This is a genomic window from uncultured Gemella sp., from assembly GCF_963537375.1.
In the GTDB taxonomy this organism is placed as follows: Bacteria; Bacillota; Bacilli; order Staphylococcales; family Gemellaceae; genus Gemella.
The window spans coordinates 57672-115342 of the sequence record NZ_CAUTDQ010000002.1 but is presented as its reverse complement, the minus strand read 5'-3'; the positions used below and the strand labels follow the sequence as shown (position 1 = coordinate 115342).

The following is a 57671-nucleotide window of genomic DNA, read 5'->3' as shown; positions in this document are numbered from 1 at the left end:
TTATTTTGTTGATTGTTGTAGTTATCATTATTCTTACTCATTTTGTTTCTCCCGGATAAGTATATTCAATTATATTATAAAATAAGATAAGGTATTTTCAAAGTATTATTTGAAAGGTATAAAAAAAGAGGAAGTGCCTCAAAAATAATGATTTCAGAGAAATCAATTTTATCGAGACGCTCCTTTATAATATTTTTATTTACTAATGAAACATACTTATGTTAGTATCCATTATTCCTCAATTTTATTTTTTTCATAACTCTTAGTTTTCTTATACTCTTCAATAATTTTATTTATTCTATCCATATCTTCTTTTTTGAATGTATCTTGAATTTCTTTATAAGTTACAGTTTTAGCGACATCGTACTTACGATTTGGAGAAGAGTAGTTGACTACTATAATCTCAATATCATTTTCTCGAATATTTACACTAACTACACTTGCTCTTGTGCCAAAGTCAGAAATAACACTATGGTTTGTAGATGAACGAATAGAGAAATAAGTATTATAATCTAATGTTCCTACTTGAGGATCAGTTGAACCAGCCATAATAGCACGAGCGATTAAAGCAAGTTGCATTTTAGTATATTTAGGTTTATCCTCAACTTTTTTCTCTTTATCGTTATTATTGCTACTACTAGATTCATTAATAGAGCTATAAACAGATTGATGGTCTAGTTTAGAAAATTCAATTTTTTCACCAGGAAGTGGATATTTTTTAAAGAACTCATCTTTAGAATCAAATTCTTCTTTGGTAATAGAATCCTTATATTTTCCACTTAAATCTTTTGGTTTTCCGAAGTCTATGTCATGAACCATTTCATATCTTAGACCATTATCTTTAAACTGATAAATCGTGTATCTATCGTTAGAACCTTCATTGTCTTGAACTACTATTAATTTATTCTTATAGAAAGTTGTAGGTTGAATAGATTTAGTTTCAGCTTTGTAAATAACATTAATTTTACTCTGTTCATCATAAGAATAAATTGCTGCTGGACTAGCATAATTATCTTTTTCGAAAACAAGAAGTTCATCTTTTCCATCATTATCAATATCATCGTAACTATATTCTAAATAATCTTTATCTTTAGAACTAGAATTATATCGTTCAATGACACGGTTATTAACCTCATAATCAAACTTTTGTTCACCACTATCCATAGCTTCTTTATACTTTTTTAGAATAGGTGAGTAAATCTCTTTTTCTTTTTCCTTTTTACCGAAGGAGAAAATGCTAGATAAAGATTGGTTTGTTGATTTTGAATAATAATAAAGTCCACCACCACTCAGTAGAATAATACCAAGCATACCAGAAATTATTGGAACAAATTTTGAACGTTTCTTTTTCTCTTGATTAAATCTTTGTTGATTATTTTGCATATTAGGATTTTGATAGTATCCTTGATTATTATAGTTTGTGTTTTGTTTATTTCCAAAATTGTTATATGAGTTTTGATATTGATTATTATAAGGATGTTGAGATCTATTGTTGTTTATCCCTTGATATTGGTTATTGTAACCTTGTTGATCATTTGGAGTACCGTTATAATTTTGATATTGCAGATTATTTACGTTATTATTATGCTGATTATTATCTTGATATTGTTGTCCATAATTCGCATTATTGTTTATGTTATTATTATTATTATTTGACTGCGAATTATTGTTTAAATTATCTTTATTACTAATAAAAACTCTCCTATAAACTTCATTTAAATACTATTATAAAATAAGTTCAAACTTTTTCAAAATATTATGAAAAGAAATTACATCTTCCTCACCCAAGAGTAGGTGAGGAAGATGTAATATTAATCTTTAATATTAAATTGTCCTTTTTCATAATTTCTAGTGTGTTTGTATTCTTCTATTATTTTGTTAATTTTATCTATATCTTCTTTTTTGAATTTGTCTTTAATTTCTTGGAATGTAGCTTTTTTCTTAACAACATAGTTTCTACGAGCAGCAGGTGTGTCAGCATCAGCAGCTAGTATTTCAATACCATTATCCACTTTTTTAACTATTACTTTACTTGATTCAGTTCCTAAATGAGTAATTAAGAATCCTTGTTGTTCTTCCATTATAAAACCAGTCTCATAGTGAGTTAATATATTTTCTGGAGAAGTAGAATCTCTTAAAAGTGCACGTCCAATCAGTGCTAATTGAGAGTTAGTGAATTCAGCTTTATTCTCATCTTTTTTCTCGTTGTTATTGTTGTTACTGTCATTTTGTTTTTCTTCTTGTGCATTAGGATCATTATAGTAATATAGTACTTTATATCCTAATTTAGAAAAATCAATTTTATCAGTAGGGATTGCATATTTTTTGAAGAATTCATCTTTAGATTCAAACTCTTCAGAAGAAATTGAATCTTTAAATTTTTTGTTAATTTTTTTATACTCGGCAAAGTTAATATCATGAACTTTTTCGAATTTTGAACCATCATCTTTCAATTTATACACAACATATGTGTCATTGTTGTTCGTAGTATCATGTATCCAAATAGATTTATCATTATAGAATACAGATTTTGAAATATCATTACCAGATTCAACTTGGTAAATTAAATTAACTTTATTACTATTATCATAAGAATATATCGCAAAAGGACTATTTAGATTATCTTTATCGCAGATAAGTAATTCATTTCTACCATTACCATCAATATCATAATATACATACCTGATGTAATCTTTATTTTTTCCTTTTGAATTATAATTTTCGATTGCGAAATTATTAACCTCAGAATCAGATTTCACCTCACCAGAGTCCATTGCTTTCTTATATTTTTCAAGAACAGGAGTATAAAGTTCTTCATCTGATTTCTTCCCAAAAGAAAAAATGCTAGAGATAGGTTTATTAGTAGATTTCGAATAGTAGTATAATCCACCACCACTAAGTAGAACAATGCCAAGAATACTAGAAACTATAGGAACAAGTTTACTTTTCTTTTTCTTATTAGGATCAAATCCTTGTGAATTATTTGGTCTATTATTGTTTTGATAGAACTGTCCATTGTTTTGAGTATTTTGTTGATATTGACCAGGATTGTTATAATTTTGATATTGTTGATTGTAACCTTGTTGGCCATTTGCATTATTGTAGTTTTGGTATTGTTGATTATTTGATGAACCTGAGTAATTTTGATACTGTTGGTTATTATTTTGTTGATTACCATAATTATATTGATTATTAGTTTGGTAATTTTGATTTGAATAATCGTACTGTTGATTATTTTGATATTGCTGATTCGAGTTATTATAATTTTGGTATTGTTGATTATAGCTTCCTTGATAACTTTGTTCATTATAATTTTGGTACTGGTTATTATACCCCTCTTGATAACCTTGATTATTATAATTTTGATATTGGTTATTATAGCTATTTTGTTCGTTATAATCATTTTGATTATAGTTGCTATAATTTTGATTAGTATTCTGATTTTGATTATTATTATTATTATTTGGCTTTGAATTATTATTACTCATAACATCTCTCCTTTTAAAGTGCTTTCATTACTATTATAAAATAAATTTAACATATTTCATAGTAATATTAAAAAAAACTCCTAATTTCATATATATTCTATATAAAATTAAGAGTAGGTTTGTATTATTTAGTTACTACGAATGAGTACCATCCGTTATCAGAAGTTTCCTCAACAAGTTTGAAACCACGTTCTAACATTTTTTCAAGAAGTTCATCTTTCTTCTCTTCGATAATACCAGAAGTGATGTAGTAACCACCATCTTCTAATAAGTTATACGCATCATCAATCATAAGCTCGATGATGTGAGCAAGAATGTTCGCTACGATAATATTATATTCTTTAGTTTCTTTTGTAAGAAGACTAGCTTGATCAACTTCGATTCTCTTCTCAAGATTATTTAAAGCGAAGTTCTCATAAGAAACATCGACAGCAAGTTTATCTAAGTCAACAGCTTTAATATTACCATCAGTTAGATAGCTAGCTGCGATACTTAAAATACCACTTCCACAACCAACATCGATAACATTATCAGTTCTTTGAACATATTTCTCAAGGTTTTTAATACATAGAGAAGTAGTCTCGTGACCACCAGTACCAAATGCCATACCTGGATCAATGTTTATAATATATTTATCTTCAGTATTTTCATATTCGCGCCATGTAGGTACAATAACGAACTTTTCACCGATATTAAGAATATCGAAATAATCTTTCCAAGAATTTTCCCAGTCGCTATCTTGAATAATAGTAGTTTCAATCTTGAAGAAATCTCCAATGTTAATATTTTCACCTAAAGCAAGAAGCTCAGCTTCGAAACGTTTGAAAGTTTCTTCATCAAAATTAAGCTCGTTAATGTATCCTTTAACAACAACTCCAACTTCAGGATAATCAGCAGGACTAAGTTCAACAATAGTACCGAAATCATCGTGTAAGTTTTCCTCAAGAGTAGTAGGATCCTCAATAGCAACTCCAGTTGAACCATAATCTAAAAGAATAGACTCAACTATTTCACTAGCTTCATTAGTAGTATGAATTGTAATTTCAACCCAATTTTCCATCTTATACCTCACAAATATTTTAAATTTTTTTCATTATATTTTTGATCGAAAAGACCAAAATAAGTGACTGCCCCAAAAGTCATAAAATTTAACAAAGTTCATATGATAACTCATAGACGCAGTGGTTTATTGATATCTAAATACGCTTTATAAAAGCTTTTTAGATATCTAATAAACTGTGCGGGGGTGACTCGACAAAATCGATTTCTCCGAAATCACGATTTTTGAGTCACTCCCATTTAACATACCTACAACATATTATACCATTTTCAATATTTAAGCAAATAAAAAGGTGAGATAGTTGTTTATATTTCGAGTGTAGAATTCACGAAGAAATATTTATCGGGTAGATATATTAAAAAATATAGTAAAAAATGAAATAATAGAGAATAATAATAACAAAGACGCAGTGGTTTATTGATATCTAAATACGCTCATACAAGCTTTTTAGATATCTAATAAACTGTGCAGGGGTGACTCTAAAAAATCAATTTCTCCGAAATCATGATTTTTGAGTCACTCCCAACAGAAACACTAATCTTAACGAACAAGGAGAGGAAAAGATTAGATGTTTCTACTGCGACTATTTAGAATAAATGAATAATAAAGAAATACTTTTAATGGGAATTAAGTGAATATATGAGAATTTGTAGCCTAATAGTGCTTAATTATGTTATAATTTATAACAGTACTATTTGAGGGCAGAAAGGTTCCTGCCGCACCCGAGAGGGTACCTGAGATGACGAGGTTACTGAACGTCCAAATAGGAATATTGGAAGCACCTGGAAATAGGTGCTTTTTTTTATGATAAAATTTAAATTTATTTTAAATACAAAAAATTTAAATTAATATGGCTCCATAGTGCTTTTTTAATAAAATCCTTGACAATAACGGTCGATTAGTATAATATAGACTAAGTAAACCGTAATATAAAATATTAGTAAAGAGACTTTTATTTCATGTTTTTTTAGAAGAGAGTTTAATCCATAGGCTGAAAGATTAAATAATAATGATTGAAATAAGCAACACTCTTTATAAAACCGAATATAATTTGAAAGGTATCAGGAAACTGATATGAATTCGGGTGGCACCACGAAATTAGTATTCGTCCCATGTAGTTATATAACTATGTGGGACGATTTTTTATTTTCAATATATATAAGGTTTAGCTAATATTAGTAGTTAAAATTGAAAAAATATGGAGGCACTTATGACAACAATTACGAAAGAACAAGTAGCTCACATCGCTCATCTTTCTAGATTAGAAATCCAAGAAAATGAAGTAGATGGATACATCGAAAAATTAGAGAAAGTTGTAGATTTATTCAATACAATCAACAACGCACCAACAGAAAATGTAAAACCAACATATCACGTTTTAGACTTAGTGAATGTTTTCCGTGAGGATGTTGCAAAACCAGGAATGGATAGAGAAGAAGTTCTTAAAAATGCTCACGAAACTGAAGCAGGACAATTCAAAGTACCTACTATTATTGAATAAAATAAGGAGATAATTTAATGAGTTTATTACATGAATCAATTGAAAGTTTAGAACTTAAACTTAAAAATAAAGAGATTAAACCAAGTGATTTAGTAAAAGAATCACTAGACAGAATTAAAGCTACTGATGAAAAAGTAGGTTCATTCATTACAGTAACTGAAGAAGTAGCATTAAAACAAGCCGAAGCTTTAGACCTTGCTCAAGAAGAAGGACGCACTGAAGGTAAATTATTCGGTATCCCAATGGGAATCAAAGATAACATCGTTACAAAAGATATTCAAACAACTTGTGCATCAAAAATCTTAGAAGGATTCAACCCAATTTATGATGCAACAGTAATGAACAAACTTAATAAAGAAAACCCAATTCTTTTAGGGAAATTAAACATGGACGAGTTCGCAATGGGTGGTTCTACAGAAACATCTTACTACAAACTTACTCGTAACCCACACGACTTAGATGCAGTACCAGGTGGATCAAGTGGTGGTTCAGCTACAGCGGTAGCAGCAGGACAAGTTAGCTTCACTCTAGGAAGTGATACTGGTGGTTCTGTACGTCAACCAGCATCTTACTGTGGTATCGTTGGATTAAAACCAACTTACGGACGTGTATCTCGTTTTGGATTAGTAGCATTCGCTTCTTCATTAGACCAAATCGGACCAATGACTCGTACAGTAAAAGATAACGCTCGTGTATTAGAAATCATCTCTGGATTAGATGCTAACGACATGACAAGTGCACCTGTTGAAGTACCAGAATTCAGCAAAATCATCACTGGAGACATCAAAGGTAAGAAAATCGCTCTTCCTAAAGAATACTTCGGTGCTGGAATCGATGAAGATGTTAAAAAAGCCGTTCTTGAAGGTGTTAAATACTTAGAAAGCCAAGGAGCAATCGTTGAAGAAGTAAGTCTTCCAAACACAGACTACGCTATCTCAACTTACTACATCATCGCTTCTGCTGAAGCAAGTTCAAACCTTTCTCGTTTCGATGGTATTCGTTACGGATTTAGAAGTCCAAACGCAACAAACCTTGAAGAAATCTACAAAAAAACACGTGGAGAAGGATTTGGAGCTGAGGTTAAACGCCGTATTATGTTAGGAACATACGTATTATCTTCAGGATACTACGATGCTTACTACAAAAAAGCACAACAAGTTCGTACACTAATTAAACAAGACTTTGACAAAGTATTCGAAGAATACGATGTAATCATTGGACCAACTGCTCCAACAGTAGCATTCAATATTGGAGAAGAAGTTGGAGACCCAATTACAATGTACGCTAACGATATCTTAACAATCCCAGTAAACATGGCTGGTCTTCCAGGATTAAGTATTCCATGTGGATTCAAAGGTAAACGTCCAATTGGTATGCAAATTATTGCTAAGCCATTCGCAGAATCTACACTATATGATGTAGCGTACAACTTCGAACAACACTACAACTTACACGATAAAAAAATAGAATTATAATAGGAGAAACAAGATGCATTTTGAAACAGTAATTGGACTAGAAGTCCATGTAGAATTAAAAACAGATTCAAAAATATTCTCACCATCTCCAGCTCACTTTGGTGCAGAACCAAACACTAACACAAACGTTATCGACTTAGGATACCCAGGGGTACTTCCAGTAGTAAACAAAAGAGCGGTAGAATGGGGAATGAAAGCAGCAATGGCGCTTAACATGACAGTAGCTCGCGAGTCAAAATTCGATAGAAAAAACTACTTCTATCCAGATAACCCGAAAGCATACCAAATCTCACAATTTGACCAACCAATCGGGGAAAACGGATGGATCGATATCGAAGTTAACGGAGAAACTAAACGTATCGGTATTACACGTGCTCACCTTGAAGAAGATGCTGGTAAATTAACTCACAAAAATGGTTACTCACTAGTTGACCTTAACCGTCAAGGTACACCACTTATCGAGATCGTATCTGAGCCAGATATTAGAACTCCAGAAGAAGCATATGCTTACTTAGAAAAATTACGTTCAATCATTCAATACATCGAAGTATCTGACGTTAAGATGGAAGAAGGATCAATGCGTTGTGACGCGAACATCTCTATTCGTCCTTACGGTCAAGATGAATTCGGTACAAAAACTGAGCTTAAAAACTTAAACTCATTCACTTTTGTTAAAAAAGGTTTAGAGTACGAAGAAAAACGTCAAGAGCAAGTTATCCTTTCAGGAGGAAAAATTGATCAAGAAACACGTCGTTTCGATGAAACAACAGGTACAACAAAACTTATGCGTGTCAAAGAAGGTTCAGACGATTACCGTTATTTCCCAGAGCCAGATATCGTGCCTATGATCATCTCAGATGAATGGATGGAAGAAGTAAGAAAAACTATTCCAGAACTTCCAGATGCTCGTCAAAGAAGATACCAAGAGGAACTTGGATTACCAGCATACGATGCACACGTTCTTACATTAACTAAAGAAATGTCAGACATGTTCGAAGAAACTGTAGCTTTAGGAGCAGATCCAAAATTAGCTTCTAACTACTTAATGGTAGATGTGAATGCATACTTAAACAAAGTACAAAAAGAACTTAAAGAAACAGCATTAACTGCAGAAGGTTTAGCAGGAATGATTAAATTAATCACTGACGGAACAATCTCAAGTAAAATAGCTAAAAAAGTATTCGCAGAACTTATCGAACACGGTGGAGACGCTGCGAAGATCGTTAAAGAAAAAGGTCTTGTACAAGTATCAGATAGTGGACAATTATTAGCTTGGGTTAACGAAGCATTAGATAACAATCCAAAATCTATCGAAGACTACAAAAACGGTCGTGACCGTGCGATTGGTTTCTTAGTAGGTCAAATCATGAAAGCTTCAAAAGGACAAGCAAACCCACAAATGATCAACAAAATGTTATTAGAAGAAATCGCAAAACGATAATAACGAAAATAAAAAACGAACTCGAAGCAAGGAGAAATCTTTGTTTCGAGTTTTTGTATTAAAATGTAAAAACTGGACTTTTGTGGTTAAAAAGTGGACATTTGGTAGCAAAACTGGACTTTCATAGTTGAAGGAGCGGACATTGGGGAATGAAACTGGATATTCATAGTTAAAAAATTGGACATTGGTGATAGGACTGGATTTAGGTAGTTAGAAGAGTAGATAATTGAGAATATTCAATTAATGCAGAATATATTTTGAGAAATGGAAGTAATATCATTGACACACGTATAAATACGTAGTATAGTTAAAGTGTCAGGAGGTTAATATTATGCCGATGACGCAAGACGAGATGGTTAAACTGTTGAAAAAGTACGGTTTTACTTTATTGTAAAGGCGGAAAGGGATCTCATGTAAAAATGAAAAAAACCTGGACAGAAGAGACCTATCATTATACCGAAAGGTGAATTGAATAAATTCACAGAGAAGAGTATATTAAAGGATGAAGTTATTACAAAAGTCCAAAATTTTAAAAATGTTTATATAAAAATCTTTAGACGCAGTGGTTTATTGATATCTAAATTCGCTTTGTAAAAGCTCTTTAGATATCTAATAACCTTTGCGGGGGTGACTCGACAAAATCGATTTCTTTGAAATCCCGATTTTTGAGTCACTCCCTCCGAATTAATGAGGTGATATAATGTTAGTAAGTTATCCAGCTATTTTCTATTTTAATAAAGAAAATGAAGAGAAAGAAATTTATAATGTATATTTTCCAGATTTAAAAGGAAGTGGAACACAGGGGATAGGTATAGCAGAATCAATGAGTATGGCATCAGATTATTTAGGATTAGCTCTTAGTGATTATTTGGAAGATGGAGAAAGATTACCTAAGTCAAGTAATATAAATGAGTTGTCAATTGAAGATGATTTTCCTTTTAAAGAAGATCCTGAGATGAAGGATTATTATGTTCTTAATAAATCCTTTGTATCAATGGTTGTTGTAGATTTGAGAGAATATTTAGATAGTAACACGTTAATAAAAAAGACATTGTCTATTCCTAAATGGGCTAATGATGTTGCAGTAAAATACAATATTAATTTTTCACAATTATTAACGAATGCTATAGCAGAAGAAACTATTAAGTATAAATAGAAAATAAACGATTGTAATTCTTGAAATATTTTATATTTTAAATTTAAAAAATAGTTTTAAATGTTGAGAATAATACTAAATAAAGATGTACCCAAATATAGATTTTTTAATCAAATATTGAGTACATCTTTTTTGTATTTAATTTTTACTATTTACTCTTCACAAACTCAACAATTTTAGAAATAGCTTTTATTGCTTCTGGTATTGGGAAGGCGGGGTATACGTGATTTAAGTTTTTACCGATTACGAATTCAGTCTTAACATTTGCTTCGCGAAGTTTTTCAGCTAATAATGCTATGTCAGGATATAATAATTCACGAGTTCCTGAGAATAACAATACCTCTGGTAGATTTTTCATCTCACCGTATAATGGAGAAACCTTCCAATCAGATAAGTCTGTATCACCAGCCCAAGATTTAGCATCAGCTAGCAAAGTATCTACATGTAGTAGAGGATCTTTTGTGACATATTTTTTAATATCAGGATTCGACATAGTTAAATCAACCCATGGACTTAGCAAAATCAGACCTTTAGGTAGTTTAATATTATTTTGAACAAAATCTTGAACTAATCCTAGAGCTAAACCACCACCAGCACTATCTCCCATAATATAGATATCTTTATCTGGATTCTCAGCAACGTAGTCTGTATATAATTTTGTTAGGAGTTCATAGCTATCTTTATAAGTATAGAGTGGGGCTAGTCCGTAATCAGGAATAATAACCTCAGCATCAGCTTCTTGAGCAATTTTATCAGCCATCTCCCATTGAATATCCACAAATTCATGAACGTAAGAACCACCATGAATATAGAAAATAGTAGAATTAGAATTATTAAAACTGTTTAAATGCCATACCTGTCTATCAGAGACAATACTAGTATAGAATTTAGATTTAGTATCGAATTCATATACATTTACAGTTTCTTCGATTTTATCTTCTTTTTGTTTTTCTAGTCTTTTAGTTTCATCGATATCTCTTAGTTTCTTATATTTATTCCCAAGGTATAACTCGATTAATCCAGCTTTAGCACTACGTTTATATCGTAATTTTTGATACCCAGCATAGCTACCGATTAGGGCAGGTAATGTTGCAGCAATTGAAGCTACTGAAACAACTTTTTTATTGAATTTTCCCATTTTAATCTCCTCTTATTTACATAAATGTAAGTGTTTTATTTAATTACAATTATAGTTTATCAGAAAATTAAAAGAATGTAAAAATAAAAATCTGAAGAAATAAAATAAAGAATAAATAGAGTTGGAACTCTACTTCCAATTCAGAGGTAAAAAGACAAAAGTTGGAAGTGAACTTCCAATTTGAGGTAAAAAATATGAAAGTTGAAAGTCTACTGCCAATACAATTTTACGTTTTGTAAAATTACATAGCTAAATAAAAAAAGAAGTGATTTTAAATCTATACTCATTGATTTTAAAATCACTCCTAAAAGTAAAATATTTAGTTTTTATTATCTAATTAAATAGTAGTTTGTGATATATGCATTCACGATATCACGTAGTTGTTCATCTGATAATCGTTTTAATGCTGGGAAGGCGATTGTAGATAATTCTACTAGATTATCAATATTTTTTTCTGTGAACTCTTCTTGATCAATTTCTTCAGTATTATTAGAAAATAGAATGAATAATTTACTAGCCTCATCATCTGTAAGACCTCTATATTCACATGCTAGGGTAAATGAAGGTTCTTCGTTGAATCTATCTTTAATGTATTCATTAATCTCATATACAGCCGATTTAATAGTAAAGTGACTTGAGATAAAATCAGGACTTTCAACGTATTTTGTTTGTTTTATTTCAAAAGGTATACCACCTTCATTAACTGCTCTTGTAAGAAACATGCTGATGGCAGTTTCTAAATTTAATCCAAGACTGTAAAATAAATCTTCAGCTTCATTTTTTAATTCATCATCAATAGTTAACATTATTTTCGATTCACTCATAATATTCTCTCCTTATTTAATACGTTAATTTTATCGTAGAATTATAGATTTTTCAAGAGGTGTTTGTATGAAAAAACAAAAGGGAAGAAAAAAGGGTTCATACAGGAGTGTAGAAATGACTAATATAGTGATAAGTCATAAAATAATTCGCAATAAATATGTTATAATATTATGTAAGAATAAATGAAAAAATAGTATTGAGAGGATCTTTATGAACTTAGAATTATTACAAAAGGCGATAGAAGAAGAGAAAAATGTATTTTCAGAAGTTAATAACGCAGCATATAGTTTAGAACCAGTACCAGAAGAAAGATTAGTAGAAATCGCAAAAGATGTAAATGAACAGTTAGGATATGAACTATACGATAAACTAGATAGAGAAAGTTTAGTAGCAGACTTCTCGACTACATCAAAAAAACTATATAAACATACTCTAGAGAAGTCAAAATTTCTAAATGACAGACTAGAAAAAGCATTAGTAGAACATAGTGATGATATATTATTAGATGTAGTAAAAGCACACGAAAACTTCGATTCAATGGAAACATACGAACTATACACACTAGCGTTCGAAGTAAATGAAAAACTAGGATATAGATTATTTAGAGACATCTATTCATACAGTTTAAAACGTGACTTCGAGAGAGTAGCAAAAGCAGTAGAAACATACAAAAAAGAAGGAAAAATAACGAAGTTTATGAAGTAGAGAAGTTTGGAAGAGGTATTAAGAAATAATATTTAAACATTAAGAATATATTTTATAATCATAGACTAAACTTCATAATTAAAATATGAAATCAACGGGGAATAAATTATGCTTGAATTGAAAAAAATTAATAGAAACAATGTAGGGGAGATTCTGAAGTTAGAGGTTTTTGATAATCAGAAGAATTTTGTAGCTACAAATAATAGCAGTATTATAGAAGCATATATAGCAATTACTGAGAATAATGATGTATTTACATTTGGTATTTATAAAGACGATACACCTATTGGTTTTTTAATGATAGGTTTTGATGTAAATTCAGATGATGAAGGTGCTCCTAGGATAGCTAAAGGTAATTATAATATATGGCGTCTTATGATAGATAAAAAATTCCAAGGGAAAGGATTTGGTAAAAAGGCAATAGATTTAGCTTTAGAATTTATTAACTCCTTTCCTTGTGGAACAGCAAAATACTGTTGGTTATCTTATGAAAGGGATAATGATGTAGCACGACAACTCTATAAATCAGTTGGTTTTGTTGAAACTGATGAAAAAAACGGAGAAGAAATAGTAGCTATTTTAGAATTATAGTAGAAATAATCTTATTCTTAGTTGTAATATTATAATTTTATCACTAATATTTAAGATATAGAATAGTTTTATGAACATAGAAAAAAGTGATTATACTATTGAAAAATATAAAAAGTAAGTGTTAGTATAAAAACGTGGTTGCCGATTTTATAACGACAATCTAGATAAATTTATTTATATTAAATAATCATCTTTCCCGGTCAAAGCAAAGATGGTTATTTTTTTGAAATATATATTATAGAAGGACTCAGTAGTAGTACTGATCTTTTTTTCTACCAAAAGCTTGTAGTTATTTCTTAGATTTTGATAAAATATAATTATAGAATTTCATGTATAATGCATATTGTAAATATGTAAATTAATATTAAAATATATATTAAAAATTTAATATTGTTAAAAAAATTAGGAGGCGTAGAATGGAAAATGTAATTGTATCAGATGTATTACTTGTTATAGGAAATGGTTTTGATCGTCAATGTGATTTAAAAAGCTCATATTATGAATTTTTTAGTTACATACTTAAAAGAAATGAAGATAATAAAAAGCAAGAAATCAAAATATTTGAAGAATACTTGAATTATATAAAAGATTGTTCGTGGTTATTTAATATTTACTTATTAACTCAAAGGTACAGTAGGAATAAAAATATTGAAGACCTTAATATTTGGTATAAAGTATTTTTATATAAGAAGTTATTAAATAAAAAAGACTGGAATTTTATAGAAAATCAAATTTCGCAAGAAATAACAGAAAACAGTGATGGCTTAAATATATTTTCTAAAATTGCATTGGGATTATTAATTAAACAGTTAGGATGCAATAGAAATCTTAGATTAACTTGTAATGGAAAAAATTACACTGAATTTGAAAATATTTATAATGTATTGTCTTCTAATTTGTATTTCAAAATAAAAAATGATAAAACGGGTAACATAGTAAATAATAATATTTTAATAGTTTTAGAAGATATAAAGAAAAGTCTCACTGAAAAAATAGAAGATATGTTATATAGTCCCGAATATCAAAATGAGATTTTAAATATTGATATATTCGATATTGAAGGAATAAATGAATTATTAAACTGTATAGCCGAGATATTATTAGAACAATTGAAAGAAGTGGAACAAGATTTTATTATGTATTTAGATAATGAAGTAAATGGGAATAATTGCTATGAAGATAATTCAAAGATTTTGGCTAATTATTTGTTGAGGGATGATAAAATATCAAGTGAAAATATTAAATTTAATATAGTATCATTTAATTATACTGAACCATGGGGAGAAGAATTAAATTTTAGAGATAACCATTTACATGTAAATTTGTTCAAAAATATTCATGGTACTTTAAAGAACAAAAGAATAATTTTTGGAATTGATGATTATATGATTGACTCTAAAGGTGAGGGTTACAGGTTTACAAAAGGATCTAGAATAATGGAGATGAATACTATTGAAGAAAATAAGTCTACTCCAATTAAGGTTATTTTAGATAAAAGTGTAAATAGAGTGGTATTTTATGGGCATTCTTTATCTGATGCTGATTATGGTTATTTCCAATTAATTTTTGACGAATATAAAGAAAATGAAAACTTGATATTTGAATTTTGCTATACAGTATTCGAGGGAACTACAAAAGAAAATGAAATTATAAAATTAAGAGAAGGAATATCGAGATTATTTGGACGATACGAAAAAGAGAATGATGAGAGAAAGTATACATTAAAAAACTTGAATTTAAATAATAGAATAAAATTTAGAGAAATTCCTAAATTATTAAATGAAGACAAATCAAAGAATTAGGAGGTAAAAGTTGATTAAAAGAAAAGCAATTGAAAAAATATCTAAAATATTTATAGGTGACGAAGCGGGATATTATAAGTACAAAAGTGGATATGTACTTGTAAAATTTTTTAATGAAAATTTTGGATATAATCATGAGTATGGAGTTTCACCTGAAAATCCAAGCATTAAAGGATTTCCAACTCGATATGTATATGTTTCAGATAGATTAGAAGAATTAATAAGACTTAATAGAATTAATAAATTTTTTAAGATAATACTAAATGAAATGTATATTATGAACGAGTTAAGTATATCTGAAACAGACGCATTAGATTTAAAAAAAAAATTATTTCAAGAATTTAATAGAATACTAAAAATATATGGATCTGAGTTGGTTGAATTTCAAGGGGAATATAAATTAGAAAATATAGATGAGAATCTTCAAAAAATAGGTGAAGGTGGTTTTGCAGAGGTATATTTCCAAAAATCTACAGGTTTAGTAGTAAAGAAATTAAAAAGAAATTGTTTGAATAATAGTGCAGATAAAAGTAGGTTTAAGAGAGAATATGAAATAACAAAATCTATAGATGATATTGAAGGGATAATTAAAGTAATAGATTTTAATGAAAATTCATATAGTTACAGAATGGAAAAAGCGGATTGTACATTGAAATAATTCATTGATTTAGGGAAGGGGGATTCAATTGAGAATAAGATTTGGATAGTTAATGAAATAGTAAAAATTATGAAGTTAGTTCATGAAAGAAATATAATACACAGGGATTTAAGTCCTACTAATATATTTAAAGTGGGAAGCAGATTGAAAATTGGAGATTTTGGTTTAGGGAAAAATATAAATATTATTTATTCTTATCAAACAAATGAAACTTTAGCTGTCGGACAATATTTTTACTCTTCTCCGGAACAAATGAGAGGTTTAAAAAATACTGATAAAAAAAGTGATGTATATTCTCTGGGGAAAATAATTAATTATATTTTCACAAAAGATTCTGATGATACGTCTCATATTTTGAAAAACATTTCTAAGATAGCTACACATAAGATTCCTGAATTGAGATATAAAGATGCAGGAGAAATGTATGATGCAATAAAAAATATAATTGAAATTAATATGAATAAAAATTATAAATTGAAAATATTTGAAGAAATAAAAATAGGAAATATAACTACCGAAGTAAAGGAGTTTATTTATGTATTATCTGGAGAGTATATTTGTAAATATTTAGTGGAAAGGAAAGCAGGTTTTTCTAATGCTATACTAGCTGCCATGAAAAATAATGAGTTAAAAGCTTTTAATATCATAAGAAGTATAGAAGTAAATTATCAAAATTATATACTGGGGATCAATGGTGGTTATGCTGCTTGGGATCCCTTTGGTGAATTGTGCTACTCTGTATTGAGTGAACATAATCCTGAATTTTCTTATTTAGTAAAAGAAGTTGCTGCTAGAATATTAAGATATGTAGCAAAAGATAAAAATAGATTTTCGTCACAAAGAAGGATAAAAGCATTAAAAATACGAGGAATTGAACCAAGTATTGAAGAAATATTAGACTAATATTTCTTCAAAAATAATAATATATTAAACTTTAGAATTATTGCGTTTTGTACCTCATTTGTATTGCTAATGGAGATACATAAGTGTATAATAAAAAGAGACGCGCGGAGGTGTTGGTTATGACTAGTATAAAGACAGCAACTGTAAATGTAAGAATACAAGAAAATATTAAAGTAGAAGCGGAAGCAATACTTAAAAAATTAGGTTTAACAAGAGCAACTGCGATAGATTTATTTTATAGACAAATTATTATGCACAATGGCATTCCATTCCCACTTGAAATAAAGAATGATGCTTCTTTAGATAAAAAGAAATAAAAAAATTATACATGAGGGAAAGCCATTATTGTAGAGAGGGAATGAAGAGTGGAATTATTAAGTTAAGATATTCAAGTTTCAGGATAAAATTATTTTGAGTGAATTTTTTTCTTAATTATAAATTAAAGAGGTGAAAAAATGTTAGGATTACCAAAAAGTACAGAATTTAATAGATTTATTCCTAAACAGAAGTATTATAAAAATCTTTATACTCAAAAATCCATTCCTGATAAAGCTAAGAACTATTTCGAAAAACAGATAAAGTCAATAACATGGGAAAATAAAATAGATCATACAACTATGAATATAGCAAAAGGTAGTTTTGTAGAGGAAATAGAAGTATTTAGAGTAGAACTCTATGATTATGAAATTGATGATTCAGTTTTATATATTATTGATGAGAATATACCATATCATATTTTATTTGTATTTGAATATAATAACAAGAGAAAATACTCATTAAGTTTTAAAGAGATTTGTAGAGAAGCTGAAACGATTAATATACAAAAAATATTTCAATCAGATTGGTTAAGTAAAGAGGAAGATTTGTTGAAATTTTCTGGTATTAGCTTAGATAATATGTATGAAAATCTATTAAATAGTATTTCTAATAATGAATTAGATAAATTTTCATGTAATACATTAAAAGAAAGAGTATTAAAAAATATAGAATATGAAAAAATACGAAAACAAGTTAATGATTTATCTAAAAAAATAAAAAACGAATAACGATTTAATAGACAAATAGAATTAAGTTCTGAATTAAAAAAAGTTAAAGAAGAAAATAAGTAGTTTGTTAAAATAAAAATTTTTAAGAGGTAAAATGATGGGAAAAATGAGAATGGAGTCGTTAAACTTAACTTCTCAAAATGTAGAAAAAATAGAAGCTTTATTTCCAAACTGTATTACAGAATCAAGAGATGAGAATGGAAAATTAAAAAAATCAGTAAATTTTAAAATGTTAAAACAAATACTATCAGAAGATATAGTAGATGGAGAAGAAGCGTATGAATTCACATGGGTAGGAAAGAAAGAATCTATAGTAGAAGCTAACAAACCTATAAGAAAGACACTTCGTCCTGTACCCGAAGAGAGTGTTGATTGGGAAAATACTGAGAACCTGTATATTGAAGGAGACAATCTTGAAGTATTAAAACTTCTTCAAGAGAGTTACTTAGGAAAAGTAAAAATGATATACATAGATCCACCGTACAATACTGGAAACGACTTTATATACAATGATGATTTTAAAGTTAGTAATGAAGAATATGCAGAAGAAAGCGGAGAGATCGACGAAGAAGGGAATCGAATGTTTAAAAATACTGATTCAAACGGTCGTTTTCACTCAGATTGGTGTTCGATGATGTATTCACGACTTTTAGTAGCAAAAAATCTACTTAAAGAAGACGGAGTAATATTCATTAGTATCGATGATAATGAAGTAGAAAATTTAAAGAAAATTTGTAATGAAGTATTTGGCTCAGAGAATTTTATTTCACAAATTGCATGGAGAAGAACAGATAATCAACCAAATATTGGTAATATTGCAACCGTAAAAGAATATATTCTTTGTTATGCAAAGGTATATAAAAATATACAATTAGGTAGAATTGAGTTATCTGAGAAGGCAAGAAAGGAATATAGATATTCAGATGAAAAAGGATTATTCAGACGAGGAATTTTATTACATAAAACTAGAGGGAGACATTACTACGATGTTACTACTAAAACGGGAAATATACTTAGTGGACCTTGGATGAAGACTGAAAAAGATTTCAAAAAACTTGATGAAGAAGGGATGATTTATTGGACAAGTGGTGGTGATGAACAACCGTATAGTAAAATATATTTAGATGAATCAAAGGGGCAAATTCCTAATGATTTTTGGGGTATAGAATTTGGTACTAATCAAAGAGCAAGTTTAGAGTTAGAAAAAATTTTTGGGGACAGATTATTTGATTTTTCGAAATCTGTATTGTTGTTAAGTAATTTATTAAAAATTGGAATAGGAAAAGACGATGTAGTTCTAGATTTCTTTTCGGGTTCAGGAACTACAGCACATGCAACCATGGCATTAAATGCAGAAGATGGCGGAAGTAGAAAATTCATAATGGTCCAATTACCTGAAGATACAGATGAAAAATCAGTGGCGTTTAAATCAGGATATAAAAATATATGTGAAATAGGTAAAGAAAGAATTCGACGAGCTGGAGACAAGATAAAAAGTGAAAATCTATTATTAACTTCAAATTTAGATACTGGGTTCAGAGTGTTGAAAGTTGATAGTTCTAACATGAAAGATGTATATTATTCACCTAGTGAAATTAGTCAAGATTTCCTAAGTTCACTGGAATCAAATATCAAAGAAGATAGAACAGACTTAGATTTATTATTTGGATGCTTATTAGAATGGGGATTGCCTTTATCTTTATCGTATAAATCTTTTGAAATAGATGGTTGTGTGGTACACGACTATAATGATGGGGATTTAATTGCGTGTTTTGAAGAAAATATCTCAGAGAATGTAATGAAAGAAATTGCTAAATTAACGCCACTTCGAGCGGTATTTAGAGATAGCAGTTTTGGAAATAGTGCTGAGAAAATAAATACTAGTGAGATATTTAAACTCTTGTCACCAGATACAAAAATAAAAGTTATTTAGGAAGGAGAAAAAATGAAATTACAATTTAAACATCAAAAATTTCAAAAAGATGCTGCTCGTGCAATTGTAGATGTTTTTAGTGGTCAACCTTTTTTAACTTCTACCTATATGATTGATAGTGGAGATGGTAGACAAACCTTATTAGATGATTTTACTGGTTGGAGAAATGAACCGATAATTCCAGAGTTAACTGATTCTAAAATTCTAGAAAATGTTACTACGATACAGAAGGGAAATAATATAAAGGTATCTGAAAAATTAGAGGGGCGTTATAACCTAACTGTTGAAATGGAAACAGGTGTAGGGAAGACATATACTTATATAAAAACTATGTATGAATTAAATAAAAAATATGGTTGGAGTAAGTTTATTGTTGTAGTTCCATCTGTTGCTATTCGTGAAGGTGTTCATAAGAGTTTTGAAATAACACAAGAGCATTTTGCAGAAGAATATGGCAAGAAAATAAGATATTTCGTATATAATTCTAGTAGATTAAATCAAATAGAACAGTTTGCTTCTGATAATTCTATTAATGTAATGATTATTAATTCACAAGCCTTTAATGCTACGGGTAAAAATGCAAGACGTATTTATATGAAATTGGATGAATTTCGTTCAAGAAGACCTATTGATGTTATCGCTAAAACTAATCCAATAGTAATAATAGATGAGCCTCAATCAGTTGAAGGTAAGAAGACAAAAGAAAACTTAGAGCAGTTTAATGCTTTAATGACTTTACGATATTCTGCAACACATAAAAAAGATAGTATTTATAATATGGTATATAGATTAGATGCGTTAGAAGCATATAACAAAAAACTTGTAAAAAGAATATCGGTAAAAGGGATAACTGAAACAGGAAGTAGTTCAACTGAGGGGTATGTGTATTTAGAAGGAATTAATCTTTCGAAAGCTGCCCCAACAGCGACTATTCAATTTGATTATAAAACATCAAAAGGAATTAAAAAAATCACAAGAATAGTAACTGAGGGTTTTAATTTATATGATAATTCAGGTGAATTAGAAGAATACAAAAATGGATTTACTATTACTAGAATAGATGGAAGAGACAATTCGATTGAATTTATAAATGGTAAAAAAATCTATGCTGGTGATGTTATAGGTAATGTAAATGAAGATGTACTTCGAAGAATTCAAATAAGAGAAACTATTCTATCTCATATTGAAAGAGAACGAGAATTATTCAATAAAGGTATAAAAGTTTTATCATTATTCTTTATTGATGAAGTTGCAAAATATAAATGTTATGATGAAGCAGGAAGTGAATATAACGGTATATATGCACAGATGTTCGAAGAAGAATATAATGATATAGTGTCAAACTTAAGAATTAAGTTCGGTGAAACAGAGTATCAAAACTATTTAAATGAGATTGATAAGAGTTCAACTCATGCTGGTTATTTCTCAATAGATAAAAAAGGTAAGTTAGTAGATTCTAAGCTAAAAAGAAATGAGACAAGTGCAAGTGGAGAAAATGATATAGATACATACGATTTAATTATGAAAAATAAAGAATTATTATTAAATCGTGATCCAAATAAATCACCAGTTCGCTTCATATTCTCACACTCAGCGCTTAGAGAAGGATGGGATAATCCTAATGTTTTCCAAATTTGCACATTAAAACAAAGTACGAGTGATGTAAGAAAACGTCAAGAGGTAGGACGAGGTCTAAGATTATGTGTAAATGATCGTGGTGATAGAATGGATACTAATGCGTTAGGGAACGAAGTACATAATGTTAATGTGCTAACTATAATTGCTAGTGAAAGCTATGATAGTTTTGCTAAAGGATTGCAAAGTGAATTTGCAGAAGCAGTATCAGATCGTCCTGTTAAAATCACAGAGGATTTATTTATTGGACGTGTTTTAAAAGGTATTAATGGAGAAGAAATCCAAGTAAATAATGAGTTGGCGGATGCTATTCAGTTTGAATTGATTTCTAATAAATATATTGATAAGAAACACATATTAACGGATAAATACTTCGAAGATAAGAAAAATGGAACAATTGAATTTGATGATGAACTAATGCCATATGTAAATTATATTGTTACTATTCTAGATTCAGTTTATGATAACAAATTATTTGCAATTGAAGATGCTAGACAAAATAATGTTGAACTTAAATTAGATGAGAATAAGTTAGCTATGAAAGAATTTAAAGAATTGTGGAAGAAAATTAATTCTAAATCTATTTATGTAGTTGACTTCGACACAGAAGAACTTATAGAAAAAGCTGTTAATGCTTTAGACCAAAATTTAGCTGTTACTAAACTACAATTTAAAGTTGAAAGTGGAGTAATGAATAATATTAAGTCTAAAGAAGAATTGTTAGCTGGTAAATCATTTGTTAAAGAAGAAGCAAGTAATTACACAGATCATTCAATCGTAGGTTCTAATATAAAATATGATTTAATAGGAAAAATTGTAGAGGGTACTGATTTAACAAGAAAAGCAGTTGTTCGCATATTACAAGGTATAAAACCATATGTTTTTGAACAATTCAAGTTTAATCCAGAAGAATTTATTCTTAAAGCTATTTCGATTATAAACTCAGAGAAGGCAACAGCAGTTATTGAGCATATTACATACAATGTTATGGAAGAAAAATATGATGTGAACATTTTTACAGATGCCACAATCAAAGGAAAACTAGATGTGAATGCAATGAAAGCTAAAAAACATTTATATGACCATATTGTTTATGATTCGACAAATGAGAAAAGATTTGCTAGTGATTTAGATATAAATAATAGTGTTGCTGTTTATGTTAAATTGCCAAATAGTTTTTATATTTCAACACCAGTTGGGAAATATAATCCAGACTGGGCTATAGCTTTCCATGAAGGTTCTGTTAAACATGTTTACTTTATAGCTGAAACAAAAGGAAGCATGGATTCACTAGAATTACGTACTATTGAACAATCAAAAATACATTGTGCTAAAAAACACTTTAAAGCAATAAGTAATAATGAAGTAGTATATGATGTAGTAGATAACTATGAATCATTACTTAATTTGATAACTAGGTAGATGTTATATTTATCAAGGTAAAGTTTTGTTATACTATGATATAATATAAAGTTTTGATAGATTTAAATATTAAAAATAGGAGTATAAATGACAGAAAAAGTAATAAATAAAATTATATATTTTGACAAAGAAACTATACAGAATATACTTCAACAAGAAAATAGTGGAAGTAAGACTTATATAACAGATAAGAAAACTTCATTAAATAATGAGGTAGAACTTAAACTAGGTACTAAAGTCGATTTAAGTGTTCCGTTCTTTGATAGAATTCGGTTCCTTATTAGTGGGAAGTTGCAAGCTAATTATATTGCTAAACTAGATAAAAAGATCACTATAACATCAACTGAAATTTCTGAATTTGAAAATCTTAAACCAAGATTAAAAAAATATGATAAGAAAATATTAGATGATATTGAAAATTCTTCAACATTTTTTAGAGCTGCAGGCGGATATCTTAGGATGTTTAAAGGAGAAATAGATGGAGTAGATATTAAAGAATTTAAATCTGTTATGGATGAATATGAAGGATATGATACATATAAAATTTCAGAAACAGAGTATGTAAGGTTTAATAATACAGCTTTTGTGAGTAATTATAAAAGATATGATATTTTAAGATCTGAAATGACAATGTATTGTATTTTTGTTGGTGAATTTTCTAAAGAGCATTTTAATTTCTTTGAAGAAATTAATAAAATGGAAACACTGATATCAAATACTTCACAACCTAAAAAATTGGGGGAGTTATATCCTTCAGCTTATCATATAGGAAAAGATAGTAATTTTAAAAATAAACAAGATTATTTAGAGTATAAGATTAAATTATATGATGTAGTATATGCTGGTATTAAGGTGGAAAATGGTGAGAAGATAGATGAATGAAAATCATAAGAGAAAATATTTTATTTTTAATGGATCTAAATCATATTTTGATAAAAAATTAGTTGAATTGTCTGTAGAAAACAGTGGTCATACGTTTAGAGAACTAATTATGCTTCAGGACTCCGCAAGAAAGAATAATGATAACAATAGTAGATTTGACTTTAAAGAAAAGGTTTTAATTTTAAGTAATGATAATTATCAATCATTGGTTGTGGCAGCAATTGAGAGGATGGGGACAATAATCGAAGAATTTACTTATGAAAATTCTTATATATATATTCATAATCCACCTAGATATCTATATGAATACTTAAATAAATTACATAATAAAGAATTAATAGAACTTAGTGTTGAGAATGAAGAGTACTCAATAGTAAAAGATGAAAATAATTTTAATATAAAAATAGATTCTATTAAACAAAAAATAATAGGGCAAAATAATGCTGTTAATGAAATTAGTAAAAGTTTATGGTATCTTACAAAAATAAATACAAAGAAGCCATATGTAGTTATGTTATACGGGAAAAGTAGTATAGGAAAGACAGAATTAGTAAGGGAAATTGCTAAGGAATTTTTTGACAATATATTTTTTGAAAAACACTTATCAATGTTTAAGAATAATCAAAGTTTTGACTATTTGTTCGGAACAGAATTGAATCGAAGAAGTCTAGGTTATGATTTATTGGAAAGAGAATCTAATCTAATTTTTCTAGATGAATTTGATAAATGTGAAACTAGTTTTTATTCCGCTTTTTATACTTTATTTGATAATGAAATATTTAAAGATGCAAACTATGATGTTAACATGTCAGGAACATTAATTATATTGACAGCAAACTATAATTCTTTAGAAGATATGAAAAAACATTTAGGACTTCCAATTTTTTATAGAATAGATAAGTTTATAAAATTTGAAGATTTTGAAAGTAGTACTATTCACGCTATTGTAAAAAAAGAAATTTCATCTCGTAAAAAAGAATTAGGAAGTTTATTAGATGAAGAATTGATTTATTCGAAGGTAAGTATGCTTGTTAATACACAAGGTGAAAATGCACGTACGATTAAGTCTAAAGTACAAGGGGTTATTGAAGAGTTACTATTTGAGAATTATGTTAATACCGAGAATTAATAGGTGTGGCTATTTTAAAGTTGCATAATATATTTAAAATGTAGGAACAATCTATAATTTAATTTATATGGAAATATATACAGTATAAAAAAATAGTTGTTTGGAAGGTGTGAAAATTATGAATTTAGAACCAGGATCTTTAGCAGATTGGATAGGAAATGTAATATCATTTCTAGGGATACTAGTTGCTTCATTTTTTACTGTACGTTATTATCGTAAAGATAATAGAAAAATATGGAAGTTGTACAAAAAAATTGAATTAAAAAGAATTATTCTTGAAAATGGTGTGGAAATTATATGTGGAGATAAAATAGTAGTTTTTAGTTGTTATAATAATGGAAAATTACCGATATTTCTTGAAGTAAATAAAGTAGTAAGAAGAAAGCGATACTTATTTAATAAATGTTATAAAATTATAGAAGAATATCCTATATGGTCTACGGATTTGGATATAGATAAAAATCAGAAAATAAAAATAATGCCAATGGAATTTGTTGACATTTATAAAGTTGAGTTAAAATTTGTATTAAAATTTTATCAGGAAAATAAAAGTAAATTAAAGAAGTGTGAAGATTTATATTTCTGTATAGAAGAATTAGAAGGAAAAAGAAAGTATATAAAAATTAATGATATTTTTGAAAAGTAAAGGAGACTAAATCATAAAATCAAAAAAATTATTAACAGCATTAATAGCGTCTAGTTTATTAATAAGCGGATGTTCAACAATGAAGGAAGAAAAGAAAGAAAATCCAGTTAAGAATGAAACTGATAAAGATAAAGTGAATTCTTCTAGTAGAGATGGAGAGTATACTTTCAAAGATGGAAAAGTTACAATGACCGATATTGATTTAAAAATTACTAAATATAAAGTAATTCCAGTAGGTGCTGAAGGGAATGAGCATGGGGATGCTCCGGTCATAGCTTTTTGGTATGATACAACTAACAAAAGTGGAAAAGACCTTATAAGTCCAATGAGTGCATGGTATGCGGCTTTTCCATATGGTCCTATACAAGATAATGATAAAAATAAAGTTAATAGATTAAATGTAACGATGCATCCTGATAAGAAATTGGCAAATGATCAAGCAGCTACTATAAAAAAAGGTGGAACTGTTTCAGGAGCTGTAGCTTATAAACTTACTGATTTAACAACACCAGTAAAACTTACAGCATATAAAGGTGTGGATCGTATAGAACTAGGTAGCCAAGAATTTTCAGTAAAATAAATTTTATTCGGATTGATATTATATCAGTCCGAATTTTTTTATGAAATTATCCTTTTTTCTTCCATTGTCAACTCCAAACTTCAACTATTTTTAATATTTTTGCCAAGTTGAAAGTATTTCTTAAAATACTGATATTAAAGATTTTTTAATGCGTTTTCAATTTGGCAAAATTCATTTTGCCTACTTTGATATTGTTCGTTGACTAGGCAGAATGTATAATGAGTTCATAAGATAAAAGTAAAAAACAAAAGGAGATTTATACTTATGAGTGAAAATAAAAGTAGTTTAAAAGTTTTAGTTCAAAAAGTCGGTACTGCTCTTTCAAGTATGGTAATGCCTAACATTGGTGCATTCATAGCTTGGGGATTAATTACTGCATTATTTATACCTACAGGATGGATGCCAAACGCAAAACTTGCGGCATTAGTTGCACCGATGATATTCTTCCTATTACCACTATTAATTTCTTATTCAGCTGGTAAAAACGTTCATGATGAACGTGGAGGAGTTGTAGCGGCAATTGCTACTATGGGTGTTATTGTTGGAACAGTAACAATCACTGAAAAAGGTATAGGTGGAACACCAATGTTCCTAGGAGCTATGGTTATGGGACCTATCGCAGCTCACCTAATGAAAAAATTTGACAAAGCAGTTCAACCAAAAATTAAAACTGGATTAGAGATGTTAGTAAACAATTTCTCAGCTGGTATTCTTGGATTTATCTTAGCTATTTTAGGATTCTTTGGAATTGGACCTATTGTTAAAGTTATTACTAATGCACTTAGTGCTGGAGTAGATGTGATTATTAACGCACATTTATTACCACTTGCTAACGTGTTTATCGAACCAGCAAAAATCTTATTCTTAAACAATGCGATTAACCACGGTATCTTAACACCAATCGCAACTGAACAAGCATTAAATACTGGTAAATCAGTATTATACTTACTAGAAGCTAACCCTGGTGTTGGATTCGGTATCTTATTAGCTTACATGTTCTTTGGAAAAGGTTCTGCTAAAGCTTCTGCTCCAGGTGCAGCAATCATCCACTTCATCGGTGGTATCCACGAAATCTACTTCCCATACATCTTAATGAAACCTGCATTAATCTTCGCAGCTATGGCAGGTGGAGTAAGTGGTACAGCAACATTCCAATTATTAGGTGCAGGTCTACGTGCTCCAGCTTCACCAGGTAGTATTTTAGCAGTACTTGCTCAAACAGCAACTGGAAGTTACTTTGCTGTAGTGGCTGGGGTAGTAGTATCTACTTTAGTAACATTCGTAATCGCAAGTATTATCTTAAAACGTGATAAAGGTGATGGAGATTTAGAATCAGCTCAAAGCAAAGTAAGCAACATGAAAGCTGAATCAAAAGGTCAAGATGTAGCAGTTGATACTGCAAGTGAAACTTCTTATGCTGATGTTAAAAGAATCATCTTCGCTTGTGATGCAGGAATGGGAAGCTCAGCGATGGGTGCTTCTATCCTACGTAACAAAGTGAAAAAAGCTGGACTTGATTATGAAGTAACAAATGTAGCGATTAGAAATCTAAATGAAGAAAGTGGATTATTAATCGTAACTCAAAACGAATTAACGCCAAGAGCGAAACAAATGAATGGAAAAGCTCTACACGTATCTGTAGATAATTTCCTAAACAGTCCAAAATACGATGAAATCGTTGAGAATTTGCAAAAATAGAAAAATAACTATATAATATTTTGTAAATAGAGACGGTAGTGTTTATGACTTCTTCTTAGATAAGGCGCTATGCATTACTAAGAGGAAGTCATATTTTTATTATTAAAGAAAGTTTTGGATATTTTTTGAATGGAGGTCATATGTTTAACGAACGTGAAAAACTAATATTACAAGTTTTGTTGAAAAATACTGATGAAGCACTTAGTATAAAAGAGATAGCTAAGGCTACAAAAATAAAAGAAAGAACACTCTATAGAGAGATTAAAAACTTAGAAAGTTCATTAGATCAACTAGGAATAGATTTAAAGAAAGAAAAGTCTAAATATATACTAGAAGGTGATTTATCTGAGTTAGATTCTTCACTATTTGAGGCTAGTTTTGAAGATTATGCATATTCAACAGAAACTAGACTGAATTTAATATTATGCTTTTTAATTTTAAGTGAAGATACTTCGATTAAAGATATTTCTGAGAAACTAATGTTAAGTTATAATACTGTTGCGACTGCAATAGGTACTATCGAAAAAATCTTGTCTGATTATAAACTGACATTAATTAGAAAAAAAGGTCATGGTATTGAAATAGAAGGTAGTGAGGTAGATCGTAGAGTACTGCTAATTTCATTATTATGTAACGAAATTAGTGATGAGGAATTTTTTACTAGACTAAATGACCGTAGTATTTTATCAAGTAATCCATTCACAAAATTCTTGAACTTTGATTTTTTAAAAAAGGTATTTTATCAAAATAAATATCTTGATGTGTTTAAAATATATACTGATTCAAGTATTAAGAAGATCCTTATAAGTTTAAATGTAGTTTTTCTTCGAATGTCTTATCCAACTGATATTAAAGAAAATACTACGAAACAAGAATATGATAGTATAAAATCACTACTAAGTGCGTCTAAAGATATTATTGAATTTGATATTACAGATGATATAATTCAATTTCTTGTCAAAATATTAAAAACATGTCGTCTGATCGAACAACTTTCGTATTTAAATGATAAGTATTCATATACTCTAGTATATAAGATAAGCTTATTGATAAAATATGTTTCTGAAAAAATGAATGTGGACTTCATGCAAGATACGAATCTTTCTAGCGGTCTTATCGCACATGTTGAATCTGCTATAAAAAGACATCAGATGAACTTAACAGAGGAGAATGATGAATTACAAGATTTTGTATTGAAAAACTACAACGAGCTATATCTAGTGATTAAATCAGAATTGTTAGTTGTGTTTGATGAAATTATGTTTAATTCAACTGAGTTAAGTTATATCGTTATACATTTTGCTTCTAGTTATGAACAAATTTATAGAAAAAACTTTATTCGTGCTCTAGTAATATGTGCTAGTGGTATCGGAAGCTCTAAAATATTAGGTAGTCAGATTAGAAAGAATATTCCTGAAATAAAAAATCTAGAATATACAATCCCTAGTAAAGTCACTAAATCTTTAGTTAATAACTATGATGTAGTCATATCTTCAATCGAACTAGAACAAGATGTTGATTACTTACTAATTCCGACAATACTAAAAGAAAAAGATATAAACTTAATTCGTGAAAAAATATTATCTAGTAGAAGTTTCAAAAGGAATAATACTGTTAAAAGAGAAAATATCGTCAATATTGATAAACTTAGCAGTGCGTGTAGAACTATTTTGAAAAATATTGAGTATGTTGAAACAGATAGCAAAGCAAACTATGAAGTGATATTAGATAATATCTTGACAAATTCAACACTAAATATAACTAACAAAGATGAAATTTATAATAGTTTATTAGAAAGACATAATAAGAGTTCTGTAGTTATTCCTAATATTAATATAGCTCTTTTCCATACTTTGAATAATGATATTGAAGAACCGTTTGTTATTATTAGTTCATTAAATGATGCTATCGTTATGAAGGATTCAATGGGTAGTGATCAAAATGTTGATAATTTTATAGTGATGGTCAGTCAAAACCAACAAGAATTTACAGACTTACTTAGTCAGATTAGTATTGCGATATTAGATGATGAGGTATTTACTAAAGCTCTATCTAGTAAGAATAAAGATTTTATTCTAACAAAGATAGAACTAATCTTGAAAAATTATATTTTACAGTTTTAGTCATAATAGCGACTTGGAAATTAATTTCAGGTCGCTATTTTGTTGTTAAGGAAGGTGAAATATAGCTGTATACTAAAGTGGTTAAATGAGTAATTTATATTTTGTCATTTTTTATAACTCTATTTTGGCAAAAAGTGTTTCGCCGACTTTGATATTGTTTAGAAGGATAACTAAAGGTATAATTAACTTATAAGAGATAGAACAAGAAAACTAGAAGGAGAAATGAAGATGAATTTAACAAAAAAAGATATTAGATTAGGACAAGAAATTAGTAATAAAGAAGAAGCGATTAAAAAAGCAGGAGAAATCTTAGTAGAAAATGGATATGTAGATAGTGATTACATCCCTGCTATGTTAGAAAGGGAAGAAATCGTATCAACTTACATGGGGAACTTTATTGCGATTCCTCACGGAACAGATGAAGCTAAAAAATCAATTAAAAGCACAGGAATTTCTATTATTCAAATACCTGGAGGAGTTTCTTTTGCTAAACCTGAAGATACAGAAGATAAGATGGTGTTCGTAGTATTTGGTATAGCTGGTAAAGACGGTGAGCATTTAGAATTATTATCAAAAATAGCAATCTTCTGTTCAGAACAAGAAAATGTTATAAAATTAGTAAACGCAGCTACTGAAGAGGAAGTTATTACTTTATTATCAGAAGTTGAATAATAAAAAATAAAATTAGTAAGAAGGTATTACAATGAAAAATTTACACTTTGGTGCGGGAAATATCGGACGTGGATTTATTGGAGAATTATTAAATAAATCTGGATATCACATTACTTTTGTAGATATTAATAAAGATGTTGTTAATGATTTAAAACACCGTGATACATACACTATTAGAATATTGGATGAAAATATTGAAGAAGTTGAACTTAATAACTTTGATGCTTTAAATATCGCTGAAGAAAAAGAACAACTTTATACAGCTATAGGTGAGGTAGAATTAATTACTACTTCTATAGGTCCGAATGTTCTGCCTATCATAGCAAAAGATATCGCAGAAGGATTAAAATTAAAGGTTGAGAATAATAATACTAAATTATTGGATATTATCGCTTGTGAAAATATGATTTCTGGATCTGAATTTTTAAAAACAGAAGTATTTAGACATCTTTCAGAACAAGAACAAGAGTTTGTTAATAAATATGTAGGATTCCCAAATTCGGCAGTAGATAGAATCGTACCGGCTCAAAAACATGATGATGTTCTTCTAGTTGAAGTGGAGAAATTCTGTGAATGGGTAATAGAAGCGGATAAAATTAAAGTAGAAAGTAATAGAAATATTGAACAAGTACATTATGTAGCTGATCTTAATCCATTTATTGAAAGAAAACTATTTACGGTAAATACAGGGCATGCAGCACTAAGTTATATTGCGAATTACTTAGGTATTGAGTTAGTTTCAGATGGTGCTAAACATGCTGATGTAAGAAAAGATTTCATCGCTGTATTAGAAGAAACTAGTGCATTACTTGAGAAAAAATGGGGATTCAATAAAGAAGAGATGGAAGCTTATAGAAATAAAACTATCAAACGTTTCGAAAATCCACGTATTGTAGATAATGTCTCTAGAATTTGTCGTACTCCTATAAGAAAATTAGGTTATAATGAGAGATTTATTAAACCTATTAGAGAAACAGAAGAACTAGGATTATCAAATAGTGCTTTACTAAAAGCTTGTTCATATATTCTTACATTCAAATCTGAAGAAGATGAACAATCTGTAAAACTTGAACAACTAATTAAAGATAAAGGTGTTATCGAAGCTTTAAGTGAAGTAACAGAATTAACAGATACAGCTTTATTAAATAAAATTAAAGAAGGTTATGAAAAATTAGTTTAATAATACAAACAAGTATCTCAAAAAAAATTATGACATGACGTGTATACATAAGAATGAAATAGTATGTATTATTAGCAATTTATATATAAAATAATAATTGAAAGTCTTTGGAATAGCTGATTCCAAAGGCTTTTGCTATGTTTGCGAAATTTGAGTAATATTCTAGGTGTAGCTATTGACATTACTACTAAAAATGGTATCATTGTAGCATGAGTTAATAATAGATTATAAAATGAAAATATGGTAATGATAGAGAAAAGGGAAAAAACTTTGTTAAGAATTGATAGGAATTCTTATGAAGTATCCAGTATTTATGGAATACTAGAGGATTATTAAATATCGTTAGAAGACGATGTTTAAAGAGAAATGAAGAGGATTATATTATATATGTATAAAGAAATGTTGCAGGAGAAAAAATAATGAAAGTTAGAAAAGAGAATTTTGTAATAGACAATAAATCGTGTATTGGATATATAACTGATGCTACAAAATACTTATTGATTCAACCTGTTGATGGACATGATATTGAAGTATTGGATAACGAAGTAGAAGAAATTCTAAAAAATACAGACAAACTATTCTCGCTTATTGCATTTAAAATAGAGAATTGGAATAGTGAACTTTCTCCTTGGGAAGCACCTCCAGCATTTGGAAATAAATCTTTCGGTTCGAGTGCTAAAGATACTTTAGAATTTATTGAAACTAGATTAATACCAACGGTTAAAGAAAAATATAATCTAGATAATGATATTGAATTTATACTAGGTGGTTATTCTTTAGCAGGTTTGTTCAGTCTTTGGAGTGCATATAAGTCAAATACATTTTCTGGTATTGCTGCTGCTTCTCCTTCTGTTTGGTTTAATGGCTGGGAAGATTTTATGGATAATAATACGCCATTGAGTAAAGCTATTTATCTAAGTTTAGGTGATACTGAAGAGAAAACTAAGAATAAAGTAATGTCTACTGTTGGAGATAATATTAGAAAACAAGAAGAACTATTAAAAAATGATAATATAAATACAATATTAGAATGGAATAAAGGTGGACATTTTAGAGATTCAGATTTACGTGTAGCTAAAGCATTTGTATGGTGTATTGAAAATGTTTAAGTAGAAATACAGAAATACTAATTAAATTTAAAATAGATAAGAGAGTTTGAGTAAAATATAGAATAGATTGTAAATGAGTAGATAGATTTTAAAAAAGCCTATTTCCTTTCATTCTATTCTTTTTCACGTTATAATTAAATTACTATTACTAGAAATTTTTGGAGGTAAAATATGAATGAAGTAATTAAAACGATGCTAAATCATCGTACGACTCGTAGTTTTGTAAAAGGAAAAGAACTATCAAAAGAACATCTTGAGCAAATTATCGCTAGTTCTAAACAAGGATCTAGCTGGATGAATGGTCAACACTATAGTATTATTGTAACAACAGGTGATACTAAACAACAAATTGCTGATTTAATTCGTGATAAAGCACCTGGTAATGCTGCTCATATTGAAAATTCTGCTGCGTTCTTACTATATTGTTTAGATTATACCAATATTAAATTAGCGTTTGATATTGAAGGTGGAGAGTTTGATATTACTAATCAACATGAACCATTACTTATCGGTACTTTAGATGTTGGTATTGCGATGCAAAATGCTGCTTTAGCTGCTGAGTCTTTAGGATACGGAATTGTTTATTGTGGTGGAGTAAGAGGTTTTGGAGATAAGATTTCTGAATTACTAAATATTCCAGAAAATGCCCTGTTCCTATGTGGTCTAAGTATCGGTGTTAAAGATGAAGAGTTATCTACGGAAAAAGTCAAACCTAGATTACCAGAAGCGGCAAATGTAGGATATAATGAATTCCCTAAATCAAATGTAGAAGTATTAAAAGAATACCGTCAAACTATGGTAGACTTCGCAGAAGCACGTGAGACAAAAACATGGACTAAGAAGTTCGCTGACTTCTACGCACAACCTTCAGGAATAGAAAAAGTAACTAAAAAACTATTAGAAAAAAATGGTTTTGTTAGTGAGAAAGAAAGATAAGTTTAAGTTAAATAATTGACATTACTTGAAAAAATAGATATACTAAATGTGTAGAAGAGTTAATATAATTCTTTGAAAATAGTGCCGCTTGCTGATGGAGCGGGGTAGAAGTAATTCAGTTCGAAAATAGTGCCGCTTGCTGATGGAGCGGGATAAAAATAATTCAGTTTGAAAATTGTATTTAGATGTATAGACGCATAAATAATCAATAGGGCCGGCTCGATAAAATTGATTTCTTTGAAATCACGATTTTTGAGCCACTCTTTTTTTATATTTCGTCTCATATCAAATGTAATACTACAAAGTAGGAGCTTATTTTTTTGAAAAAATTATTGACTTTTTGAACTAAATTGTGCTAGAATGTTAATAGATATCAATGCTCCCATTCCTATTTAGAGGCAGATACGTTCTGATGTGGGAGCTTTTTTTATTAGGAGAAAAAACTTATGGATACTTTAAAACACTTGAATTTTAATGAACAAATAGAATTGTTAATTTCGAGAAATATGGATATTGAAGACAAAGAAGATGCAGTAAATATACTTAAACATATAAATTATTATAAGTTTAAAGAGTTTGCTGAACCTTTTTGTTCAAAAGAAAATGATAATTTAAATTATAGAAATATAGATTTTAAATTTATTGTTAGTAGATACTATAATGATAAAAATTTAAGAATGAATTTACTTCATGCTATAGAGATGATAGAAGTGTCTGTGAAAACTAATTTAGCTTTTGAGTTAGGGAAAGGAACTTTAGGAGCATATGGTTACTTAGATTTCAAAAATTGGTCTAATAGAGAGGAATATTGCAAACACTATTTAGCGGATAAAAGTAATAGTTTTAAAGAAAAAATATTTAAGTATATAAAAAAGGGAAATTATGTGGAAATTAATCGTAAGTTAAAGGAAAGTGGTGAAAAATATCCACCAGTATGGTTAACTATAAATATTTTAACATTTGGTGATTTGGTAAAGTTATTAGAATTACTCTCTAATAAGAAAATGAGATCATTATTAAAAAATTATGGAAATATAACAAAAGATGAGTTTATTTCGTGGATGAAGTGCTTGAATTTAGTAAGAAATATGTGTGCACATAATTCAAATATTATAGATTTAAAATTAAAAACAAAACCTAAAATACATTCTAATTGGGAACGATTTTTATTTGAAAAAGATGAGAAAATATTTGCAAATAGATTAGCCGTAGTTCTTTGTATTATAGATAAATTTATTGAAGAAATAGATTCTAACTATAATTTTAATAGTATAAAAACATCAATAGACTCGATTACATCAAAAGTTGATGAATATTCAAAAATGCTAGGTTTTAAAAATTATAGTGTTATAAATGAAATGTACAAAGGGAAAACAAAAAGGAAAAGGCATAAAAGAAGTACAAGAAAGCATAGATAAGGTTATAAAATACGAATAACTAGTACGTCAAGTAAAATTTGAAGAAGATGAAGACAGATTATATCAATTTCATATATATGAGAAGAGAAAAGTATTGAACGGAGATAGATTCACTCTAGATTTAGTAAGAAATACAATATAAAAATTTAAGCCCCAAAGTAACGGGGCTTTTTCTATGGGGAAATTTATGGAAAGAGTGTTTAAATATTTGTTAAATTTTGTTGCTTTCTTGAATATTTTCGTTATACTTTGATTTTAGAAGAATAACAGATATTAAGTATAAAAGCTTGTCAACATAAGGTTTATGAGCTTTTTTCTTTTTTAAATTTTTTTCAAAAAAACTATTGTCAAAAAAGGTCAAACATGCTATAATTTATTTAAGGTCAAAGAAGGTCAAAAAGATAAAACTTAAATATATTCCATAAAACCTTTTAGTTTATTGAATGTTTAGGTGTATCTTTTGAAGATTGTATCTAGTGTTTCTATTATTTGAAATACTGGGGAGCAACAAATATACACCTTCTGATCTAATAATTTAATCAAAGGAGATTTACAATGGATATTAATAGTTTTACTAATAGTGTGAAAGAAATCTTAGCGAAATCTTCCGAATTAGCAACAGATAAAAAAAGTCAAAGTATTACGAGTGAGATGTTCTTAAAAGCGGCACTTACTGGTAGTAATTTATATAGTGATATATTAGGAAGAGTAAATGTTGATAAGGTGAATTTAACTCATGAGTTAGATAATGAGATTGCGAAGGTAAATAGTGTAGACGGAGATAATATCAATTACGCTAGTTACTTAAGTAATGATTTGAATGCTTTATTAATAGAAGCTAATAAATACAAAGAGAAATATGAAGATAAATTTATTTCGTGTGAACATATAGTTCTAGCGAGTTATTTGAAAAATAGTATAGTAAAAAAATATATTGATAAGGTGACTACGTTAAAAGAATTAGTAGCGGTTATCGATAATATCAGAGGAGGTAAAAAAGTTATGAACGAAAATCCAGAAAACAACTACGAAGTTCTTGAGAAATATGGTCGTGATCTTGTAGAAGCTGCTCGTAGTGGTAAAATTGATCCTGTGATAGGACGTGATGAAGAAATAAGAAATGTAATTAGAATTTTATCAAGAAAAACAAAAAATAATCCAGTGTTGATAGGGGAACCTGGGGTAGGTAAAACTGCGATTGTTGAGGCACTGGCTCAACGTATTGTGCGTGGTGATGTACCTGAAAGTCTTAAAGACAAAACTGTATTCGAACTTGACCTTACTAGTTTAGTCGCAGGAGCTAAATATCGTGGTGAGTTCGAAGAACGACTAAAAGCTGTATTAAAAGAAGTTAAAGAACAAGAAGGAAAAATTATTCTATTTATAGATGAAATTCACATGCTTGTTGGTGCTGGTAAAACTGATGGAGCAATGGATGCTGGTAATATCTTAAAACCAATGCTTGCTCGTGGTGAACTACACTGTATCGGTGCTACTACTCTTAATGAATATCGTCAATATATCGAAAAAGATTCAGCGTTAGAACGTCGTTTCCAAAAAGTTCTTGTTAAAGAGCCTACTGTAGAAGATACAATCTCAATTCTACGTGGTCTTAAAGAAAGATTCGAAGTTTATCACGGTGTGAAAATTTCTGACCGTGCGATTGTAGAAGCTGCTGAATTATCTAATAGATATATTACCGACAGATTCTTACCGGACAAAGCTATCGATTTAATCGACCAAGCTTGTGCTACTATTAAAACTGAAAATTCTTCTAACCCAGCTGAATTAGATACAATTAATCGTAAAGTTATGCAACTTGAAATAGAAGAAAAAGCCTTAAGTGGTGAAGATGATGATGTGTCTAAAAAACGTTTAGAAAACTTAAAAGAAGAGTTAGCTAATCTAAAAGAAGAACAAAACAAACTTCAATTACAAGTTGATAGTGAAAAAGAAAAATTATCAGCTGTTAAAAATCTTCGTGAAAAAATTGATAGAGTTAAATTAGAATTAGAACAAGCTCAAAATAGCTATGATTTAGAAAAAGCTTCTGAGTTACAATATTCTACTTTACCAAGATTAACTCAAGAGTTAGAAGAGTTAGAGGAAAAATCTAAACATGAAGAATATAAACTTTTAAAACAAGAAGTTACTGAAGATGAGATTGGATTTATCGTAAGTCAAATGACTGGTATTCCTGTAACTCGTCTAGTAGAAACTGAAAAAGAAAAATTATTACATCTTGCTGATACTATTCATGAAAAAGTAATAGGTCAAGATGAAGCTGTAGAGAGTGTAACTAATGCGATTTTACGTTCTCGTGCTGGTATCGCTGATCCTAATAGACCAATCGGTAGCTTCTTATTCTTAGGACCTACTGGTGTAGGTAAAACTGAGCTTGCTAAAGCATTAGCTCTTAACTTATTCGATGATGAACGTAATATCGTACGTATCGATATGAGTGAATACATGGAAAAACACTCAGTTAGCCGTTTAATCGGAGCCCCTCCAGGATACATCGGATATGAAGAAGGTGGTCAACTTACTGAAAGTGTAAGACGTAATCCTTATAGCATTATCTTAATGGACGAAATCGAAAAAGCTCACCCTGATGTGTTCAATATCTTACTTCAACTTCTTGATGAAGGTACACTTACTGACTCTAAAGGTGTGGTAGTAGATTTCAAAAACACAATTATTATCATGACTTCTAATATCGGTTCATTAGAACTATTAGAAGAAGTTAAAGACGGTGTAATTTCTGAAGAAACTCGTAAAAATGTTACTAACCAACTTTACGGTTACTTCAAACCAGAAATTCTAAACCGTATGGATGATATAATTATCTTCAAACCATTAACACAAGACAATATTAAAGGTATCGCTAATAAACTTCTTAACGAACTTGTTGCGCGTATCGCTAATAGAAATATAACTTTAACTTATACTGATAATATTTCTAGCTGGGTAGCAACTGCTGGATTCGATATGAAATTCGGTGCTCGTCCACTTAAACGATTCATCCAAAGTCAAATCGAAAACAAACTTTCAGTTGAATTAATCCGTCATGGTATCGAAGATGGAATGGAAATCCACTTAGATTATGTAAATGACGAATTGAAAATTGATATTAAATAATATATTGATTTAGCCCAATAAAGAGAATAACTCAATAAATTCGATTTATCTGAAATCACAATTTTTGAGTTACTCCCAAATAACTATAGATCTCAGGAGAACTCCTGGGGTCTATTTTTGTATTAAGTTATATGAAAATTAAAAGATTAAAGTGAGGTAATTATTATCTTTTGTATAAACGAAATTTGTAGTATAATGATAAAATAAATAAATTAATAGACGAACGAAATATTTGTGTAGGAGGAATTTTAATGAAAATAGCGGTTATGGCTGGAACACCGATTGATTCGAAATTAGGTGCTGAGTTACTAAATTCATATGGTTATGATGATGTAGTTTTAGTACCGATTTCTAATAATCCAGTAGAACAAACTACGTTTCAAGCGTTAGAAGATGAAGAACGTGAAAATATTATTGTAAAGATTATTGATGAATTAAAAGAGAAAGGTTGCGACGTAATCTTTGTATATTGTAATTCACTTAGTTCTGTTGTCGATTTCGATAGATTGGCAGAAAAAATGAATATTTCTATTATTACTCCTATGCAAATGTATAGAAATCTAGGTCTTGAGTATAAGTATCTTGCTGTAATGGCGGCTAACTCTCATGGTCTTACGGGTGTTGAGAACAATCTTTATGTATCGAATCCACGTCTACGTGTATTAGGATTATCGATGTTGGAGCTTGTTAAAGCGATAGAAGAAGGAAATAAACCTGAACAAATAGTTGATGATTTCAACTTTAAGACACTGTTTAATTATTTCGAATTGACTAATGTAGAAGCAGTTGTTCTTGGATGTACTCATTTTCCTTATATCAAAAAAGAACTTGAAAAAATTACTAACCTTCACATTATTGATGTAGGAGTATTTATGATAGAGAGTTTAAAGAGAAAGGATATATAGAATGCCAATAGGAATAATGATTAATACGATTGCTATATTCTTAGGGGGGATAGCTGGAGCTCTTTTAGGAGATAAGTTACCAGAAAAGTATAAAGAACAATTAAATATGATTTTTGGACTTTGTTCAATGGGAATGGGAATAGCGTCAATTGGACTTATGAAATATATGCCAGCGGTAATATTCGCGATTATTATAGGGACATTGGTAGGATTATTCTTTAATCTTGGAGATTTAGTATATAGAGCTTGTGCAAAATTGCAAAAACTTATGGTGAAAGTTGTTCCAAAAACAAATACTTCTATGTCAGAGACTGAATTTTTAGCTACGTTGATTACGGTTATTGTGTTATTTTGTTCTAGTGGAATGGGAATATATGGAAGTCTTAGTGAAGGTATAACAGGGGATCCTAGTTTATTAATTACGAAGTCTATTCTGGATTTCTTTACAGCTGCTATTTTTGCATGTAATCTTGGGTATATTGTATCTCTAATAGCTGTACCACAATTTGTTATTTTTACGTTATTATTTTTATCAGCTGGTTTAATAGTTCCACTGACAACACCTGAAATGATTAATGACTTTAAAGCGTGTGGTGGTTTCTTAATGGTTGCAGCTGGATTTAGAATATTGAAACTTAAGATGTTTCCGGTTGTAGATATGGTACCTGCGATGATATTAGTTATGCCATTTAGTTGGCTTTGGGTAAATGTGATTTTACATTTATTATAAATATATATAAATAAAGCTAGTTAGAATTTGTTTCTGACTAGCTTTTTTTATGTTTATTATTTTAGATTCTGACTTCATAAAGTGCTGAGGTTACCATTTTCCTTCTAAGTAACTTTCATTTCTTTCTTTTGCCTGTTCGAAGATACTGTTGTATTCTTCTATCATTTCTTCTGTGTATTCCCCTTCAACTTGGTCACAGTCTAGAGAATAAAGTACTTTTTCAACTCTTTCATATACATCCTCTAGAGTAAACTCTTTATGAAGAAGTTTTTCTAATGTTTCCATACAGTTCGGATCGATTTTTGGATATTTGTAATTTATCTGTTGGTCTTTAATTCCGATATCGTAAAACTCATGCATTATGTTAGCACGTTTTTGTTGATCTCCAAATACACTGATGTATATAGAAACAACTACTGAATCTTTGATCTTTCTTTGAGCAATTCCAGCGAATTTCTTTCCATTTATGCTTAGGTCATAATCACCAGGGCAGTATGAATTAGTTATTTCAATAGCTTCAATTTTGTTAGCACCTTCTGGGAAGACGGCTTTGATAAAATCTGTCATTAGCTCATAACCTTCATTAATTGAAAAGTTTTCTTTTGGTTTATTCATAATGATTGATAAATTTAATATACCTTTATCTGAAATTATCCCTAGCCCTCCGATATTTCTAACAGCTGGAATAATATTATTTCTATAAAAAGCGAATAATGCTTCGTCGAAAAATGGAACACGTGTATCTGGAGCTCCAATTATTGCTGAGTTCGGTAGTGTGTACATGTGTAAAATACACTCATCATTCCCAGAAATTGTACGTAAAAACATTTCATCAGTAGCAATAGGTATTAGGGGATTTACAATATTTAATGTTTTATAGACATTGAATTTTTTATTTCGAATAAGATCTAGCATAGCTACTCCTTCTAAATTTGTCGATAATATATATAACTTAAAAATTAATACTTTATCATTATAATTTAAGAGATTAATTTATGCAAGGCTTTAATTAGATTAGGAAATAAAAAAAGGAGACGGGAGCGACTCAAAAATCGTGATTTCGTAGAGATCGATTTTGTCGAGTCGACCCCGCACAGGTTATTAGATATCTAAAAAGCTTTTGTAAAGCGAATTTAGATATCAATAAGCCACTGCGTCTATGAGTTCTCATACACACTTTATTAAAATTTAGGACTTTTGGGTCAGCCCATCTCAAATTATTTTATAGGTTAAGTTTGTAATCTTCTGGTTTAATAATTGGTACAATTTTTGTAAATAGTTTTACGAAGAAGAAACCAGAAACTATTGGAATTAGTGCGAAGACGATAGCTGCTTTTAATATTTCTAAAGCACTTCCGTCAGTAGTCGCAAGGTGTGCTAATGGTCCAACTAGACCACTGAATCCAAATCCAGCACTCATCGATGTACCTTTAATGTTTAGTATTGCGGCGAATACTCCTGAAACAGCAGCACTACAAACGACCGGTAACATAATTTTTGGCTTAGCAAAAATATTTGCCATCGAGATTTTCGGAGATCCGATAAAGTGTGCGAAGCAAACTCCTTTAGAGTTAACTGCCCATCCTGCTATTGCAAGTGTGAATCCACAAGCACAGATTCCAAGGTTTGCAGCTCCTGAAGCTATTCCATCTATATTAATCGCGAGAGCTACCCCAACTGATGTAATTGGAGAAACTACAAGACACGCGAAAATAATCGCGATAAGAATAGTAAGAATGATAGGTTGTAATGTAAGTAGGTGTTTAATTCCATCTCCTAATAATTTAGTTACTCCAGAGAAGAATGGAAGTGTATATCTACCAATACCTCCGATAATAACAAGTGTTAATGGAGGTAGGATGATTACAGCATAGTTTTTAGCTTTATCTCCAATTAGAAGGATGAATATTGTTGCTAATGCAGCTGTAAAGATCATAGTTACGATATCTCCAGAACCTTTTAACATAAGTCCTGTTTTGTCTGGAGTAGGGATAATTGAACCACTCGCAAATAGAGTAGCTAATCCTATAGATACACTTTGTACTGGAGTAAATTTAAAGAATAATCCAATAATAATTCCTGAAGCTAAACCTATCATAGCATTGGAAATTGTTATTGATAATGATAAAAACGCAAGTGCAGGATAAACCTTACCTATATATTTAAGTAGTTCACCAAGCAAGGCACCTGGTACTAAACATAGAACTGTTCCTAGGGCGATACCATTAAGGACGTTCATAGTAAAATTCTTAATAGAAATTTTCTCTTTCATAAACATCATCTCCTTTATGTATTCGTTACCTAAAAAGGTTACTAATTATTATAGCGTAAAATATATATTTTGTACATTAAAATTTACTAGTTTTGAAATAATAAATTAGGAATAAATTAAAAAAAAAAACTGACTTAAAAAAAGCCAGTTTATTAATAATATTATAGAGCTGTAAATGCAGCTGTAAATCCAAAAATTATGCCTGGTGAGTTGGCTATAACTATTGGCCAATCACGTTTTTCTCCTAGTAGACCATAAAGTACCCAAAGAGTACAGTTTATTCCTGCAACGAAAGGTTGAATAAAGTCTCCTTTATGACCGTGTATATTTTCTGAAATTTGTGGTATATATGATATATACATTAGCATAGCTGTGAATGTTGCTACCCAACTAAGTATTTTTAAAAATTTTGTATTCATATTATCCTTCTCCTTTCAAAGTATTGAAATATACTAACATATATAAATATACTAACATATATTAAAGGATATTTCAAGTGAACTTATTAAATATTATAATTGAAAAGGATTTAAATTAAATATAATCATGAAGTGATACATATTTATAGAGAAAATAGTTTGTTTAGTTTGATTTGTATAGTTCGGTATATTATAGTATAATGTAATTTAAAATAACTAAGGAGTTTTAAAAGATGAAAGTATTAAGAAAAATACTAGCGTTATTAATAGTATTAGCTCTTTTTGGTGGTGGAGCAACATATGCGTTAACACCAAGTGAAAGTATAAATAATTCAGAAAAATTAGCAAATCATGATGCTAAGATTAAGTTGGAGGATCTAAATGAAGATTTTATTTCAAATCTTAAATTAGTTGATTCAAATATTAAAACATCATTGAAAATTAATAATAATACATTTCTATCTATATTTAAGAATGCTGTACCAGCCAGTTCGGAATTACTAGATGGAAACTATAAGCTGGTCGATAATCATATTGAAGCAAAGTTACCTGTTAAATTAGGACCTTGGAATACAATTATTAATACTAATATAAAAGTAACTGGTGCTAATAATAGTGTAGATTTAATATTGGAAGATGCTAAAATTGGTAAGGTGCCTATTCCAAATTTTGCTTTAGAAAAATATTTAAAAGAAGCACTTACTGGAAGTGGCGCAGGGGTTAACGGTAATACTATTACTATTAAATCACTTGACTTACCAGTTGTTGTTGATAATATAGAGGTTACTGAAAGTAATATTAATGTGACTGCATCACTTAGTAGAGAAAAAGCCTTGAAATATGCTGCGGAGAATTTTAACGCATATCGAAGAGTATAAAAAATATTAGACTTTTGAAAATGAACAATTATTAGAAGAACTTCTACATATGGAGTCTTTCTAATAGCAGGTTTTTAAAAGTCTTTTTTTTAATTTCATGATATTTTCAGATAATTTCAAATTAAATTCACATAAAAGACTTGAAAGTTTTATCTTGATGTAATATAATATACATATCGTAAATAAAGACAAGACGACTATGTGGAGTTTTAGAGAGAAACTGGTAGGTGGAAAGTTTTATAGAAGCATAGGAGTTATCACTTTATTGTGTAATAATTTTAATAGAACAAACAAGTGCTCTTGGTAGGAGTTAAAAGAGGTGGTACCGTGGATACATTTCGCCCTCTATAACTTTTACTAAGAGTTTTTTATTTTGAAAGGAGAAAAAATGGTAGAATTAAAAGATACATTATTAATGCCAAAAACGAAGTTTCCAATGCGTGGAAATCTTCCAAATAAAGAACCTGAATTCCTAAAACGTTGGGAAGAAATGGATTTATACAACAAAATTTTAGAAAAAAATGCTGGGAAACCTTCATACGTACTTCACGATGGACCTCCATATGCGAATGGTAACATTCACATTGGACACGCATTAAACAAAATCTTAAAAGACTTTATTGTTAAATATAAAAATATGAATGGTTTTGTTTCACCATATGTCCCAGGTTGGGATACTCACGGTCTTCCAATCGAACAAGTATTAGTAAACAATGGTGTTGATAGAAAATCTATGCCAGCTAATAAATTTAGAAATAAATGTAAAGATTATGCTTTAAAACAAGTTGATAAACAACGTGCTGACTTCAAAAAACTTGGAGTATTAGGTGATTGGGATAACCCATACTTAACTTTAGATCCAAAATTTGAAGCTGAACAAATCCGTGTATTCGGTAAAATGGTAGACAAAGGATATATCTACAAAGGATTAAAACCTATCTACTGGTCACCATCATCAGAATCTGCATTAGCTGAAGCTGAAATCGAGTACCACGATCACACTTCACCATCTATCTATGTTGCTTTTGACTTAGTTAGTGAAAATGGTGCAGTAGAAAAAGGAACTAAGTTTGTTATTTGGACAACTACTCCTTGGACATTACCTGCAAATTTAGGTATTGCTGTTCACCCAGACTTTGAATACCAAGTTGTTAAATATAACGGAGAAAGCTACTTAGTAGCTAAAGAAAGAGTAGCATTCTTAGCTGAAAAATTCGGTTGGGAAAACTATGAAACAGGTGAAGTATTAGTAGGTAAAGACTTAGAGTACTTACTATGTCAACACCCATTCTTAGACAGAACATCTACAGTAATCTTAGCTGATTATGTAACACTTGATTCAGGGACTGGTTTAGTACACACTGCTCCTGGACACGGGGTTGATGACTATCTTGTTGGTCAATTACAATACAAACTTGGAGTATTATCACCAGTTGATAATCAAGGTGTTCTTACAGAAGAAGCTGGACAATTCGCTGGTAAATTCGTATTTGATGCGAACAAAGACATTATTGCGCACTTAGCTGAAACTGGAGCATTATTAAAACAAGAAGATATTACTCACTCATACCCACATGACTGGAGAAGTAAAAAACCAATTATCTTCAGAGCTACACCACAATGGTTCTGTTCTGTTGAAGCATTCCGTAGTGAATTACTAGAAGCTGTAGATAACACTAAATTCTACAGTGAATGGGGTAAACCAAGATTATATAACATGATTCGTGACCGTGGTGACTGGGTAATCAGTCGTCAACGTGTATGGGGTGTGCCAATTCCTGTATTCTACGCTGAAAACGGAGAAGAAATTTTAGATATCAAATTAATCGAGCACGTAGCGAAAATTTTTGAAGAAGAAGGATCAAATGTTTGGTTCTACAAAGAAGCTTCTGAATTATTACCAGAAGGATACACTCACCCAGGAAGTCCAAACGGAGTATTCACTAAAGAGATGGATATCATGGACGTATGGTTCGATTCTGGAACATCTCACCAAGGATGTTGTGCAATTCGTGAAGACTTAACTTACCCAGCTGACTTATACTTAGAAGGAAGTGACCAATACCGTGGATGGTTCAACTCTTCACTAATCACTTCTGTAGCGGTATCTGGAGTAGCTCCATATAAAGAGTTAGTATCTGCTGGATTCGTAATGGATGGTAATGGTAACAAGATGAGTAAATCATTAGGTAACGTTATTTCTCCTAACGATGTAGGTAAAGAATTAGGTGCTGAAATTATCCGTCTATGGTCTGCAAGTGTTGACTATACTCAAGACGTTCGTATCTCTAAAGATATCTTAAAACAAGTGTCTGAAACATACAGAAAAATCAGAAATACTTTCCGTTTCTTACTAGGAAACTTATTCAACGGAAGCTTCAACAATAAGACTGATCTTGTTGCGTATGAAGACCTTGAAGAACTAGATAAATACATGGTTCTTAAATTCGAAAAAGTTGTTGCGAAAGTTTTAGATTACTATGAAAACTATCAATTTAACAGTATTACTACTGAACTAATCAACTTCTTCAACGTTGAATTATCTTCATTCTACCTAGACTACGGTAAAGACATCCTTTACATCGAAGGTGAAGATTCTCACAAGCGTTTAAGTATGTTAACAGTTCTTTACACAGTATTAAGTAAATCTGTTAGATTACTTGCTCCAATTCTTTCATTCACTGCTGAAGAAGTATATGACAACATGCCATACGAAGATGCTGAGTCTGTTCACTTAACAGACTTCCCAGCTAAAAACGTAATCGAAGATGCTGCGTTAGAAGCTAAATGGGATAAACTTCTTGAAGTTCGTGATGATGTGAATAAAGCATTAGAAGAAAGCCGTAATGAAAAAGTTATTGGTAAATCTTTAGAAGCAGCTGTTGAAGTATACAGTAATGATGCAGAAGTAGTTGAGTTATTAAACTCTGTTGATAACTTAAACCAATTCTTCATCGTAAGTAAAGTAGCTGTTAAAGAAAACGATGGTGTAGCTTATGATCTTGCTACTGTTAAAGTAACTAAAGCTGAAGGACACCGTTGTGACCGTTGTTGGAACATCGTAGATGAAGTAAACGAAGAAGGTTTATGTCCACGTTGTGCTAGCATCTTAAACAAGTAACATAATATTCTTACAAAGAACTTAGGTTAATTTTTAATCTAAGTTCTTTTTTTTACATTTTTTTATAACGAGTCCAAAAAAATGGACAGATAGATTGTTATAATTAAATCACAAAACGAAGAGGTGATTTAAAATGGAAAAAGATTATATTACGATTACAGGGATGGAACACTATTTTGGAAATAAAATTTTTAAAGTAGGAGATGTTATCAGTTGTGAAAAAGAGTTTGATAATGATTATGATGAAGAAGCAATTAAAGTTATGATGAAAACTTTTGGTAAAGTTGGTTATGTAGGAAACTCTTGTAGAACTGTTGCAAAAGGTACGAAAAGTGCAGGAAGAATTTACGATAAAGTTGGAGATAAATTTTTTGTAAAAGTTTGTTTTGTTACTGGAGGTTCAGTTATTGGAGAAGTTCTAAAAAGAGATGAAAATAATCACAAAAATGATAGAAAAATTAGTGAATAGTTGTTATTATATACATAAGTGTATATAAGGAGCAAAATTTATGGAAAAAGGAAGATATCAAAAATTAAAGCTATTATACTTATTAGAAATACTAAGAGACTATAGCGATGAAAATACTTATTTAAGTGTGAAAGAATTAACTACTTTACTCTTAAAAAAAGAAATTATTGTTGAGAGAAAAACTCTATATAAAGATATAGAATTACTACAAGATTATGGATTTAATATCGTTGTTGAAAAGAATGGTCGTGAGAATATCTATGCATTAGTAGAAAGAGAATTTGAGCTTGCTGAGGTGAAGATGCTAATCGATGTAATTCAGGCGAGTAAGTTTCTAACTGTAAAAAAATCACGAGATCTAATTTTAAAATTGAAGAAATTAGCAAGTAAAAAACAAGCTCAGAAAATTCAAAGACAGGTATATTCTTTCGAAGAAAATAAATATATAAATGAAAATATTTATTACAATGTCGATGCAATTCATAATGCAATTGCAGAAAATAAGCAAATTGATTTTAATTATTGGCAATGGAATTATAAAAAACAGATGATTGATAGAAAAAATGGTGAAATCTATAATGTAAGTCCATTCGCTCTTGTATGGAATGATGAAAATTATTATATGGTTGCTTTTGATGCTAAGACAGAGTTGATAAAAAATTATCGTGTTGATAAAATGCGAAATGTTGTTATTCCTAATGATGACAGAGTGGGTCATGAAAAGTTTCAAAAAGAAGATATATCTAGTTATTCGAAGAAAATATTTGGTATGTATGGTGGAACTTTAGAAAAAGTGACTTTAGAGTTTAAAGAATCATTAATAGGAGCAATCGTTGATAGATTTGGAAAAGATATTATTATTCATAAAAAAGATGATATTTATCAAACTTCTGTAGAGGTTATGTGTAGTGGTCATTTCTTAGGTTGGATTTTCTCTTTAGGTAACGATATAGAAATATTAGCACCTCAAAATGTTCGAGATTTATATATTGAGAAAGTAGAGGTGTTATTAAAGAAATACAGATAAACGAGAAGGATGAATGAGAATGGATAAAAATATTGTTTTGTTAGATATCGTAGAAACTGATGTAACGAAAATTGTTTCTGTTTCATTAAAAAGAATAAAAATAACGGATAGATTTGAAGTCATAGAAGATAAAAGTTTTCATTGTAAAATGGAGTCTGGGGAATATTTGTTTGATTTGGAGAATACTCTGGAAAGTTATTTTAATAATATACCATCAGAAATAGATGTTAAAGTTTTTATTTGGCATAAGGAGAAGAAGGAATTAATAGATAAATATTTTTCTTTTCTTAGTGATAATAAATTTGAATATATTCAATCTAAACTTATAAAAGTAGGATTAACAAATGGTAATAATCCTGTTAAATATTCTATGAAAAAAGTATTGAAGCTATTTGAGATTGAGTATGATAAAAATAACTTGGGTGTTCCTAGATATGCAGTAGATATATTTTATCAAATTTTTGAAAGGCTTTTAGTTTATTTCGAACGTAGAAGTGAAATTAGTGCTTTTTGTAAAATGGAGAGTGGTTTGATACATGAAGCATCCTGCAGAACATTGAAAAAATCTACTAATAAACTTTCTTTAGATTGGATGGAATTTATTTGGGGAGATTTTCGCTTTTGTAAACATTGTTGTAGTTTTGAGATTAAGGGACCTTTTTATAAAAATATGACCAACAATCAATTAAAAAATGAAGGTATATTTTTAAAGAATATTAAAATAATTAATGATGGTGGCGAGTCTTGTAACGAAGATAAAGGTTCTCGAGAATTGTTATTGGATGAGGATAATACAAATAAAGATTATGTAATAGATGATACTTTAAAAGAGATAAACGAAATCATAAGTAGTAAAAAGACAGAATATGTTGCTTTACCTAATGGTGAAAGAATAGAAATTTTTAGAGCGAATGATATGTTGAACTATAGTGCAAGAAAACTAATGGAGAAACAAAAAACAGAGACTTCCCCTTTAAAAAACAATGCTATAAACTACCAAATTTTACTATACAAAATTGGAGAAATTGGTGAAAATAAAGTATTAGATGAGCTGAAGTATAGTTTTTATCCTATGCACATTATTAAAGATATCTCTATAAATATTGGGGAATTCCAGTGCCAGATTGACTTTGTTATACTAACTAAGAGAGCTATGTACTTAATTGAATGTAAAAATACGAAATCTAATGTAAAAATTGATGGAACAGGAAGTTTTTATCTTATAAACGAAGGTAAGAAGAATAGAACTTTTAGTGTATTAAATCAAATAGAGAGACAAAAAAATATTTTAGAACAATTAGATTTGGGAGTAGAAATTAAAGAAATGTATCCTATAGTAGTTTATGCAAATGAGGAAACTGGAATAGAAATAGAAGATAAGGATGCATTAAGAGGAATTGATGTAATTAATCTAGATCGTTTAAATAGTCTTATTAGAGAAAAGGAAAAAGATTTAAAAGAAATATATACTGTGGAAGAAATTGAGAAGATAAAGAGTAGTCTAATTAATCCTGATTTAAAAAATAACGATTTCTTAGAAGAGGATACTGTGAAATGGGAAGAGTATGAACTTAGATTATTATTAGAAAAAAATATCAATGAGAAAAAAGCATTAGAAAAAATTGCTGAGAAAACTGTATTAAAGAATGTAAAAAGTGAATTTAATGGTTCGAAAATATCAATATCAGAATTCGAAGATGTATTGAAAAAGTATCTAGAGAGAAAATCAGAAAAATTAGGAGTTACTTCATCCTCTCTAATGACTGAGATTATGAGAGATGAGATATTAGAGAAAATGCCAACGACGCCTAACCAATTATCCAAATTATTGGTCAGTAATAGTATCTATTTTCATAAAATTTCGAATGATTTATTAGCGATGATTAATAATGTTAAAACTGTAATGATTTAAAGAATAATAAGAGGCTGATAGAATAGATTAAAAATGAGATTATTATATAATCAAGTTTTAGAGTCTATTCTATTATTTTGCACTTCAAAATCAAAAAATATATAAATTCATTTAGCTTTATTAGTTGGATAAAAAACGTAGTTAATATCAACTTAAAATCGTGTTATTGTTGTTGCTTTAAAGATAAATGAATGTTATAATTAAGAGATGAATTATAATATGATTATAAAATCATTTAATAGAAAAATATGTCGGAAGGAAAATGTTAATGGCTATTTTAGGAAAAATATTTGATGCTAACAGAAGAGAAGTAAAAAGCTTATCAAAATTAGCTGATAAAGTATTAGCTAAAGACGAAGAATATTCAAGTCTTAGCGATGAACAATTAGTAAATAAAACAGAAGAATTTAAAGCTTATATCCAAGAACAAAAAGAAAAAGGTAAAGAAACACCGGATATTCTAGATAAAATTTTAGTAGATGCATTTGCTGCAGCACGTGAAGGAGCATTCCGTTCTTTAGGAATGAAACCATATAAAGTTCAAATCATGGGTGGTATCGCACTTCACCGTGGGGATATCGCAGAGATGAGAACAGGGGAAGGTAAAACTCTTACTGCAACAATGCCTGTATACTTAAACGCATTAGCTGGAGAAGGGGTACACGTTGTTACAGTTAACGAATACTTATCTCAACGTGACGCTCAAGAGATGGGAGTTTTCTATAACTATATGGGACTTTCTGTAGGTCTTAACTTAAACTCTTTAAACTCTGAAGAGAAAAGAGCAGCATACAATGCTGATATTACATACTCAACAAACAATGAGTTAGGATTTGACTATTTAAGAGATAACATGGTTAAAACAGTTGAAGCTCGTGTTCAACGTCCATTAAACTATGCTGTAATCGATGAGGTTGACTCAGTTCTTATCGATGAAGCTCGTACACCACTTATTATTTCTGGTGAAGGACAAGAATCAACTTCACTTTACCAAGTAGCGAATGCTTTCGTTAAAACTCTGAAAAAAGCAGAGGAAGAAGATGGAAGTGATGGAGATTATACTTTAGATATTAAAACTAAAGCTATTCAACTTTCTGAAAATGGTATTGATAAAGCTGAAAGTTACTTTGGATTAAAAAATCTTTATGAATTAAAAAATGTTGATTTAACTCACCACATTAACCAAGCGTTAAAAGCAAACTACACAATGGCATTAGACGTTGACTACGTAGTTGCTGAAGATGGAGAGATTTTAATCGTTGACCAATTTACAGGTCGTACAATGCCTGGTCGTCGATTCTCTGAAGGATTACACCAAGCTATCGAAGCTAAAGAAGGTGTTCCTATTCAGAAAGAAAGTAAAACAATGGCGACTATTACTTTCCAAAACTTCTTCAGAATGTATAAAAAACTTAGTGGTATGACAGGTACTGGTAAAACAGAGGAAGAGGAATTTAGAAATATTTACAACATGTTTGTAACAACGATTCCTACAAACAGACCAATCCAAAGGATTGATGCACCAGACTATATTTACTCAAACATGGAAGCTAAGTTCAATGCGGTAGCTCAAGAAGTTAAAGAACGTTATGACAAAGGACAACCAGTTCTTTTAGGTACAGTTTCTATTGAAACGAGTGAATTAGTATCTAAATTATTATATAGATACGGTGTACCTCACAAAGTTCTTAATGCTAAACAAAATGAAAGTGAAGCAGAAATTATTAAACAAGCTGGTCAACGTGGTTCGGTAACAATCGCGACTAACATGGCTGGTCGTGGTACGGATATTAAACTTGGTGAAGGTGTTCGTGAATTAGGTGGACTTGCCGTTATCGGTACAGAACGTCACGAATCTCGCCGTATTGACAACCAGCTACGTGGGCGTTCTGGACGTCAAGGGGACCCTGGTTACAGTAGATTCTATCTGTCTCTAGAAGATGAGCTTATGGTTCGTTTCGGAGCTGATAGATTACAAAAAATCATGGGTAAAGATGTAGATACTCCGCTTGAAAGTAGAATGGTAAGTAGATCGGTAGAAAGTGCTCAAAAACGTGTTGAAGGTAATAACTATGACTCACGTAAACAAGTACTTCAATATGATGATGTATTACGTAAACAACGTGAAATTATGTATGCTGAAAGAAATGAAGTATTAGAAAATGAAGTAGTTACTGATATTATCCAAGAGATGATCGGTGATGCAGTTGATAAAACTATGGCATTTATCATTGAAAACTTAGAAGCGCATAGTGAAAAAGAAGAAACAGAAGAAATCATCAAATCACTTAACGAGAAATTCTTAGGTCAAAAACCTATTACTGAGAGTGAATATTCAGATGTTATGTCTGATGATGAAATTCGTGAATTAGTATTACACAGAATTAATTTAGAGTTAGCTGAGAAACGTGAGTTACTTGGTGATGAAACTATGAATTCATTCGAGAAATACATTCTTCTTAATGCAATTGATGATAGATGGACTGATCATATCGACCAAATGGATCAACTTAGAAAAGGGATTTTCCTACGTTCTTATGGACAAATTGATCCGCTTCGTGAATACAAAACTGAAGGTTACCAAATGTTTGAGGACATGATTGATGATATTCAAGTTGAGGTTGTTACTAACCTAATGCGTATTAGAGTAGAACGCCACGAAGAAATCGAGATGAAACAAGAACCAACGAACCTTGTAACTAACGATAGTAAAGAACATATTGCTCGTGGTCCAGTTAAGAGTGCTTCTCGTGAAGAGAAAAAAGCTCGTATCGAAGAGCGTAAACAACGTATCAAAGAGTTAAAAGCTCAAAAAGATAAAGAAACTAATTAGTAGTTAATTGAAAGAAGGAGACTTAAGTAAGAGTTTCCTTCTTTTCATGGCTTTTATAATATTATAAGGAGGTAGTATTATGAATAATATAGAAAAACTAAGAGAAATAATAAAATCTAACGATAATATTGTCTTTTTTGGTGGTGCTGGTGTATCTACAGAATCTGATATTCCAGATTTTAGAAGTGCTAATGGTGTATTTAGTGTAGAACTTAATCGTCATTTCACTCCAGAACAGCTAGTATCAAGAACGATGTTCGTTAAGTATCCTGTAGATTTCTTTGATTTTTATAAGAAGCATTTGGTCTATCCTGATGCTAAACCGAATAAGGCGCATTATTATTTAGCGGAGTTAGAAAAACAAGGTAAGTTAAAAGCTGTTGTTACTCAAAATATAGACACACTTCATGAACAAGCAGGAAGTAAAAATGTTTTGAAACTACATGGAAGTGTGGATGCAAACTATTGTACGAAGTGTAAGTCTTTTTATAATTTAGAGGATTTCTTAGCTAAGACTGAAGAAATACCTAGTTGTGGTAAATGTGGTGGGGTTATAAAACCTTATGTAACTCTTTATGAAGAAGAACTTGATATGACGGTATTTAATGCTGCGATTAACTTTATAGAAAAAGCTGATGTATTAATCATTGGCGGAACTTCATTAAGTGTGTATCCTGCTGCTAACTTATTACATTATTTTAGAGGTAAGCATTTGATTGTTATTAATAAAACTTCTACACCACAGGATAATATGGCAGATCTTGTTATTAATGGAAAAATCGGTGAAGTCTTCTCGAAATTAGAAGAAAGAGAAGGAGGACTGTAGATGTATTTATTTAGAAAATTAGCTTGGTTTATGAAGCTAGAAAAGAAACGTTATAGTATTGGTATTATAGCCTTGATTTTAGTAAGTATTTTCAACTTGATTCCACCGAAAGTTATCGGTACAGTAATTGATAGAATTGAATCGGGGAATCTGACGAATAGTCAGCTATTTTTAAATGTTGGTTATTTAGTATTAGCTGCTCTGGCTATGTATGCTCTTCGTTATGTTTGGCGTGTGTATATTTTTGGTGCAGCATATAATTTAGGTCGTATTTTAAGATCAAGATTATTCGAACATTTTACAAAGATGTCACCATCATTCTTCCAAAAGTACCGTACTGGAGATTTAATGGCACATGCAACAAATGATATAAACTCAGTAGCAATGGTTGCAGGTGGTGGAGTAATGTCTGCAGTTGATGCTAGTATTACAGCTTTAGTTACACTATTTACGATGATATTCTTAATAGATTTCAAATTAACTTTAATAGCGATTATTCCCTTACCATTTTTAGCGTATGCTACTAACTATATTGGAGATAAAAACTATGAGAGTTTTGAAGAAGCGCAAGAATCTTTTTCTGATTTGAATAATAAGGTTCAAGAAAGTGTTTCAGGGATAAAAGTTACGAAATCATTCGGTTATGGTAACGATGAAATTAAGAGTTTTAAAGAAGTTAATAAAAAAGTATTCGGAAAGAATGTTATTGCTGCTAAGTATAATTCTTTATTTGATCCAATGGTATTAATCTTCGTTGGGTTATCTTATACACTTACTCTTGTCTTTGGTGGTATCTTTGTTTCTAATGGAGAGTTATCTGTTGGTGAGTTAGTAACTTTCGTTACATATCTTGATATGTTAGTATGGCCGCTTCAAGCAATTGGTTGGTTATACAATATATCACAACGTGGTGAGGTGTCTTATAAACGTATTGAGAGTTTATTAGATGAAGTAAATGATGTAAATACTAATTTAGATAGTAAAGTTAAAGCTGAAAATGGAAGATTAGAGTATAATATCAACAACTTTGAATTTGAAGAAGGTAAGCCTGTACTGAAAGATATTATGTTTGCTATTGAAAAAGGTCAAACTCTAGGTATTGTAGGTGTGACTGGTTCAGGTAAAACTACGTTACTAAGATTGTTACTAAGAGAATTCAATATTAAGTTGGGTAATATCTTACTTAATAATAGAGATATTGCTGACTACAGTCTAAGTGACTTAAGAAAACTTATCGGATATGTACCGCAAGATCAGGTACTATTCGCTATGTCGATTAAAGAAAATATTCGTTTTGCTAATCCTCAAATCGATGATAAGAAGGTAGAAGAGATTACAAAAATTTGTGGACTGTATGATGATATTATGGCTATGCCAGAGAAGTTTGATACGATCGTTGGTGAAAAAGGTGTTAGTCTTTCTGGTGGTCAAAAACAACGTTTAGCTATGAGTCGTGCTTTGATTATTAATCCTGAGATTCTAATCCTCGATGATTCGTTATCTGCTGTCGATGCTAAGACGGAGCACATTATTTTAGAAAACTTAAAAGAACAACGTAGTGGTCAAACTAATATAATTACTGCTCACAGACTATCTGCGGTTGTTGAAGCTGATTTAATAATTGTTTTAGGTGATGATACTATTATTGAAAAAGGTACTCACGATGAGTTAATAGCAAATAACGGTTGGTATAAAGAGACTTATGAAAGTCAACAGATGGAAGAAAACTTGAAAGGAGGAAGTGAAGATGTCGAAAAGTAAAACATTTTTTAGATTAATGCGCTATATGTTCCGATATAAAGGACTATCGATATTAGCATTATTATTTATACTACTAACTTCTATAGTAGCGACAGCAATTCCTCTTTTAGCACAGTATTATATTGATAATTTTATTACAAAAAATATAGCTAAAGCAGGGTTATATATATTAATAATTTATTTTGGGTTATTTATTCTAAGAGTAGTGTTTACATTTTTAGGTGAATTCTACTTTGCAAGAGTAGCTCATAGTATAGTAAGAGATTTGAGAAATGATAGTTTTATTAATTTGCAAAAATTAGGAATGTCATATTTCGATAAAACGCCTGTAGGTTCTGTAGTATCAAGATTAACTAATGATACACAAGCTGTTGCAGATATGTTTGGAACGATTTTCTCTAGTTTCTTAAATACTATTCTTATGTTTGTAGTAACACTTTCTGCGATGATTGCTTTAAGTTGGCAACTTACTATTTATATGATATTATTCATTCCTGTTATGGTTGGTTCTGTATATATGTATCAGAAGTTATCTAGTAAACTTATAGAAATTTCTCGAGCGAAAATTAGTGAAATGAATACGAAGTTATCTGAATCAATCGAAGGTATGAAGATAATTCAAGCATTTAACCAAGAACAACGTTTAATAGATGAATTTGGAGAGGTTAATAATGAACACCTTCGTTATTACACTAAATCATTAAAAGTTGATAGTTTGTTACTACGACCTGCTATGGCGTTATTCAAAGTATTAGCATATGGAGTTATTGTTACGTACTTTGGGTTAAGTTTTGAGAGCGCTGGTTTTACAGCTGGGATAATTTATGCATTTATTCAATATACGAATCAACTTTTCAATCCGTTAATTGAACTTATGCAAAATTTCTCGATTCTTCAAACATCTATAATTTCTGCAGGACGTGTTTTTACATTAATAGATAATGAAGAATATGAGCCTGAGCAAAAAGAGAGTGACTATAAAATTTCTCGTGGTGATATAGAGTTCAAAAATGTTAGCTTCTCTTATGATGGTAAACGAGATGTTCTTAAAAATATTTCATTTAGCGTTAAAAATGGAGAGAGTATAGCGTTTGTTGGAGCTACTGGTTCTGGTAAATCTTCTATTATGAATCTATTCCTAAGATTCTATGATTATGATAGAGGAGAAATACTAATTGATGGTGTTGATATAAAAGACTACAGTGCTAAAGAACTGAGAAATAGTGTTGGATTAGTTCTACAAGATCCATTCCTATATCATGGAACTGTAGAGTCTAATATTAAGATGTATAACGAAAGTTTAACAAGAGAAGATGTTATAGAAGCGGCTAAGTTTGTCGATGCACATAACTTTATTGACAAACTAGAGGATAAGTATGATAGTATTGTTACAGAAAGAGGTTCAACTTTTTCTAGTGGAGAAAGACAACTTCTGACATTTGCTAGAACTATAGCTAGTAAGCCGAAAATTCTTATACTTGATGAAGCAACTGCAAATATCGACTCTGAAACTGAAGAACTGATTCAAAATTCTCTTGAAAAAATGAGAAAAGGTAGAACGACTATAGCGATTGCTCATAGATTATCTACTATTCAAGAGTCTAACTGTATATATGTATTAGATAAAGGTGAGATTATTGAATCTGGAACACACGAAGAGTTAATAGCTCTAAAAGGAAATTATTACAAAATGTACCAACTTCAGGCTGGTATGTTAAATAAATAGAATTTAACTGGAAGTGAATTAAGTAACTTCCAGTTTTTTTATTTTGAAAACTGAAGTTATATATAGTGTTGGTTAACATAAATTTAAAGTATTAAATGTAATGAGTAAATTATTATATTAAAAATAAATTGTAATTAATAAAAACATAGAACTTATAGCTATTTTCTTGCATTTAATCTAGAAAAAGCTTACAATTAATGTATTAATTATAAACAAAATTAATCTTAGTATCATATTATGAAAGAAGGGTATACAGTTGAAAAAATTTTTAGGGGAAAAACAAAATAAGTTTTCACTAAGAAAATTAACTATTGGAGTTTGTTCGATGACAATAGGATCTTTTTTTATGGTGTCAACTATTCAACCTGAAGAAAATATTGTAAGAGCTGCGGATAATGCAGTGGTTCACTACAAATATGTGGGAGAGGACAATCTTACAGATAAAGAGAAGGAGTTGGTAAAAAAAGAAGTACCGAGTATTGTAAATAACACGGAAGAAACA

General features: G+C 29.8%; 46 protein-coding genes (2 of these 46 cut by a window edge). 37 read left to right on the top strand and 9 right to left on the bottom strand.

Features of this window, described 5'->3' with window-relative positions; translation table 11 throughout:
* From RYK99_RS01135 to prmA, 4 genes are all read right to left on the bottom strand, one after another.
* Positions 1–41, bottom strand: the start of a protein-coding gene (locus RYK99_RS01135; protein ID WP_314989359.1) for a hypothetical protein. It extends 664 nt beyond the left edge of the window; the window shows 41 of its 705 coding nt (coding positions 1–41); the start codon lies at positions 39–41; the stop codon falls past the left edge of the window.
* A 190-nt stretch (positions 42–231) separates the two neighbouring features.
* A complete protein-coding gene (locus tag RYK99_RS01130; RefSeq protein ID WP_314989357.1) occupies positions 232–1383 on the bottom strand; it encodes a hypothetical protein in 1152 nt (383 codons plus the stop codon).
* Between the two features lie 428 nt (positions 1384–1811).
* Entirely contained in the window at positions 1812–3488 is a 1677-nt protein-coding gene (locus tag RYK99_RS01125) for a hypothetical protein (protein ID WP_314989355.1), read from the bottom strand.
* 124 nt (positions 3489–3612) lie between these two features.
* Positions 3613–4548, bottom strand: coding sequence for a 50S ribosomal protein L11 methyltransferase (prmA, locus tag RYK99_RS01120; protein WP_314989353.1), 936 nt, complete (start codon positions 4546–4548; stop codon positions 3613–3615).
* A 1210-nt stretch (positions 4549–5758) separates the two neighbouring features.
* On the opposite strand from prmA, the gene gatC reads away from it, so the two are divergent.
* The 4 genes from gatC (at position 5759) to RYK99_RS01100 (ending at position 10121) form a co-directional block, all read left to right on the top strand.
* Positions 5759–6049: an Asp-tRNA(Asn)/Glu-tRNA(Gln) amidotransferase subunit GatC gene (gatC, locus tag RYK99_RS01115; RefSeq protein WP_314989351.1), complete on the top strand. Its 291-nt coding sequence runs from the start codon at positions 5759–5761 to the stop codon at positions 6047–6049.
* Between the two features lie 17 nt (positions 6050–6066).
* Positions 6067–7524: an Asp-tRNA(Asn)/Glu-tRNA(Gln) amidotransferase subunit GatA gene (gene gatA, locus RYK99_RS01110; protein WP_314989349.1), complete on the top strand. Its 1458-nt coding sequence runs from the start codon at positions 6067–6069 to the stop codon at positions 7522–7524.
* A gap of 13 nt (positions 7525–7537) precedes the next feature.
* Positions 7538–8965 carry an Asp-tRNA(Asn)/Glu-tRNA(Gln) amidotransferase subunit GatB gene (gene gatB, locus RYK99_RS01105; RefSeq protein ID WP_314989348.1) on the top strand — a complete coding sequence of 476 codons (1428 nt, stop codon included), beginning with the start codon at positions 7538–7540 and terminating at the stop codon, positions 8963–8965.
* A 700-nt stretch (positions 8966–9665) separates the two neighbouring features.
* Positions 9666–10121: a type II toxin-antitoxin system HicB family antitoxin gene (locus tag RYK99_RS01100; RefSeq protein WP_314989346.1), complete on the top strand. Its 456-nt coding sequence runs from the start codon at positions 9666–9668 to the stop codon at positions 10119–10121.
* 148 nt (positions 10122–10269) lie between these two features.
* Here RYK99_RS01100 and RYK99_RS01095 read toward each other — a convergent pair whose 3' ends face one another.
* Both RYK99_RS01095 and RYK99_RS01090 read right to left on the bottom strand, forming a co-directional pair.
* Positions 10270–11259 (bottom strand): alpha/beta hydrolase, encoded by a 990-nt coding sequence (locus tag RYK99_RS01095; RefSeq protein ID WP_314989345.1) that lies wholly within the window; start codon positions 11257–11259, stop codon positions 10270–10272.
* A gap of 329 nt (positions 11260–11588) precedes the next feature.
* A complete protein-coding gene (locus RYK99_RS01090) occupies positions 11589–12083 on the bottom strand; it encodes a type II toxin-antitoxin system RelB/DinJ family antitoxin (RefSeq protein ID WP_314989343.1) in 495 nt (164 codons plus the stop codon).
* A 211-nt stretch (positions 12084–12294) separates the two neighbouring features.
* Here RYK99_RS01090 and RYK99_RS01085 point away from each other — a divergent pair, with 211 nt between their 5' ends.
* The 23 genes from RYK99_RS01085 (at position 12295) to RYK99_RS00975 (ending at position 39925) form a co-directional block, all read left to right on the top strand.
* A complete protein-coding gene (locus tag RYK99_RS01085; RefSeq protein WP_314989341.1) occupies positions 12295–12789 on the top strand; it encodes a hypothetical protein in 495 nt (164 codons plus the stop codon).
* A gap of 108 nt (positions 12790–12897) precedes the next feature.
* Complete coding sequence (locus RYK99_RS01080) at positions 12898–13380, top strand: GNAT family N-acetyltransferase (protein WP_314989339.1); 483 nt, start codon at positions 12898–12900, stop codon at positions 13378–13380.
* 416 nt (positions 13381–13796) lie between these two features.
* Positions 13797–15182, top strand: a complete 1386-nt coding sequence (locus RYK99_RS01075; protein WP_314989337.1) for an AbiH family protein — start codon at positions 13797–13799, stop codon at positions 15180–15182.
* 10 nt (positions 15183–15192) lie between these two features.
* Entirely contained in the window at positions 15193–15840 is a 648-nt protein-coding gene (locus tag RYK99_RS01070; protein ID WP_314989335.1) for a hypothetical protein, read from the top strand.
* Between the two features lie 3 nt (positions 15841–15843).
* Complete coding sequence (locus RYK99_RS01065; protein ID WP_314989367.1) at positions 15844–16743, top strand: protein kinase; 900 nt, start codon at positions 15844–15846, stop codon at positions 16741–16743.
* A 119-nt stretch (positions 16744–16862) separates the two neighbouring features.
* Positions 16863–17060 (top strand): type II toxin-antitoxin system RelB/DinJ family antitoxin, encoded by a 198-nt coding sequence (locus RYK99_RS01060; RefSeq protein ID WP_314160827.1) that lies wholly within the window; start codon positions 16863–16865, stop codon positions 17058–17060.
* Positions 17061–17198: 138 nt separating this feature from the next.
* Positions 17199–17789 (top strand): DUF4391 domain-containing protein, encoded by a 591-nt coding sequence (locus tag RYK99_RS01055; RefSeq protein ID WP_314989333.1) that lies wholly within the window; start codon positions 17199–17201, stop codon positions 17787–17789.
* A 94-nt stretch (positions 17790–17883) separates the two neighbouring features.
* Positions 17884–19722, top strand: coding sequence for a site-specific DNA-methyltransferase (locus RYK99_RS01050; RefSeq protein WP_314989331.1), 1839 nt, complete (start codon positions 17884–17886; stop codon positions 19720–19722).
* A 12-nt stretch (positions 19723–19734) separates the two neighbouring features.
* The gene (locus tag RYK99_RS01045; protein ID WP_314989329.1) at positions 19735–22779 is read left to right on the top strand and encodes a DEAD/DEAH box helicase family protein; all 3045 of its coding nucleotides are present in this window, start codon (positions 19735–19737) and stop codon (positions 22777–22779) included.
* An 87-nt stretch (positions 22780–22866) separates the two neighbouring features.
* Positions 22867–23661, top strand: coding sequence for a DUF6414 family protein (locus RYK99_RS01040; RefSeq protein WP_314989327.1), 795 nt, complete (start codon positions 22867–22869; stop codon positions 23659–23661).
* A complete protein-coding gene (locus tag RYK99_RS01035; RefSeq protein ID WP_314989325.1) occupies positions 23654–24790 on the top strand; it encodes an AAA family ATPase in 1137 nt (378 codons plus the stop codon). The genes RYK99_RS01040 and RYK99_RS01035 overlap by 8 nt, the downstream gene beginning before the upstream one ends.
* Before the next feature lie 118 nt (positions 24791–24908).
* Positions 24909–25436, top strand: a complete 528-nt coding sequence (locus tag RYK99_RS01030) for a hypothetical protein (protein ID WP_314989323.1) — start codon at positions 24909–24911, stop codon at positions 25434–25436.
* A gap of 79 nt (positions 25437–25515) precedes the next feature.
* A complete protein-coding gene (locus RYK99_RS01025; RefSeq protein WP_314989321.1) occupies positions 25516–26016 on the top strand; it encodes a DUF5067 domain-containing protein in 501 nt (166 codons plus the stop codon).
* Positions 26017–26280: 264 nt separating this feature from the next.
* Positions 26281–27714 carry a PTS mannitol transporter subunit IICB gene (locus tag RYK99_RS01020; protein ID WP_314989319.1) on the top strand — a complete coding sequence of 478 codons (1434 nt, stop codon included), beginning with the start codon at positions 26281–26283 and terminating at the stop codon, positions 27712–27714.
* 140 nt (positions 27715–27854) lie between these two features.
* Entirely contained in the window at positions 27855–29837 is a 1983-nt protein-coding gene (locus tag RYK99_RS01015; RefSeq protein WP_314989317.1) for a PTS sugar transporter subunit IIA, read from the top strand.
* A gap of 228 nt (positions 29838–30065) precedes the next feature.
* Positions 30066–30509 carry a PTS sugar transporter subunit IIA gene (locus RYK99_RS01010; protein ID WP_314989315.1) on the top strand — a complete coding sequence of 148 codons (444 nt, stop codon included), beginning with the start codon at positions 30066–30068 and terminating at the stop codon, positions 30507–30509.
* A 31-nt stretch (positions 30510–30540) separates the two neighbouring features.
* Entirely contained in the window at positions 30541–31689 is a 1149-nt protein-coding gene (locus RYK99_RS01005) for a mannitol-1-phosphate 5-dehydrogenase (RefSeq protein ID WP_314989313.1), read from the top strand.
* 419 nt (positions 31690–32108) lie between these two features.
* On the top strand, positions 32109–32798 hold the full coding sequence (locus RYK99_RS01000) for an alpha/beta hydrolase-fold protein (protein ID WP_314989312.1): 690 nt from the start codon (positions 32109–32111) through the stop codon (positions 32796–32798).
* A 171-nt stretch (positions 32799–32969) separates the two neighbouring features.
* Complete coding sequence (locus tag RYK99_RS00995) at positions 32970–33734, top strand: nitroreductase family protein (protein WP_314989310.1); 765 nt, start codon at positions 32970–32972, stop codon at positions 33732–33734.
* 446 nt (positions 33735–34180) lie between these two features.
* Positions 34181–35152: an Abi family protein gene (locus RYK99_RS00990; RefSeq protein WP_314989308.1), complete on the top strand. Its 972-nt coding sequence runs from the start codon at positions 34181–34183 to the stop codon at positions 35150–35152.
* 555 nt (positions 35153–35707) lie between these two features.
* Positions 35708–38290 carry an ATP-dependent chaperone ClpB gene (gene clpB, locus RYK99_RS00985; protein WP_314989306.1) on the top strand — a complete coding sequence of 861 codons (2583 nt, stop codon included), beginning with the start codon at positions 35708–35710 and terminating at the stop codon, positions 38288–38290.
* Between the two features lie 251 nt (positions 38291–38541).
* Positions 38542–39195 (top strand): glutamate racemase, encoded by a 654-nt coding sequence (locus tag RYK99_RS00980; RefSeq protein ID WP_271986957.1) that lies wholly within the window; start codon positions 38542–38544, stop codon positions 39193–39195.
* A gap of 1 nt (position 39196) precedes the next feature.
* Positions 39197–39925 carry a DUF554 domain-containing protein gene (locus tag RYK99_RS00975; RefSeq protein WP_271966376.1) on the top strand — a complete coding sequence of 243 codons (729 nt, stop codon included), beginning with the start codon at positions 39197–39199 and terminating at the stop codon, positions 39923–39925.
* A 90-nt stretch (positions 39926–40015) separates the two neighbouring features.
* Here the strand turns inward: RYK99_RS00975 and RYK99_RS00970 are convergent, their stop codons facing one another.
* From RYK99_RS00970 to RYK99_RS00960, 3 genes are all read right to left on the bottom strand, one after another.
* Positions 40016–40840 carry a lipoate--protein ligase family protein gene (locus RYK99_RS00970; protein WP_271986956.1) on the bottom strand — a complete coding sequence of 275 codons (825 nt, stop codon included), beginning with the start codon at positions 40838–40840 and terminating at the stop codon, positions 40016–40018.
* A gap of 307 nt (positions 40841–41147) precedes the next feature.
* The gene (locus tag RYK99_RS00965; RefSeq protein ID WP_048802727.1) at positions 41148–42197 is read right to left on the bottom strand and encodes a PTS transporter subunit IIC; all 1050 of its coding nucleotides are present in this window, start codon (positions 42195–42197) and stop codon (positions 41148–41150) included.
* A gap of 161 nt (positions 42198–42358) precedes the next feature.
* Positions 42359–42616: a SemiSWEET family transporter gene (locus RYK99_RS00960; protein ID WP_314989303.1), complete on the bottom strand. Its 258-nt coding sequence runs from the start codon at positions 42614–42616 to the stop codon at positions 42359–42361.
* A gap of 233 nt (positions 42617–42849) precedes the next feature.
* Here RYK99_RS00960 and RYK99_RS00955 point away from each other — a divergent pair, with 233 nt between their 5' ends.
* The 10 genes from RYK99_RS00955 to RYK99_RS00910 all read left to right on the top strand — a co-directional run.
* Positions 42850–43494 (top strand): hypothetical protein, encoded by a 645-nt coding sequence (locus RYK99_RS00955; RefSeq protein WP_048802729.1) that lies wholly within the window; start codon positions 42850–42852, stop codon positions 43492–43494.
* Between the two features lie 388 nt (positions 43495–43882).
* Complete coding sequence (gene ileS / locus RYK99_RS00950; RefSeq protein WP_314989301.1) at positions 43883–46615, top strand: isoleucine--tRNA ligase; 2733 nt, start codon at positions 43883–43885, stop codon at positions 46613–46615.
* Positions 46616–46748: 133 nt separating this feature from the next.
* Complete coding sequence (locus RYK99_RS00945; RefSeq protein WP_048802731.1) at positions 46749–47084, top strand: HIRAN domain-containing protein; 336 nt, start codon at positions 46749–46751, stop codon at positions 47082–47084.
* 40 nt (positions 47085–47124) lie between these two features.
* On the top strand, positions 47125–48111 hold the full coding sequence (locus tag RYK99_RS00940; protein WP_314989299.1) for a WYL domain-containing protein: 987 nt from the start codon (positions 47125–47127) through the stop codon (positions 48109–48111).
* Between the two features lie 19 nt (positions 48112–48130).
* Positions 48131–50023 carry a nuclease-related domain-containing protein gene (locus RYK99_RS00935; RefSeq protein ID WP_314989297.1) on the top strand — a complete coding sequence of 631 codons (1893 nt, stop codon included), beginning with the start codon at positions 48131–48133 and terminating at the stop codon, positions 50021–50023.
* A 268-nt stretch (positions 50024–50291) separates the two neighbouring features.
* Positions 50292–52856 carry a preprotein translocase subunit SecA gene (gene secA / locus RYK99_RS00930; RefSeq protein WP_314989295.1) on the top strand — a complete coding sequence of 855 codons (2565 nt, stop codon included), beginning with the start codon at positions 50292–50294 and terminating at the stop codon, positions 52854–52856.
* Between the two features lie 79 nt (positions 52857–52935).
* Positions 52936–53682, top strand: a complete 747-nt coding sequence (locus RYK99_RS00925) for an NAD-dependent protein deacylase (RefSeq protein ID WP_314989293.1) — start codon at positions 52936–52938, stop codon at positions 53680–53682.
* Positions 53683–55443, top strand: a complete 1761-nt coding sequence (locus RYK99_RS00920; protein ID WP_314989291.1) for an ABC transporter transmembrane domain-containing protein — start codon at positions 53683–53685, stop codon at positions 55441–55443. It abuts the gene before it with no gap.
* A complete protein-coding gene (locus RYK99_RS00915; RefSeq protein WP_314989290.1) occupies positions 55430–57169 on the top strand; it encodes an ABC transporter ATP-binding protein in 1740 nt (579 codons plus the stop codon). The genes RYK99_RS00920 and RYK99_RS00915 overlap by 14 nt, the downstream gene beginning before the upstream one ends.
* Positions 57170–57425: 256 nt before the next feature.
* A protein-coding gene (locus tag RYK99_RS00910; RefSeq protein WP_314989288.1) for a ZmpA/ZmpB/ZmpC family metallo-endopeptidase crosses the window boundary here: on the top strand, positions 57426–57671 show its 5' portion. Its footprint extends 5967 nt past the window's final position; 246 of the gene's 6213 nt are visible here — the first part of the coding sequence; the start codon lies at positions 57426–57428; its stop codon lies beyond the right edge, outside the window.

What these genes read in the sequence shown, in the direction of transcription:
- RYK99_RS01130 (WP_314989357.1), bottom strand. Translation starts at nt 1,383, where the DNA reads ATGCAAAATAATCAACAAAGATTTAATCAAGAGAAAAAGAAACGTTCA.
- RYK99_RS01125 (WP_314989355.1), bottom strand. Translation starts at nt 3,488, where the DNA reads ATGAGTAATAATAATTCAAAGCCAAATAATAATAATAATAATCAAAAT.
- prmA (WP_314989353.1), bottom strand. Translation starts at nt 4,548, where the DNA reads ATGGAAAATTGGGTTGAAATTACAATTCATACTACTAATGAAGCTAGT.
- gatC (WP_314989351.1), top strand. Translation starts at nt 5,759, where the DNA reads ATGACAACAATTACGAAAGAACAAGTAGCTCACATCGCTCATCTTTCT.
- gatA (WP_314989349.1), top strand. Translation starts at nt 6,067, where the DNA reads ATGAGTTTATTACATGAATCAATTGAAAGTTTAGAACTTAAACTTAAA.
- gatB (WP_314989348.1), top strand. Translation starts at nt 7,538, where the DNA reads ATGCATTTTGAAACAGTAATTGGACTAGAAGTCCATGTAGAATTAAAA.
- RYK99_RS01100 (WP_314989346.1), top strand. Translation starts at nt 9,666, where the DNA reads ATGTTAGTAAGTTATCCAGCTATTTTCTATTTTAATAAAGAAAATGAA.
- RYK99_RS01095 (WP_314989345.1), bottom strand. Translation starts at nt 11,259, where the DNA reads ATGGGAAAATTCAATAAAAAAGTTGTTTCAGTAGCTTCAATTGCTGCA.
- RYK99_RS01090 (WP_314989343.1), bottom strand. Translation starts at nt 12,083, where the DNA reads ATGAGTGAATCGAAAATAATGTTAACTATTGATGATGAATTAAAAAAT.
- RYK99_RS01085 (WP_314989341.1), top strand. Translation starts at nt 12,295, where the DNA reads ATGAACTTAGAATTATTACAAAAGGCGATAGAAGAAGAGAAAAATGTA.
- RYK99_RS01080 (WP_314989339.1), top strand. Translation starts at nt 12,898, where the DNA reads ATGCTTGAATTGAAAAAAATTAATAGAAACAATGTAGGGGAGATTCTG.
- RYK99_RS01075 (WP_314989337.1), top strand. Translation starts at nt 13,797, where the DNA reads ATGGAAAATGTAATTGTATCAGATGTATTACTTGTTATAGGAAATGGT.
- RYK99_RS01060 (WP_314160827.1), top strand. Translation starts at nt 16,863, where the DNA reads ATGACTAGTATAAAGACAGCAACTGTAAATGTAAGAATACAAGAAAAT.
- RYK99_RS01055 (WP_314989333.1), top strand. Translation starts at nt 17,199, where the DNA reads ATGTTAGGATTACCAAAAAGTACAGAATTTAATAGATTTATTCCTAAA.
- RYK99_RS01050 (WP_314989331.1), top strand. Translation starts at nt 17,884, where the DNA reads ATGATGGGAAAAATGAGAATGGAGTCGTTAAACTTAACTTCTCAAAAT.
- RYK99_RS01045 (WP_314989329.1), top strand. Translation starts at nt 19,735, where the DNA reads ATGAAATTACAATTTAAACATCAAAAATTTCAAAAAGATGCTGCTCGT.
- RYK99_RS01040 (WP_314989327.1), top strand. Translation starts at nt 22,867, where the DNA reads ATGACAGAAAAAGTAATAAATAAAATTATATATTTTGACAAAGAAACT.
- RYK99_RS01035 (WP_314989325.1), top strand. Translation starts at nt 23,654, where the DNA reads ATGAATGAAAATCATAAGAGAAAATATTTTATTTTTAATGGATCTAAA.
- RYK99_RS01030 (WP_314989323.1), top strand. Translation starts at nt 24,909, where the DNA reads ATGAATTTAGAACCAGGATCTTTAGCAGATTGGATAGGAAATGTAATA.
- RYK99_RS01025 (WP_314989321.1), top strand. Translation starts at nt 25,516, where the DNA reads ATGAAGGAAGAAAAGAAAGAAAATCCAGTTAAGAATGAAACTGATAAA.
- RYK99_RS01020 (WP_314989319.1), top strand. Translation starts at nt 26,281, where the DNA reads ATGAGTGAAAATAAAAGTAGTTTAAAAGTTTTAGTTCAAAAAGTCGGT.
- RYK99_RS01015 (WP_314989317.1), top strand. Translation starts at nt 27,855, where the DNA reads ATGTTTAACGAACGTGAAAAACTAATATTACAAGTTTTGTTGAAAAAT.
- RYK99_RS01010 (WP_314989315.1), top strand. Translation starts at nt 30,066, where the DNA reads ATGAATTTAACAAAAAAAGATATTAGATTAGGACAAGAAATTAGTAAT.
- RYK99_RS01005 (WP_314989313.1), top strand. Translation starts at nt 30,541, where the DNA reads ATGAAAAATTTACACTTTGGTGCGGGAAATATCGGACGTGGATTTATT.
- RYK99_RS01000 (WP_314989312.1), top strand. Translation starts at nt 32,109, where the DNA reads ATGAAAGTTAGAAAAGAGAATTTTGTAATAGACAATAAATCGTGTATT.
- RYK99_RS00995 (WP_314989310.1), top strand. Translation starts at nt 32,970, where the DNA reads ATGAATGAAGTAATTAAAACGATGCTAAATCATCGTACGACTCGTAGT.
- RYK99_RS00990 (WP_314989308.1), top strand. Translation starts at nt 34,181, where the DNA reads ATGGATACTTTAAAACACTTGAATTTTAATGAACAAATAGAATTGTTA.
- clpB (WP_314989306.1), top strand. Translation starts at nt 35,708, where the DNA reads ATGGATATTAATAGTTTTACTAATAGTGTGAAAGAAATCTTAGCGAAA.
- RYK99_RS00980 (WP_271986957.1), top strand. Translation starts at nt 38,542, where the DNA reads ATGAAAATAGCGGTTATGGCTGGAACACCGATTGATTCGAAATTAGGT.
- RYK99_RS00975 (WP_271966376.1), top strand. Translation starts at nt 39,197, where the DNA reads ATGCCAATAGGAATAATGATTAATACGATTGCTATATTCTTAGGGGGG.
- RYK99_RS00970 (WP_271986956.1), bottom strand. Translation starts at nt 40,840, where the DNA reads ATGCTAGATCTTATTCGAAATAAAAAATTCAATGTCTATAAAACATTA.
- RYK99_RS00965 (WP_048802727.1), bottom strand. Translation starts at nt 42,197, where the DNA reads ATGAAAGAGAAAATTTCTATTAAGAATTTTACTATGAACGTCCTTAAT.
- RYK99_RS00960 (WP_314989303.1), bottom strand. Translation starts at nt 42,616, where the DNA reads ATGAATACAAAATTTTTAAAAATACTTAGTTGGGTAGCAACATTCACA.
- RYK99_RS00955 (WP_048802729.1), top strand. Translation starts at nt 42,850, where the DNA reads ATGAAAGTATTAAGAAAAATACTAGCGTTATTAATAGTATTAGCTCTT.
- ileS (WP_314989301.1), top strand. Translation starts at nt 43,883, where the DNA reads ATGGTAGAATTAAAAGATACATTATTAATGCCAAAAACGAAGTTTCCA.
- RYK99_RS00945 (WP_048802731.1), top strand. Translation starts at nt 46,749, where the DNA reads ATGGAAAAAGATTATATTACGATTACAGGGATGGAACACTATTTTGGA.
- RYK99_RS00940 (WP_314989299.1), top strand. Translation starts at nt 47,125, where the DNA reads ATGGAAAAAGGAAGATATCAAAAATTAAAGCTATTATACTTATTAGAA.
- RYK99_RS00935 (WP_314989297.1), top strand. Translation starts at nt 48,131, where the DNA reads ATGGATAAAAATATTGTTTTGTTAGATATCGTAGAAACTGATGTAACG.
- secA (WP_314989295.1), top strand. Translation starts at nt 50,292, where the DNA reads ATGGCTATTTTAGGAAAAATATTTGATGCTAACAGAAGAGAAGTAAAA.
- RYK99_RS00925 (WP_314989293.1), top strand. Translation starts at nt 52,936, where the DNA reads ATGAATAATATAGAAAAACTAAGAGAAATAATAAAATCTAACGATAAT.
- RYK99_RS00920 (WP_314989291.1), top strand. Translation starts at nt 53,683, where the DNA reads ATGTATTTATTTAGAAAATTAGCTTGGTTTATGAAGCTAGAAAAGAAA.
- RYK99_RS00915 (WP_314989290.1), top strand. Translation starts at nt 55,430, where the DNA reads ATGTCGAAAAGTAAAACATTTTTTAGATTAATGCGCTATATGTTCCGA.